This window comes from Nocardioides sp. URHA0032 (assembly GCF_000620645.1).
In the GTDB taxonomy this organism is placed as follows: Bacteria; Actinomycetota; Actinomycetes; order Propionibacteriales; family Nocardioidaceae; genus Nocardioides.
On the sequence record NZ_JIAV01000018.1, the window covers coordinates 114,446 to 170,468 of the forward strand.

A 56,023-nucleotide genomic window follows, 5' to 3' on the forward strand; every position below is an offset into this window, starting at 1 on the left:
ATGCCGCCGCCGCGCATCCGGTGCGCGAGGGTGCCGGCCTCGCGCACCACCCACGCCGCGAGCGCGGCGTCATCGGCGAGGCTCACGACCAGGCCTCGGCGAGCAGCGCGCGGGTGTCGGACAGCAGCTGCGGCAGGGTCTTGGTGCCGCCGAGGACGGTGATGAAGTTCGCGTCGCCGGACCAGCGCGGTACGACGTGCTGGTGCAGGTGCTCCGACAGCGAGCCGCCGGCGACGCCGCCCAGGTTGATCCCGACGTTGAAGGCGTGCGGTCCGCTGACCGTCCGCAGCACCCGGACCGCCTGCTGGGTCGTCGCCATCAGCTCGGCGGTCTCCGTGTCGGTGAGGTCCTCGAGCTCGGCGACGTGCCGGTGCGGCAGGACCATCAGGTGGCCGGGGTTGTACGGGTGCAGGTTGAGGACCGCGAAGCAGGTCTCGCCGCGGTGGATGACCAGGCTCTCCTCGACGGGCAGCTCGGCCATGGCGCAGAACGGGCAGCCGGCGTCGCCGGAGGGCCGGGCCGGGGCGACGTACGCCATCCGGTGCGGTGTCCAGAGCCGGTCGAACCCCTCGAACCCGTCGCGCACGTGTCCCGCGGGATCGCTCATGGGTCAACCCTAGGGTGAGGGGGTGATGCTCCGACCAGCCGTCCCGGACGACATGGCGACCGTCGCCGACATCTGGCATCGGGCCTGGCACGTCTCGCACCCGGGGCACGTCCCCGACGGGCTGACCGCCGGGCGCACGCTCGCGGCGTTCCACGAGCGGACGCCGTCCCGGACGGCCGACACGACGGTCGCGGAGGTCGCCGGTCGCGTCGTCGGCTTCGCGATGGTGTCCGGCGACGAGCTCGAGCAGATCTTCGTCGACCCCGACCTGCACGGCTCCGGCGTCGCCGCGCCGCTGCTCGCGGACGGCGAGCGCCGGATCGCGGAGGCGGGGTACGACGTCGCGTGGCTCGCCGTCGTCGTCGGCAACGACCGGGCGCGCCGGTTCTACGAGAAGCACGGTTGGTACGACGCGGGCGACCTGCCGTACCACGTCACGGCGCAGGGCGAGCAGTTCATCTCCCCGTGCCGTCGCTACGAGAAGCGCGTACGTCCGTGATCCGTCGCGCGACGGACGCGGACGCGGCGACGCTCGCGCGGATCTGGCACGACGCCTGGCACGACGCCCACGACGGGCACGTCCCACCCGGCCTGGTGGCGGCACGGACGCGCGCGACGTTCGACGAGCGGGTCGGGGCCCTGCTCCCCCGCGCCATGGTCGCCGAGGTTGACGGCCGGGTCGCGGGCTTCGTCACCGTCGACGAGGACGAGCTCGAGCTGCTGTTCGTCGACGCGGGGCGCCGCGGCACCGGCGTCGCCGCCGAGCTGGTGGCCACCGCCGAGGAGCGCGGCGCGACCTGGCTCAGCGTGGTGACCGGGAACGCGCGGGCCCGCCGCTTCTACGAGCGGCAGGGGTACGCCGACACCGGGGCCGACCAGGAGACCGTGACGGTCGCGGGGACGGCGTACCGGATCGACGGCCGCAGGTACGTCAGGTCTGCGCGAACCACCGGGCCAGCGCCGCGGAGGTCCCCGGACAGGTGAGGTCCTGGTCGCGGTCGTCGGCCACCCACTGCGCGAGCACCGCGGGACCACCCTGGATCGACCAGTCGTCCCCGCAGCGCTCGCGCGCCTCGGCCGCCGAGGTCTCGCCCGCGGCCCGCCACTCGGGGACGCCGAGCGCGAGGTCGCCGACGACGCCGCGCCACAGCGCCGGCGTCGAGTAGACGCCGACGCGGTACCCGGCGTACCGGTAGCCGCGCACCGCGCCCTCGACCACCGCGGCGTTGCGGGTCGGGTCGGCGCTCCACTCGAAGTCCGGCACCGGCTCGACGTCGACCCAGACGACCGGCGAGGCGAGCCCGGCCCGGCGCATGGTCACGACGTTCGCCAGCGCCTGCTGGTAGCCGGTGTTCGCGAGCGCGCCGAGGGCCGTCGAGCCGTCGTACGGGCCGTCGGTCCGGTGCTCGGCGACCGCGGTGTCGTCCGGCAGGCTCACAACGGCGTACGCCGCGGTGAGCAGGTGCCGCTCGCGGGCCCAGCGGACCTGGTCCGCCAGGCACGGGTTGACCGTGAAGCCCGGCCCGTTCGTGAGGCCCAGCACGACGTACGCCGGGTCCGGCAGCGGCATCGGCCGGCCGAGCGTCCGGCGTTCGGGGATGCCCATGCCGCGGGGGCACTGCGGCCAGCTGACGTCCGCGCCGAGCACCTCGCCGGTCCGCGGTTGCGGCGCACGGCGGGTCGAGGGCAGCGCCGCGGCGGCGGCCTCGGCGAGCCGGGCGAGCGCCTGGAGCCGGGCCGCCTGCGGGTCCTGCGTCGGCCTGACGACGGAGCTCGGCCGCGGTGTGGCCGGCGCGGGGACCGGGTCGACGCTGCTGGACGAGCACGCGGGCACGCCGAGGGCGAGGACCAGGAGGGCCCGCGCCGCCCGGCGCACCGCTCAGACCTGGGTGCGCGCGGCGACCGCTTCGACCACGCGCTGGATCGCCTCGTCGACCGGGACGCCGTTGTCCTGGTGGCCGTCGCGGTAGCGGAACGAGACAGCACCGGCTGCCAGGTCGTCGTCACCGGCGATCATCATGAACGGCACCTTCTGCAGCTGCGCGTTGCGGATCTTCTTCTGCATCCGGTCGTCGGAGTCGTCGACCTCGACCCGCAGCCCCTGCCCGCGCATTCGCTTCGCGACGTCGTACAGGTAGTCGTTGTGCCGCTCGGCGATCGGGATCGCCTGGACCTGCACGGGCGCGAGCCACGGCGGGAACGCGCCGGCGTAGTGCTCGACCAGCACACCGAAGAACCGCTCGAGGGAGCCGAACTTCGCGGAGTGGATCATCACCGGCTGCTGGCGGGAGCCGTCCGCGGCCTGGTACTCCAGCTCGAAGCCCCGCGGCTGGTTGAAGTCGTACTGGATGGTCGACATCTGCCAGGTGCGCCCGATGGCGTCGCGTGCCTGCACCGAGATCTTCGGGCCGTAGAACGCCGCGCCGCCCGGGTCCGGGACGAGCTCGAGGCCGGAGGACACGGCGACGTCCTCGAGCACCTTGGTGGCGGTCGCCCAGTCCTCGTCGGAGCCGACGAACTTGTCCGGCTTCGAGTCGTCGCGGGTGGACAGCTCCAGGTAGAAGTCGTCGATGCCGAAGTCCCGCAGCAGTCCGAGCACGAAGTTCAGCAGGTGCTCGATCTCGGCCGGCGCCTGCTCGGGGGTGACGTAGGAGTGCGAGTCGTCCTGGGTCATGCCGCGCACGCGGGTGAGGCCGTGCACGACGCCGGACTTCTCGTAGCGGTAGACCGACCCGAACTCGAAGAGCCGCAGCGGGAGCTCGCGGTAGGACCGCCCGCGCGACTTGAAGATCAGGTTGTGCATCGGGCAGTTCATGGCCTTGAGGTAGTAGTTCGCGCCCTCGAACTCCATCGGCGGGAACATGGTGTCGGCGTAGTACGGCAGGTGCCCGGAGGTGTGGAACAGGCCCTCCTTGCTGATGTGGGGGGTGCCGACGTACTGGAAGCCCTCCTCGATGTGGCGCTGGCGGACGTAGTCCTCCATCTCGCGCTTGACCACCCCGCCCTTGGGGTGGAACACGACGAGGCCGGAGCCGATCTCGTCGGGGAAGCTGAACAGGTCGAGGTCGCGGCCGAGCTTGCGGTGGTCGCGGCGCTCCGCCTCCTCGAGCCGGTGCAGGTGCTCGTCGAGTGCTTCCTTCGACTCCCACGCGGTGCCGTAGATGCGCTGGAGCTGCTTGTTCTTCTCGTCGCCGCGCCAGTACGCCGCCGCGGTGCGCATCAGCTTGAACGCCGGGATCCGCTTGGTGGTCGGCAGGTGCGGGCCGCGGCACAGGTCGCTCCACGCGACCTCGCCGTTGCGTCGTACGTTGTCGTAGATGGTGAGGTCGCCGGAGCCGACCTCGACGTTCGCACCCTCGGCCGCGTCGTCGGACTTGCCGGCGCCCTTGAGGCCGATCAGCTCGATCTTGTACGGCTCGTCGGCGAGCTCGTGGATCGCGTCGTGGTCGGTGGTGACCCGGCGCTCGAAGCGCTGGCCCTCCTTGATGATCTTCCGCATCGCGGTCTCGATCTTCGCGAGGTCCTCGGGCACGAACGGGGTCTCGACGTCGAAGTCGTAGTAGAAGCCGTTCTCCACCGGCGGGCCGATGCCCAGCTTCGCCTCGGGGAACAGCTGCTGCACGGCCTGCGCCATCACGTGCGCGGTCGAGTGCCGCAGGATGTCGTGGCCGTCCTTGCTGTCGATCGCGACGCCCTCGAGCAGGTCGCCGTCGGCGAGCTCGTAGGAGAGGTCCTTGAGGTCGCCGTTCACCCGGGCAGCGATGACCTTGTCGTCGTCGCGGTACAGCTCCCAGGCCCTGGTGCCCGTCGTGACCGTCCGCTCCTCACGCACGTCGGCGTGGACGAGGGCGATCTTCAGGTCGGACACAGTGGTCTCCTCGGGGTGTGGGACTGGCCTCTGGATCGTATCGAGCGGGTCGGCCGGCACGCGCGGCGGTTTCCGGGACGCGCCCCCGGTCCGACCGCGTCGGAGCCACAAATGAGCGAGAGCCGCACGCTCGGCGTACGGCTCCCTGCGGTGGGCGATACTGGGTTCGAACCAGTGACCTCTTCGGTGTGAACGAAGCGCGCTACCACTGCGCCAATCGCCCGCTGTGTGCGGTCGCAGACTTTAGCCTACCGATCCGCGAGGTTCACATTCACCGTACTTCGGCGTCATGGAGGCCGGGGTCCGCCGTCTCCTCCGTGTGAACCCGCAGCCCATCTCCGGAGCCCTGTCGCAGGAGCTCACCCTGCAGATCCTCGACGCCTGGGGGCGCACCGTCGACCTCGCGGCCTCGTTCGAGTACGACGCCGGCGACCCGTGGGCGGTGTGGATCACCTTCCGCGGCACAGCGGACTCCGTGCGCTGGGCCGTCGGCCGGGAGCTGCTGCTGAGCGGGCTCACCGACCCGGCCGGCGAGGGCGACGTCCAGCTGTTCCCGAGCGTCGACGAGAACGGCCGAGCCGCCGTGATCATGGAGCTCTGCTCCCCCGACGGTCGCCTGGTCACCCAGATGCGGACCAGCGATCTGTACGGCTTCCTCTCCCGCACCCTGGCGGTCGTGCCGCTCGGTGCGGAGACCATCGACCTCGACCTCCTGGTCGAGTCGCTGGTCGGCCAGTCAGAGCCCCAGTAGCTCGGGCTCCCGCTTCCGCCACAGCTCGCGCACCTCGGTCGTCACCGGCCCGGGCGTGGGCAGCTCCCGATCGTCCCAGCGCGAGACGGGCTGCGCGTCCCGCGTGGTCGACGCCAGGAACACCTCACTGGCGTCCCGGACGGTCTCGATCGGCTCGTCCACCTCGCGGCCGCCGTACCACTCGAGGATCAGGCCGCGGGTGACGCCGGCCAGACATCCGCTGGCCAGCGTGGGCGTGCGCAGCTCCCCGTCCACCACGTAGAAGACGTTGGTGCCGGTGCCCTCGCAGAGGTGGCCGGCGAGGTTCGCGAACACCGCCTCACTCGCGCCCTTCTGCTTCGCCGCCGCCAGGGCGACGACGTTCTCGGCGTACGACGTGGTCTTCAGGCCGGCCAGCGCACCGCGCTCGTTGCGCGGCCAGGGCACGGTGGCGACGGCCGTCGAGTCCGGCCAGGGCGTCATCGCGTCGGCGACCACGATCACCGTCGGCGCCGCATCGCCACGCCCCGAGCCCAGCGGCGCCGGACCGCCGGTGACCGTGATCCGGAGCCGGCCGAGCGGCAGGTCCGGACCCTCGAGAACGGCGACGATCCCCCGACGTACGGCGGCCTCGTCGAGGGCGGGCAGGCCCAGGCCGGCGGCCGATCGGTGCAGGCGGTCGAGGTGCAGGTCGAGCGCGAACGGCAGACCGTCGACGACCTTGATCGCCTCGAACACACCGTCCCCGACCGTGAGGCCGTGGTCGCTCACGAGCACCGCCGGAACGGCCGCATCGGGGAGCACCTGACCGTTGATCCACGCACGCATACGCTCACCCTAGGGGCGCCGGAAACCCGCCGACGTGGGACCAACGCGCCGCCATCAGCCCGATTTTGCATGGTCTGGGGCATCGGCTACTGTTCTCACGCACGCCGACCGGGAGACCGGTCGGAGCGCAGGCGGACGTAGCTCAGTTGGTAGAGCGCAACCTTGCCAAGGTTGAGGTCGCGAGTTCGAGCCTCGTCGTCCGCTCGGAGAGGTCTCTCCCTGGTTTGGCCTCCATGGTGGGTTGGCCGAGAGGCGAGGCAACGGACTGCAAATCCGTGTACACGGGTTCAAATCCCGTACCCACCTCCGCGCAGTTCCTCCACAAACTCAAGACCCGGGCGATTGGCGCAGCGGTAGCGCGCTTCCTTGACACGGAAGAGGTCACTGGTTCAAACCCAGTATCGCCCACCAGCAACAACAGGCCCCTGAGCAGGCACAGCGCCTCTCAGGGGTCTTTTCCGTTCCCGGCGCTGCGCCGGAGCTGAAGCGGGTGGAGCCTGCTTCGCAGGATCAGTGGGCTGGCGCAGTCCGCGGGCGGCTGTCGCTGCTGGCGGGTCCGCAACGGCGAGTGTGGTTCGCGTCGACGACGTGGTGATGCCGAGCAGGGGCTCGCCGAGGCGACGACCTTGCTCCCCGCGCCGGAGCCGGCGGAGGAATGCGAGAGTCCGAGCCGTCCGCGTCCTGGCCGACGTCAGGTCAGGATGCCGACGAGGATCGCGATCGCGACGCCGCACAGGAACACCATGTTCCAGGTCATTCATCACCTCCGGGGGACTGCGGTTGCTACCGCCCGGGACGACCGTTGGCCGTAGTAGAACGCCGCAGCCGCGGCCGATCAAGGACGGCGCGCCGTGGTCTGGTCCGGTGAGCCAGGCACCCGGCGTCGTACCTCTTCGTGTTCGCGCGGCGCTCCGCCGACTCCGCATCATTCGAACAGGTGTTCTAACCTGAGCGGGTGAGGAGGACACCGGGGACGCCGGGACACGTGTGGGTGAACGTCACCGGCGACCCTCGGTGGGCGCGGCCCGGACTCCTCCTGACACAGCGTGAGGTCGGTGCCCGCACGGAGGCCTGGGTCGTCACCGCGGCCGTGGAGCGGCCGAGCGGCACGCTGCGGGTCCGCGAGGGCTGGACCCGGTCCGAGCACCTCTCCGACTCCGGCCCTCCCCCGGCGCCACGAGCGCCGCGGCACGTGATGGTCCGCCTGGGCCCGGACTCCCTCGACGTGCACCCCGGCCTGTTGCTGTTCTGGTGGGGCCTGCCCGCGGTCGGCGGCGCCCAGTGGCTGGCGTGGGTCGTCTGGGCCTCCGGCGGCGGTCACCACGAGGTCGAGGCGCACCAGGGCTGGTTGCCGGCCGGACAGGTCCGGCCGGTGGTCACGGGCGTCGGAGCGCGAGGCGGCGGCCGCTGACCACGGTCGGGACCAGCCGGACCACGTCGTACTTGAGGGTGCGCAGCCAGGAGGATGCGACGACGTCGTCGAGCTCGTCGGTGGCGTCCTCGGGGAGGTGCTCCAGCCGGCCGCGGGCGAGCACCGACCAGGCCTCCTCCCCCGTCAGGTCGTCGATCTCCAGGGCCGCCTCGGCCTGCAGCTCGGCCGCGAGCAGCTTGTTGCCCTCGCCGGTCGCGACCAGCAGGCTCTCGTCACGCACTGCGTAGTTCACGGGGACGACGTGCACCTCGTCGACCAGCCGGTACGCCAGCCGGCCGACCCGCTCCTGCGCGAGGAGCGCCCAGCACTCCTCCCGACTCAGGACGGTCATCGTGCTCATCCCCTCGGGGCCGGCGCGACGATGCGAACCGGGCTGTGCGCGGAGCGCAGCACGGCGCGGGCGGTGCCGCCCAGATGGGTCGCGGCCGGTACGCCGCGGGTCCGGCGGGCGATGACGACGACGTTCGACGGGGTGGATCGGATGGTCATGGCGGCCTCCTTCGCTCACCTCCATGCTCGACCGACGGACCCGGCACCGTCAGGGCCGCCCGCCTGCGCCGTCCGGGACCTTGGTCACTGGCCGCCGGGACGGACCGATCTGTCCCGGCACACGCAAGCTGGACCACGCTGGGGCCATGAGCACCGAGAGGCACCGCCAGTCCGATGCGGGTGCCTGACCGAAGGAGACCGCCATGCTCGTCCGGGACCTGATGACCCCTGATCCCGTCACCGCCACCGCGGAGACGGGCATCAAGCAGGCGCTGACCAGGCTCGCCGACCTCGGCATCACCTCGATGCCCGTCGTCGACGACCGGGGACGGCTGTGCGGCATCGTGAGCGAGGCCGACCTGATCCGGGAGGTCGTGCCGCGCGACCCGCGCGCGCAGGAGCGCCCGGTGGTCGTCGAGCCGTTGTACCCGCCCGGGACCGTGGGAGAGGTGTGCACCCGCTCGGCGGCATCGGTACGGATCGACGACGACGTCGCGAGCGCCGTCGAGCTGATGACCGCACTCTCCGCGAAGAGCGTGCCGGTGCTCGACGACGGCGGCCGGCTGGTCGGCATCCTCAGCCGCAGCGACGTGGTCCAGGCGCTCGCCCGCTCCGACGACGTCATCGCGGCCGACATCGACGACCTGCTCGGCTCCCTCGGGCACACCGACTGGCTGGTCGAGGTCGAGGACGGCGTCGTCACCGTCGGCGGGCCCTCCGGGTCTCCGGAGCAGTCACTCGCCGTCGTCGTCGCCCGGACGGTCCCCGGCGTCGTCGAGGTCCACGTCGACTGAGGCGGCCAGCGCTGCGATGTCGGCCGGCCCGGTGCCGCAGCACCCGCCGACGTACTCCACGCCGGCCTCGCGCCACAGCGGCAGGAGGCCGAGGTCGACCGGCTCGCCGTACACCCAGCGCCGGGTGGCCGCGTCCCAGGTTCCGCCCCGGTTCGGGTACGCGACGGCCGGCGCTCGGGTGGCTGCGACCGCGGCCCGCACGGCTACGAGGACGTCGGCCTGGTCGGAGCAGTTCACACCGGCGGCGCGCAGCCACGGCCGGTCGGCCAGCACGGCGTACGCATCGGGCAGCGGCTGACCGGCGCAGGTCGTCCCGTCCCGGACCGAGTAGCTGAACCAGGCGGGTACGCCGAGGTCGTCGAGCAGCTCCGCCAGCACGACCGCCTCGTCGGCGTCGGGCACGGTCTCGACCGCGAGCAGGTCGGGACCCGCGGCGGCCAGCAGCTCCAGGCGCGGCCCATGGAAGTCGCGGAGCCGCGAGACCGGGACGCCGTACCGGCCCCGGTACTCCGAGCCGTCGGCGAGGAACGCGCCGTACGGGCCGACCGACGCCGCGACGAGGAGGCCGGGCGCGTCCATCGAGTCGCGGACCTCCCGGGCGATCGTCACGCTGCGGGTGACGAGCCGCGCGGCGTCGTCGTACCCGGCGGCGGCGAAGCCCTCGATGCTGGCCTGGTAGCTCGCGGTCGTCGCGACCTGCGCGCCGGCCCGGTAGTACGCCCGGTGGGCGGCGGCGATCCGCTCCGGCTCCTCCGCGAGCAGGCGCGCGGTCCAGAGGGCACCGGACAGGTCCGCGCCCTGCTCCTCGAGCGCGGTGGAGAGCCCGCCGTCCAGCACCAGCACGGTGCCATCCTGCACCGCCGCGTCACGCGATGGTCGACAACCCGGAAGCCACGGGCACGGCGAGGGGTTGCTCGCGCGACGCGGTCAGCAGGACCGGGCAGGCGGCACCCCGGACCACTCCCCGGGCCACCGGCCCCACCCGGGAGTGCCGGCCGAGCACCACGAGATCGGCGTGCCGCGACGCCTCGACGAGCGCGTCGACGGAGTGCCGGCGGTGGGTCGTGACGACCACGAGGCGCGCGTGCCACAGCCGGGCGGTCGCGGCGGCGACGGCGAGCAGCTCGGGGCAGGCCGCCGGGTCGTCGATCCCGGCGACGACCGTGCGCGGGCCGAGCCGGGGCCGCCAGTCGTCGGGCACGCAGACGAGGGGGGCCCCGAGGTGCGCGGCGAGCTCGGGGAAGCGTCCGGCCACGACGAGGTCCGCTGCACCGGCCGCCTCCGACACCGTGCGGACGTCGCGGGCCTGCACCATCGACAGCTCGGCCCGGCGCCGTCCGGCCTCAGCGACGGCGTGGTCGACTGCCGCGCTCGAGCCGTACCTGCCGACCGCGACAACGACCCGCGCTGCCGTCTGCATGGCTCCAACCTCCCTCCCGGACCACCGGCCGGGACAGGGACCATCGGCCCGGATCCGGGGGCCGGGCGCCCTCGCACTCCCGGCGGCGCGGGTGCAGGCTCTGACCATGAGCAGGTACGTCTACGACTTCGCGCAGGGCAACAAGGACCAGAAGGACCTCCTCGGGGGCAAGGGCGCCGGGCTGGCCGAGATGACCAACCTCGGGCTGCCGGTGCCGCCCGGCTTCACGATCTCGACCGAGGCCTGCCGCGCCTACCTCGCCGAGGGTGCCGAGCCCGACGTCCTGGAAGCCGAGGTCGACGAGCACCTGCGCGCCCTCGAGGAGCGGATGGGCCGGCGGCTCGGTGACCCGCACGACCCGCTGCTGGTGTCCGTGCGGTCGGGCGCGAAGTTCTCGATGCCCGGGATGATGGAGACCGTCCTCGACGTCGGCCTCAACGACGAGTCGGTCGTGGGGTTGGCGCAGCAGAGCGGCGACGAGCGGTTCGCGGCGGACTCCTACCGGCGGCTGCTGCAGATGTTCGGCACGACGGTGCTCGGCATCGACGGTGCGGCGTTCTCCGACCGGATGGACGCCGGCGACCTGCTCGACGCCGAGCAGCTCCGCGCGGTCGTCGAGGACTTCAAGGCGGTGGTCCGCCAGCACACCGGTCGCGACTTCCCGCAGGACCCGCGCGAGCAGCTGCGGCTCGCGATCCGCGCGGTCTTCGCCTCGTGGAACACGCCCCGCGCGGCGCTCTACCGCCGGCAGGAGCAGATCCCGGACGACCTCGGCACGGCGGTCAACGTGCAGGCGATGGTGTTCGGCAACCGCGGCGGTTCCTCCGGCTCAGGTGTGGCGTTCACCCGGGACCCGGCCACCGGTGACCAGGGCGTGTACGGCGACTACCTGAGCGACGCCCAGGGAGAGGACGTGGTGTCCGGCGTCCGGAACACGGTCTCGATCGCGGACCTGGCCGAGCTGGACCGCTCGTCGTACGACGAGCTGCTGCGGATCATGGAGGTCCTGGAGAAGCACTACCGGGACATGTGCGACCTCGAGTTCACCATCGAGGACGGTCGCCTGTGGATGCTCCAGACCCGCGTCGGGAAGCGTACGGCGGAGGCCGCGGTGCGGATCGCGGTCGACATGGTCGACGAGGGGCTGATCGACGAGGACGAGGCCCTGCGCCGGGTCACCGGCGAGCAGGTCGGGGCGCTCCTGTTCCCACGGTTCGCTCCCGACCCGGGGCGGCAGCCGGTGGCGACCGGGATGAGCGCCTCCCCCGGCGCGGCCGTCGGGAGGGTGGTGCTCGACTCGGCGACCGCGGTCGAGTGGGCCGCCCGCGGCGAGCACGTGATCCTGGTCCGCAAGGAGACCAGCCCCGAGGACCTGCCCGGGATGGTCGCGGCGAACGGCATCCTCACCAGCCGCGGCGGCAAGACGTCGCACGCCGCCGTCGTGGCCCGCGGGATGGGCCGCACCTGTGTCTGTGGCGCCGAGTCGATCGTGATCGACCTGCCGAACCGGCGGCTCACGGTGCGCGGCGGGCCGACGGTGGCCGAGGGGGACGTGATCTCGATCGACGGCAGCACCGGCGAGGTCTTCCTGGGCGAGGTGGCGGTGAGCGACCCCGCGGTCGTCCGGCGGCTCGAGGGCCAGGACGTCGACGACCCGGTCGCGGACGCGGTCGTGCGGCTGCTCGGCCGGGCCGACGCCGTACGCCGGCTGGCCGTCCGGGCGAACGCCGACACGCCCGAGGATGCGGCCCGGGCGCGCCGGTTCGGGGCCTGCGGCATCGGCCTCTGCCGGACCGAGCACATGTTCCTCGGTGAGCGTCGCGGGCTGGTCGAGGACCTGATCGTGGCCGAGGACGACGCCGGCCAGGAGTCCGCGCTGACCGGGCTGGAGCCGCTGCAGCGCCAGGACTTCACCGAGATCCTGGCCGCGATGGACGGGCTGCCCGTGACGGTGCGGCTGATCGACCCGCCCCTGCACGAGTTCCTGCCCGACCTGACCGACCTCTCGGTGCGGGTCGCGCTCGAGGACGAGCGGCACGTCGAGGACGAGCACGACCACCGGATGCTGGCCGCGGTCCGGCGGCTGCACGAGCAGAACCCGATGCTCGGGTTGCGGGGTGTCCGGCTCGGCATCGTGATCCCCGGCCTGTTCGACATGCAGGCCCGGGCGATCGCCGAGGCGACCGCGGACCGGATCGCCGCGGGCGGCGACCCGCGTCCGGAGATCATGGTCCCGCTGGTCGCCAGCGAGCGGGAGCTGGCGCTGGTCCGCGCCCAGCTCGAGCAGGTCGTGGCCACGGTCGCCGACGAGCGCGGCATCACCCTGGACATCCCCATCGGCACCATGATCGAGCTGCCGCGCGCCGCGGTGACCGCCGACCGGATCGCCACCGTGGCCGACTTCTTCTCGTTCGGCACCAACGACCTGACCCAGACGACGTGGGGCTTCTCCCGCGACGACGTCGAGTCGGAGTTCTTCCCGGCGTACCGCGACCACGGGGTTTTCCCGGTCTCGCCGTTCGAGACCTTGGACGTCGAAGGCGTCGGCGAGCTGGTGCGGACGGCGGTCCGGCTCGGCCGGCAGACCCGACCCGACCTGCACCTGGGCGTGTGCGGCGAGCACGGCGGCGACCCCGCGTCCATCCACTTCTTCGACGAGGTGGGGCTCGACTACGTGTCCTGCTCTCCGTACCGGGTGCCGGTCGCCCGCTGGGAGGCGGCGCGTGCCGCGCTCGGCTGAAAGGCCCGTCGGGGGCTGACCTTCGACTCTGCCGGCGGCCGCTCGGCCCCACGAGGCTGGAGCTGAGCCGAAGGAGGTACGCCGATGCTGGTCCGGGACGTGATGACCTCGCCGGTCGTGACCGTGCACGTCGACGACGGGCTGGACCTCGCAGCGCGGCTGCTGCGCGAGCACGGCGTCCGGGCACTCCCGGTCGTCGACGGTGACGGTCACGTGCTGGGCATGGTGACCGAGACCGACGTGGTCAGGGACGCGGTCCCCCGCGACCCGTGGGCCCGCGACCTCCATCCGTCCGCGAGCGGCCCGCACCCCGCGAGCGTCCGCGATGTCATGAGCTTCCACCCGGTGGCCCTGCTGCCGGACGTGGAGCTCCCCGTGGCCGCCGACCTCCTGGTCAGCGGCCACCTCACCAGCCTGCCCGTCGTCGAGGACGGTGTGGTCGTCGGCATCCTGACCCGCCGCGACCTGGTCGCCGTCCTCGCACCCCCTACCGAGGAACAGCCATGAAGGCAGCAGTCGTCACCAGCTTCACCGAGCCCCTGGAGATCCAGGAGCTCCCCGTCCCCGAGCCCGGACCCGGCCAGGTCCTGGTCCACGTGGAGGCCAGCGGCCTGTGCCACACCGACATCCACGCCGCGCACGGCGACTGGCCGATCAAGCCGACCCCGCCGTTCGTGCCGGGTCACGAAGGGGTCGGCGTGATCGAGGCGGTCGGACCCGGCGTCACCCACCGTGCGATCGGTGACCGCGTCGCGGTGCCGTGGCTCGGCCACGCGTGCGGCCACTGCGACCACTGCGTCTCCGGCTGGGAGACGCTGTGCGAGGAGCAGCAGAACACCGGCTACTCGATCGACGGCGGCTTCGCCGAGTACCTCGTGGCCGACGCGACGTACGTCGTCCCGGTCCCCGACGGGGTGTCGTCGTACGACGCCGCGCCGCTGACCTGCGCGGGCGTGACCACGTACAAGGCGATCAAGGTCGCCGGCGTCCGGCCGTCCGAACGGGTCGCGGTGTTCGGCGTCGGCGGCCTCGGCCACCTCGCGGTGCAGTACGCCCGCCTGGTCGGCGGCACCGTGATCGCCGTGGACGTCGAGGAGGAGAAGCTGGAGCTCGCCACCGAGCTCGGCGCCGACCACGTCGTCAACGCGAGCAGGACCGACCCGGTCGCGGCCATCGAGGCCCTCGGCGGGGCGGACGTCGCGGTCGTGCTGGCGGTCATCCCGTCGGTGTTCGAGCAGGCGTTCGCGAGCCTGCGCCGCGGCGGGCGGCTGATCTGTGTCGGGCTGCCGCCCGAGAGCGACGGGCCGATGAGCCTGCCGATCTTCCCGACCGTCCTCAAGGGCGTCTCGGTGATCGGCTCGATCGTCGGCACCCGTCAGGACCTCGCGGAGGTCTTCGCGCTGCACGCGCTGGGCCGGACCCGCGTGATCGCGGAGAGCCGCAAGCTCGACGACGTGAACGCGGCGATCGACGAGGTGCTCGCCGGCCGCGCGCCGGCGCGCCTGGTGTTCGAGTTCTGACCGACTCCCCGGGCAGCGGCCGGGAGCCGGCCGAGGACAGGGAGGGCCCGAGGGCAGCGACGACCTCGGGCCACCTCCCTGTCGACGATGCGTCCCGGGGATCCGACCCCGGGCGGCGGACCGCGCCGACGTCTCGGGTCACCGGCGCGGGCCGTAGGGAAGAGAGTAGGCAGAACCGCGTCGGGCGCGGGCCGTGTTGAGGGAATCTGGAGGAAGTTCTCACCTGCAGGGATGCGCCCGGAAGGGTGTGGGCGGGTCTCGCGGATTCGCCTAGGGTCGAAGCAGCCGAGAGTCTCTGTGACTCGCCAGCAAGGGCGTTCCATTCCCGGTTGCACACATTCGACCGGAGACGACCATGGACTTCTCGATCGCCATCACGATCGATCCGCCGACCGCCACGCTCACCGCCCACGGCGAGCTCGACATCTTCACCGCCCACGAGGTCGCCCGCCAGCTCTCGGAGGCCGTCGGGTCCGGCTGCCGCCGGGTGCTCGTCGACGTGGGTGGCGTGACGTTCGTCGACGCCTCGGCCCTCGGCGTGCTCGCGTGGGCCCGGCACAACGTCGTGGTCCGGCAGGGTGACTTCGGGTTCGTGGCGACCAGTCCGCCGTTCCGCCGCCTCTGCGCGATGACCGGCCTGGACCGGGAGTTCGCGCTCAACTGAATCCGGCCGGCTCGCCCGGGGAGGCAGCGGTCCGCCCGCACACCCCGATCCCCCGTGGAGGGGTGTGAGCGGGCGGCCCACTGGCTTGCAAGGATCGGCGAGCGGCGTGCGCGGCGGTTCACCCCTGCGGGTGGAGCTACCCGTCGTACGCCGGCAGCGTGAGCTCGAAGACCGAGCCCGGCCCGTCCGGGTTCGCGAGGGCGGTGATGGTGCCGTCGTGCCGGTTGATGATCCGCCGGACGATCGAGAGGCCGAGTCCGCTGCCCTCGTAGTCGCGGTAGTGCGCCCGGTGGAACTCGTCGAAGATCTGCTCGCGCTCCCCTTCCGGGATGCCGATGCCGTTGTCGATGACCCGGATCGTCACGAAGCCCAGCTTCCCGCTGCACCCGTGCACGGCGATCCGTGGCTCGACGCCCGGGGCGACGTACTTCAGGGCGTTCCCGATCAGGTTGTCCAGCACCTGGCGGACCAGGACCCGGTCGGCCAGCAGCGGTGGGACCGGGCCGCAGGTCACGTTCTTCTCCGCGTGCCGTCCGGAGGCGACCTCGGCGACCAGCGAGCCGACGTCGACGCAGCTCACCTCGAGGTCGCGGGCACTGCTGGTCGCGTGCGTCAACAGGTCGCGGATCAGCTCCCGCATCCGGCGTGACGACGACCGCACCCGCGAGACGAACTCCCGGGCCAGCTCGGCGTCCAGGCCGCCGGTGTCCAGCTCGTCCGCGATCATCTCGGTCCACCCGTCGATCGCCGCGAGCGGGTTGCGGAGGTCGTGGGCGACGACGCCGGCGAACGCGGCGAGCTCCTCGCGCCGCGCATGCTCGATCGTGGTGTCCCGGAACAGCACCAGCGCCCGGGCCCGGGCGCGCAGCTCGTCGCGGGGCAGCGGCATGGCGGAGACCGCGACCACGCGGTCCGGCTGGTCGCCGTTGCGCACCAGGATCTCGGCGTCGCGCACGGTCTCCCCCAGGAGCGCCCGGCTGGAGGGCCGGTCGCCGTCGACCATCGGCGTCCCGTCGGCCCACCGGTCGGAGCGCGCGGCCAGCAGCTCGCAGGTCAGCTCCTGCTCGGCGAGCCCGAAGATCTCGGCGGCCGCGGCGTTGTGCAGCAGCAGGGCGCCAGCGGCGTCCAGGACGAACAGGCCCTCGTTCATCGACCCGATCACGGCCTGGCGCACACTCCCCTGGTAGTCGGCCTCCTCCTTGGTACGCCGCAGCTCGGCCGCGAGCGCCTCGCGCTCGTCGCGGCCGGTCGAGAGGCCCAGGCCCGTGACGACGAGGGTCGCGATGTAGAACTCCGCCAGCAGGTAGCCGATCTCGACCCGGTCCACCGCCGCGAACGGCCCGATGCCCGTCATCGTCAGGAAGATCGTCGCGACTCCGGCGAGGAAGGAGTGCGTGGCACTGAGCAACGTCGAGAAGCGGAGCCCGATCCACACGGTCGCGGCCAGCAGCGGGAACGCCAGCGGCAGCGTCTCGAAGGAGAAGGCCAGGCCGTACATGCCCACGGTGAACAGCACGGCCGCGGCCAGCTCGGCCCAGGTCGCCTCGCTGAGCAGCCGCGGCCGCGGGCGGCGGGACGTGATCCGCTGCCCGAGCAGCAGTCCGAACGTCACCACGATGAAGGCGCTGCAGGCGTTCCGGCCGAACCACAGCACGCCACCGAGGTCGAGGTCCCCGTCGCCGAGCAGGGTCCACGAGGCCGTGGCCAGGGCCGCACCGGCCGCGGTGCCGACCACCATCGCGACACCGAACCGAGCGAGCACCCGGGGCCGGTCGAGCGGGCGCTGGCCGCCGCAGCCCCAGAGGTCCGGGCACCAGAGGCGCAGCAGCAGGACCCCGAGGACGGTCTGCACGAGGACGGCACCGGCGAGGGCGACCGCGAGCTCGGGCTTCGAGCCGAGCACCAGGTTCGCACCCACCCCGACCACCAGCAGCAGCGCGCCGTCCCAGCTGAGCACCCGGGCGCCGCGCAGCAGCAGCCAGAGCATGGCGATGCCGCCGACCGGCAGCCCGGTCGCGAACCCCGGCGCCTCGTAGTCGCTCGCCCTGGTGCCGAGCGCGAGCACCATCAGGCACCCGGCGAAGACAAACCCTCCACCGGGACCGATGATCGCGCGCGCCATCTTCCGGTCGCCCGGCATTCCCCACTCCCACCTCAGGCCCCCACCCGTGCCCAGCAGGCTAGCCCTCCGGGCGGCCCCGCGTGGGGAACCGGGCCGGAACGGCGACTACGCGTCGTCGACGGCGAGGTCCTCGTCGTGGGTGCCCGGGCGGGGCGCCCACGGCAGCTCCTTCGCCGGGCGTACGACGATCAGCCGGTCGCCCCGGGCCAGCAGGGTGACCACCGGGTCGAAGTAGCGGTACACCTTCTCGTCGCGCACGACGGCGATCACCTGGTCGGGCAGCGACTGGGGCTGCCGGCCGACCTCGGAGACGAGCAGGTCGCGCTCGGCGACCTCGAGGCCCTCGCCGTACGTGAGGAGGTCCTCCATCACCGAGCCGAGCGTGGGCGACAGCGAGGACAGGCCCAGCAGCCGGCCGACCGCGTCGGAGGAGGTGATCACGGAGTTCGCACCGGACTGGCGCATCAGGGCGACGTTCTCCTGCTCCCGGACCGCCGCGACGATCCAGACGTCCGGGTTGAGCTGGCGGACGGTGAGCGTGGCCAGCACGTTGGAGTCGTCGCGGTTGGTCGTGATGATCACCTGGTTGGCGTCCTTGACGCCGGCGCGGCGGAGCACGTCCTGACGGGTGGCGTCGCCGGTCACGACGGCGAGGCCGTCGGCGTGGGCCTCCTGGAGCGCGGCGGCGCCGGGGTCGACGACCACGATCGACTCGCGGTCGATGCCGTTGTTGACGAGGGTGTCGACCGCGGCCCGTCCCTTGGTGCCGTAACCGATCACGACGACGTGGGCAGACATGTGCTTCCTCCAGCGGGCGACTCGGAACATCTCGCGACCCTGCGAGGCGAGCACCTCGAGGGTGGTCCCGATCAGCAGCACCAGGAAGGCGATGCGGAGCGGGGTGACGACGAACGCGTTGATCATCCGGGCGTGCGGCGCGACCGGCGCGATGTCGCCGTACCCGGTCGTGCTCAGCGTGACGGTCGAGTAGTAGATGGAGTCGACCAGGTCCACGTGGCCCGTCGGGTCGTTGGCGTCGTGGTAGGCGTCCCGGTCGAGGTAGACGAGCAGGACCGTGCCGACCAGGATGAACACCGCCAGCAGCAGCCGGCGGCTGAGCTCCCACCACGGCGACCGGCCGCGGTCGGGAAGGGAGAGCTTCCCGCGGGCGCGGCCCTGCGTGATGTCGCTGGAGTCGTCCGGCACGGCCGCAATCTATCCGGTCTCGTCGCGGGAGCCGAGGCGGCGCAGCCGCTGCACGAGCTCGAGTCGCGCCCGGGTGGTCGCCTTCTGCGGGAACACCTCGTCGAACGCCGCGTTCACCGCTGCGCCGATCAGCACCGCGATCGAGACCAGGTAGAGCCACAGGAGGACGGCGATGGGCGCGGCGAGCGGGCCGTAGATCGACTTCGAGTCGGCAGCGGTGGCGGTGAGGAACCAGCGCAGCAGGTACGACCCGACGATCCAGCAGAACAGCGCGAACGTCGCGCCCGGGAGGTTGAAGCTCCAGTTGGTCCGCACCGGGACGGACACGTGGTACAGGGTGGCGAGGAAGCAGATGCAGACGAGGATGACGACCGGCCAGTAGAAGGCGACCAGGAAGTCCCCGCTCTCGGGGAGCCAGTCCTCCACCAGGCTCGGCCCGGCGACGACCAGCGGGATCGAGACGACGCCGGTGACGATCGCGAGCAGGTACAGCGCGAAGGACAGCGCGCGGGTCTTGACGATCCCGCGGTGCCCGCCCAGCCCGTGCATGATCGTGATGGTGTCGACGAACACGTGCAGCGCCCGGGAGCCCGACCAGAGGGCGAGCACGAAGCCGAGGGAGATCACGTCGAGCCGGCCGCCCTGCAGCACGTCGTCGATGGTCGGCGTGATGATCCGGTTCACGGCGTTCTCGGTCAGGGCCCGCTCGGACAGCTGGACCACGGCGTCGCGCACGTCGGCGACCTGCGCGGCGCTGAACTGGTCGGACACGAAGCCGATCGCGCCCGCGAGCGCGAAGATCAACGGCGGCACCGAGAGGACCGCGAAGAACGCCGCCTCGGCGGCCAGCCCGGTGACGCGGTACTTCATGCAGGAGCCGAACGTGGTCACGACCAGGCGCCAGACCACTTCCCGGACCTGCACGAAGCGCGCCGCGACGGCACGCTCCACGCTCCCGGCCCCGGACATGGAACTAACGTAGTCACATGCGTTCGGAGATCCGGGTAGCCACGAACCAGGCACCGCCCCTGGTCGGTCACAACATCATCACGGGCGACGCCTCGCTCGTCGAGGCGATCACGCGGCACGCGTCGGCCGACCTGGTCGAGGACCTCGCCGTGGTGGGTGCGGAGGCCGGTACGCCCGAGGCGCGGGAGCACGGGATGCTCGCCAACGAGCACCACCCGGAGCTGGTCCCCTACGACCGGTACGGGCACCGGATCGACGAGGTGGCGTTCCACCCGTCCTGGCACTGGCTGATGCAGCGCGCGATCGGCCACGGTCTGGCGGCGACGGCCTGGGAGCAGCAGGAGGCCGGATCGCCGTACGCGCACGTACGGCGGGCCGCGGGCTTCATGGCCTGGTCGCACACCGAGCCCGGCCACGGCTGCCCGGTCTCGATGACGTACGCCGCCGTCCCGGCGCTGCGCGCCGACGAGGCGATCGCGAAGGAGTGGACGCCGCTGCTGGCCTCCACGGCGTACGACCCCGGCGTACGGCTGGCATCGGCGAAGCGGGGCGCGCTGGCCGGCATGGGCATGACCGAGAAGCAGGGCGGCTCCGACGTCCGCGCCAACGTCACCGTGGCGCGGCCGACCTCGGTGGACGGCGAGTACACCCTGCACGGGCACAAGTGGTTCACGTCGGCGCCGATGAACGACGTGTTCCTGGTCCTGGCGCAGGCCGAGGGTGGCGTCAGCTGCTTCCTGGTGCCGCGGGTGCTGCCGGACGGCTCCCGCAACCAGCTCGACGTCGTGCGCCTCAAGGACAAGCTCGGCAACCGCTCGAACGCCTCCTCGGAGCTGGAGTTCGACGGGACCGTCGCCCAGCGGCTGGGCGACGAAGGACGCGGCGTGCGCACGATTATCGAGATGGTCGCCGCGACCCGGCTCGACTGCGTGCTGGGCTCGACCTCGCTGATGCGGCGGGCGGTCAACGAGGCGTCCTGGCACGCCGCGCACCGGTCGGCGTTCGGCTCGCTGCTCGCGGAGAAGCCGCTGATGCAGAACGTGCTCGCCGACCTCGCGGTCGAGACGGAGGCGGCGACCGCGCTGGCGATGCGGCTCGCGGCCGCGGTGGACGCCGTGGACGACCCGCACGAGGCCGCGCTGCGCCGGATCGCGCTCCCGCTGGCGAAGTTCTGGGTGTGCAAGCGGACGCCGTACCTCGTGGCCGAGGCGCTGGAGTGCCTCGGTGGGAACGGGTACGTCGAGGAGTCCGGGATGCCGCTGCTCTACCGCGAGGCACCGCTGAACTCGGTGTGGGAGGGCTCGGGCAACGTGAATGCGCTCGACGTGCTCCGCGCGCTGGGACGCGAGCCGGAGGTGCTCGACGCCTGGATCACCGAGGTCGGCCGCGCGCGCGGCGGGGACCCGCGGCTGGACCGGGCGATCGAGGACACCCTGGCGCTGCTCGGCTCGCTGATGGGTGAGCCGGACCGGCTCGAGCTGAACGCCCGCCGGCTGGCGGGGCGGATGGCCGCGGTGCTGCAGGGCTCCCTGCTGGTGCGGTTCGCGCCGCCGGAGGTCGCCGACGTGTTCTGCGCCAGCCGGCTCGGCTCGGCGTACGACGGCACGTTCGGCGCGCTCGAGGGCGGGGACCTGCGCGCGATCGTGGCGCGCGCGACGCCCGTCGTCGGGTGAGCGCCCGGATCAGGTCGGTCAACGCCGGTGACCCGGAGCCGAACCGGGCCAACCGGGTGCGGGTCACCGGGTTCGGCAAGCGCCCCGTGGACCACGCCGAGCTCCGCCCGCCCGGACCGAAGCGCGGCGGCCTCGGCAGCGGCCTGGTCGGCGACTTCATCGGGAACACGGGGCACCACGGCGGCGACCGACAGGCGGTCTACGCGTTCGCCCGGGAGGAGCTCGACGCCTGGGAGCGCCGGCTGGACCGGGCCCTGCCCGACGGCGCGTTCGCCGAGAACCTCACGACCGAGGGCCTGGACGTCGATGCCGCACGGCCGGGCGACCAGTGGGCCGTGGGCGACCAGGTGATGCTCGAGGTGACCGGGCCGCGCATCCCGTGCCGGACGTTCTCCCACCGGATGGGCGTACGCGGCTGGATGCGGACGTTCTCGGAGGTCGGCCGCACCGGCGCCTACCTCGCCGTGGTGGCCGGCGGCACGGTCCGTCCCGCCGACGCGATCCGGGTCGTGGCCGAGGCGAGCCATGACGTCGGGCTGCCCGAGACCTTCCGGGCCTTCATGGGCGACCCCGCCGCCGTACGCCGGGTGCTCGAGGCCGGGTTCCTCCCGCCCGACGAGGCGGAGTGGCTGCACAGGCGGGTCGCGCCGTCGGGCTGACCCCGGGGGTCACCACGCGCATCACGGACAGGTGGCACCCGCGCACGTGCGGTACGCCGTCACCTGGTTGTGGAGGCTCGTGATGAGAGAGGACGGGGGGTCGTTGCTCGTGACGGCGTCCTTGAGCAGGTTGGTGAGCTGCCCCGGGTCGGTGTCGAGGTTGTAGTACTCCTGGAACGCGAGAGCCCCGGTGTCGCTGTAGGTCTCGATGTAGGCGAAGTGCGCGTCGTGCACCTGTGCCCACGTCGGGACATTCCCGTTCGCCGTGTCGAGCCAGTACTCGTTGAACTCGACCGAGCGGGTGACGCCTGGGAGGAGCGAGCGACCGTCGAGGACCACACCTGCGCCCGGGGAGACGCCCGTCGCCTGGTAGATCGTCGGCGCGATGTCGACGTTGGACACCAGCTCGGGGCTGGTTCCGGCGGTGACGTGCCCGTCCCATCGCACCCACATCGGGACGTTGATCGCCGGTGAGTAGGGCAGGAACTTCGAGACCCGGTTGTGCTCACCCCACAGCGTGCCGTTGTCGCTCCAGAACACGACCATCGTGTTGGCGAGCTGACCGCTGGACTGCAGGTAGCTCAGCAGGCGGTCGATCTGGTCGTCGACGCTCATCAGCACGCGCATCTGCCCCTGGCAGGTCGTCTGCACGGTCGCGTCGGTGACCTTGACCCACTTCGCGTAGGGCGGCTTGTCCGAGAGGTCGGACTCCCCGGGCTGCTTGAGCCCGCAGGCGGGGACAGCCGCGGATGCGTACTTGGGCTCGGCCCCGTAGGTCGCCAGAGCACCGGAACCCTCCGGGTGGGGGGCGTGGATCGCGACGTACTCGTACCAGGGGCGCCCCTGGGGGTCCGCCGCCATCGTCTTGAGGTAGTCGAGGGCGTAGTTCCCGGCGAGCGTCGTGGCGTAGCCGACGACCTTCGCGACCTTCCCCTGGACGTTGATGCGAGGGTCGTTGTAGGCGGAGGACTGCCACATCGCGTAGCGGTCGAAGTCAGGCGGTGCCGTGGTGAGCGGCCACTCGTGCAGGTACTTCCCGACCAGGGCGGTCTGGTACCCGGACTGGCGCAGGAAGTGCTGCACCGCGTCCGCCGGCCTGAAGTTGGCGACGTCGTGCTGGTGCATCATCAGGTTGTTGTGGTCGTACTGACCGGTCATGCCGGCGGCGCGCGCCGGGCAGCACGAGGGCGTCGAGACGTCGGCGTTGGAGTAGAACTTCCCGCTCGACAACCACTGGACGGTCTTCGGCATGTACGCCGCGATCTGGGCCGGCGACTGGTCGCGCATGTCGTCGAGCACGATGTTCAACACGTTCGGCCTGGTGTCCACCGCTGCGGCGCCGGCCGTGCTGCTCGTCGCCGTCACCAGTGCGCAGCTGGCGAGCAGCAGTGCGGCAACGAGGCCGATGAGTCCGTGTTCGCGCTTCGTCATGTGTCCCTCCGGGACCGACACGCCGGCTCCGCACGGCTACCCGATCACCGGGGGCGCTTGGTGACGTTGCTGAAGATCCGACTCCACGACAAGCTAGCCGTCGGCCAGTGGCGGGCGCATGACCGAATGTGGTGATCCACGCGCGAGTGGGGGTCAGGACAGGTCGATCCCGGGGTAGAGCGGGTGCTTGTCGAGCATCTCGGCCGACGCGTCGCGGACCTTGTCGGCCACGCCGTCGCCCACGGAGTACGACGCCTTGGACGGCTTGCCGTCCTTCGTCGTGCCGGGCTGGGTGTTCTGCAGGACGTGCACGATCAGCTCCGCGACCCGGTCGAACTCGTCGTGGCCGAAGCCGCGGGTCGTCAGCGCGGGGGTGCCGAGCCGGACGCCGGAGGTGTACCAAGCGCCGTTCGGGTCCCGTGGGACGGAGTTGCGGTTCGTCACGACCCCGGCGTCCAGCAGCGCCGACTCCGCCTGTCGGCCGGTGAGGCCGAACGAGGACACGTCGAGCAGGACGAGGTGGTTGTCGGTGCCGCCGGTGACGAGGTTGGCGCCGCGGGACAGGAAGCCGTCGGCGAGCGACTTGGCGTTGTCGGCGATCCGCTGGGCGTAGGTCTGGAACTCCGGGCGGCGCGCCTCGGCGAGCGCGACGGCCTTGGCGGCCATCACGTGCGACAGCGGGCCGCCGAGCACCATCGGGCAGCCCCGGTCCACGTCGGCGGCGTACTCCTCCTGGGCGAGCACCAGGCCGCCGCGGGGGCCGCGCAGCGACTTGTGCGTGGTCGTCGTCGTCACGTGGGCGAACGGCACCGGGTCTTCGTCGCCGGTGAACACCTTGCCGGCGACCAGCCCGGCGAAGTGCGCCATGTCGACCATCAGGGTCGCGCCCACCTCGTCGGCGATCTCGCGCATCTTCGCGAAGTTCACTCGACGCGGGTACGCCGAGTAGCCGGCCACGAGCACCAGCGGCTTGAACTCGCGGGCCTTCGCGGCCACGGCGTCGTAGTCGAGCAGCCCCGTCTGGGGGTCCGTGCCGTACTGCTGCTGGTGGAACATCTTCCCGGAGATGTTCGGGCGGAACCCGTGGGTCAGGTGGCCGCCCGCGTCGAGCGACATGCCCAGCAGCCGCTGGTTGCCGAGCTCGTGGCGCAGCGACTCCCAGTCCTCCTCGGTGAGTTCGTTGACGTTCTTCGCGCCCAGCCGTTCGAGGGCGGGCGTCTCGACCCGGTGCGCGAGGATCGACCAGAACGCCACGAGGTTCGCGTCGATGCCCGAGTGCGGCTGCGCATAGGCGTACGGCGCGCCGAACAGCTCGCGGGCATGCTCCGCGGCGACCGACTCGACGGTGTCGACGTTCTGGCAGCCGGCGTAGAAGCGGTGCCCGACCGTGCCCTCGGCGTACTTGTCGCTGAACCAGGTGCCCATCGTGAGCAGCACGGCAGGCGAGGCGTAGTTCTCGCTCGCGATCAGCTTGAGCGAGCCTCGCTGGTCGACCAGCTCCTGGCGGGTGGCGTCCGCGATCCGCGGCTCGACCGAGGCGATCACCTCGAGGGCCTGGCGGTACGCGCTGCTGGTGAGGGAGTCGATGCGCTCGTCGGTCATGCCACGAAGAGTAGTGGGCCCGCGAGTGTGACGTGGACCGCCCTCCGCCCGGTCGGCGGCGGGCCGACGGACGCGGTTGTCTCACATGACGGACGTCTGTCTCACTACATGGGATTTCGCCTTGTGGTGGACTCGTCCGGCCCCTGAGACTCCTTGACATGATCTCCGCTGCGACCCAGACGTTCCTCGTGGCCCGACGCCACGTGGACCTCGGACGCACGCGCAGCATGATGTGTTGGCATTCCTGACCAGCCGCCCCTCCCCGGCCGCTGAGCTCCCGGCAACGTCGCCGGTGGAGCCTCGCGAGCCGCACCATCCAGGAACGCCGAGGAACCGACACCCATGTCCGATCTCCGCTACACCGCCCAGCGTCCCGAGCGCACCGAGATCCCCCGCACGAAGCGCGGCGAGGGCCAGTGGGCGCTCGGGTACACCGAGCCGCTGAACAAGAACGAGCAGTCCAAGAAGGACGACAACCCGCTCAACGTCCGCGACCGGATCCTGAACATCTACTCCAAGCGGGGCTTCGACTCGATCGACCCGGCCGACCTGCGTGGCCGGTTCCGCTGGATGGGCCTCTACACCCAGCGCAAGCCGGGCATCGACGGCGGCAAGACCGCGATCCTCGACGAGGAGGAGCTCGACGACCGCTACTTCATGCTGCGGGTGCGTTCGGACGGCAAGCTCCTGTCCCCCGCGGCGGTCCGCGCGCTGGGCACCATCGGCGTCGACTACGCCCGGGACACCGCGGACATCACCGACCGCGAGAACATCCAGTACCACTGGATCCGGGTGGAGGACGTTCCCGCCATCTGGGACCGCCTCGACGGCGCCGGCCTGCACAGCACCGAGGCGTGCGGCGACTCGCCCCGCCCGTTCCTGGGCTCACCGGTCGCGGGCGTCGCGGTGGACGAGATCATCGACGGCAGCTCCGCGCTCGCCGAGATCGAGCGCCGCTACATCGGCAACCCGGACTTCTCGAACTTCCCCCGGAAGTTCAAGACCGCGCTCACCGGCCATCCCTCGCACGACGTGGCACCGGAGATCAACGACGTCGCGTTCGTCGGCACCGTGCACCCCGAGCACGGCCCGGGCTTCGACCTCTGGGTCGGCGGCGGCCTGTCGACCAACCCGATGCTCGCGCAGAAGCTGGGCGTCTGGATCCCGCTCGACGAGGTGCCGGACGCGTGGGAGGCGGTGGCGTCGATCTTCCGTGACTACGGCTACCGCCGGCTCCGGTCCCGGGCCCGCCTGAAGTTCCTGGTCCAGGACTGGGGCGTGGAGAAGTTCCGCGAGGTGATGGAGAACGAATACCTCGGCCGTGCTCTCGTCTCGAACCCCTCCCCCGCCTCCCCGGTGGGACACCGCGACCACATCGGCGTGCACGACCAGAAGGACGGCCGGAAGTACGTCGGCATCGCGCCGACCGCCGGCCGCGTCTCGGGCAGCCTGCTGGTCCAGCTCGCCGACCTGATGGAGGAGTACGCCGTGCAGGGCGCCCGCCTGACGCCGTACCAGAAGATCGTGCTCATCGGCGTGGAGCCCGCGGTCGTCGACGAGCTCCTGGACCGGCTCGACCTGATCGGTCTGTCCGCGCGGCCCTCGAACTGGCGGCGCAACACGATGGCCTGCACGGGCATCGAGTTCTGCAAGCTGGCGATCGTCGACACCAAGGACCGCGCCCGAGACCTCGTCGCCGAGCTGGAGCGGCGCTTCCCCGACCTGGACACCCCGATCACCGTGAACGTCAACGGGTGCCCGAACGCCTGCGCGCGGACGCAGGTGGCCGACATCGGACTCAAGGGCCAGCTGGTCATGCACGAGGGCGAGCAGGTCGAGGGCTTCCAGGTGCACCTCGGCGGCGCCACCGGACTGCAGGCGAACTTCGGCCGCAAGCTGCGGGCCCACAAGGTCACCAGCGCCGGCCTCGACGACTACGTCAGCTCGCTGGTCACCAACTACCTCGCTGACCGCGAGGACGGGGAGACGTTCACGACGTGGGTCCTGCGGGCCGACGAGGACCTGGTCCGCGGCGAGAAGACGCTCGAGTCCGCCCTGGTGGGTGGTTCCTCGTGAGCGAGCGCGCCGTACCCTTCCACTGCCCGTACTGCGGCGGGGAGGACCTGCGTCCGCACGAGGTCGTGTCCGAGTCCGGCGAGGTCTCCTCTCCCCACGGGAGCTGGGACTGCCGCGGGTGCCAGCGCGCGTTCTCGCTGAAGCTGATCGGCCTGCTGCGGCCCAGCGGAGGTGCCGCATGACCGCCGCCACGACGATCAACGCGCGGAACAACCGGGGCACGCAGACCGCGGGCCGGTCGCCCGAGGAGCTGCGCGAGCTGGTCTCGCACTGGGGCGCGGAGCTCGAGCTGGCACCCGCCGAGGACATCATCGAGTGGGCGGTCGCGACGTTCGGCGCGCGGTTCTGCGTGACCTCCTCGATGGGCGACGCCGTGCTCGCCGACATCGCCTCGAAGGTCGCCCCCCAGATCGACGTGGTGTTCCTCGACACCGGCTACCACTTCGTCGAGACGATCGGCACCCGCGACGCCGTGCAGGCGACGATGCCGGTCAACCTGGTCACGATCACGCCGGTGCAGTCGGTGGGCGAGCAGGACGCGACGTACGGCAAGGACCTCTACCGGACCGACCCCGACCTGTGCTGCAAGCTGCGCAAGGTCCAGCCGCTGGCCGACTCCCTCGACGGCTACGACGCCTGGGCCACCGGCCTGCGTCGCGCGGAGACGCACAACCGGGTCATCGCGCCGGTGATCGGCTGGGACGCCAAGAAGGGCAAGGTCAAGGTGTCCCCGCTCGCCCGCTGGTCCAACGAGCAGGTCGACAGCTACATCGCCGAGCACGGCATCCTGGTGAACCCGCTCGTGTACGACGGCTACCCGTCGATCGGGTGCTGGCCGTGCACGCGCCGCGTGGCTCCCGGCGAGGACCCGCGCAGCGGGCGCTGGGCCGGCACCAACAAGACCGAGTGCGGGATCCACTCATGACCCGCCCCCACCAGCCCGGCAGCGTGGCCGAGCTCAACTCAACCGTCACAGCACGCACCGCGAAGGAGGCAGTGAGATGACTGCTCCCGCTCTGGTGGCCCTGGCTCACGGCAGTCGTGACCCCCGGTCCGCCGCGACCATCAAGGCACTCGTCAGCGAGGTCAAGGCGATGCGCCCCGACCTCAAGGTCGAGGCCGCGTTCCTCGAGCTGTCGAAGCCGTCGTTCCAGACGGTGGTCGACCGCCTGGTCCGGGGCGGGCACGACGAGATCGTCGTCGTCCCGCTGCTGCTGACGGACGCCTACCACGCGAAGGTGGACGTCCCGTCGGCCGTGGCCGAGGCGCAGGCGCGGCACGAGGGGCTGCAGGTCCGCGCGACCCGGATCCTCGGCCTGGAGACGCAGTTCCTCGAGGTCCTGGACGTGCGGATGCGCGAGGCGCTCCGCTCGGCGCGGGTCCGCGAGCTCGACGCGCTGGTGCTGGCGGCGGCCGGCTCCAGCGACCCGCTCGCCAACCAGGCCGTGGCCCGGCTGGCCCGGGTGTGGGGCTCGCGGCACAGGCTGCCCGTGACCGCGGCGTTCGCCTCCTCGTCGCCGCCGGCGACCGGCGAGGCCGTGCGCGCCTTCCGCGCGGAGGGCCGCCGCCACATCGCGGTCGCGTCCCTGTTCCTCGCGCCCGGCTTCCTGCCGGACCGCGCCGCCGAGCTCGCCGTCGAGGCCGGCGCCATCGCGGTGTCCGAGCCGCTCGGCGCCCACCCCGAGCTCGCGCGCGCCGTGCTGGCCCGGTACGCCGTCGGCGCGGTCGAGCTGGTCCCGGTCTGACGCCGAGTCGGCGCAGTCTCAGCTGAGACTGCGCCGACTCGGCACTTGGAGACAGGACCCCGGCACCTGAGGCGGAGGCGCAGCAGCCGCCCGCATTCCTAGCGTTGCGGGCATGACCATCCTGCTGTCCAACACGCTCGGCTCAGTGTCGCCCGTCGAGGTGGCGCGCCACGTGCGAGCGGCGGTGGCCGCGTGATCGGCGTCGCGGCCGCGGACCGTGGCCGGAGCCCCGGCGCCCCCCGCCTCGACATCGACCTCGCGGCGGTGGCCGAGAACACCCGGGTGCTCGCGTCCCGGGCCAGCGGGGAGCTGATGGCGGTCGTGAAGGCGGACGGCTTCGGGCACGGCGCCGTCGACCTCGCCCGCACCGCGCTGGCCCACGGGGCCACCCGCCTCGGGGTCACGAGCCTCGACGAGGCCTGGCCGCTGCTCGACCTCGGCGTACCGGTGCTGAGCTGGCTGAACCCGGTCGACGCGGACTTCGCGGCCGCCACGTTCCGAGGCGTCCAGGTGGCGGTCCCCTCGCTGCAGCACCTGTCGGCGGTCGCCGCCGCCCCCGGCCGGACCCGGGTGCACCTGCACGTCGACGCCGGGATGGCGCGCGACGGTGCCGACCCGGCCGGCTGGGCACACCTGTGCCGTACGGCGCGGCGGGCCGAGCGGCGCGGCGAGGTCGAGGTGGTCGGCGTGATGGGGCACCTCGGCTGTGCCGACGTGCCGGACGACGAGTGCAACGCGCTGGCCCGCACCCGCTTCGTCTGGGCGCTCGAGCACGCGCGCGCCGCGGGGCTCCGGCCGCGCGACCGGCATCTCGCGGCCACGGCCGCGACCCTCACCGACCCGCGCACCCACCACACGATGAGCCGGGTCGGCGCCGGCCTGGTCGGGATCGACCCGTCCCGGACCACGCCCCTGCGGGCGGCGATGACCCTCACGGCGCCGGTGATCTCCGTCCGCCGGGTGCGGGCGGGCACCCCGATCGGCTACGGGCACGCGCACCGCACCAGCGCCCCGACGAACCTCGCCCTCGTGCCGCTGGGGTACGCCGACGGCCTGCCGCGCGCCGCGTCGGGCCGCGCGCAGGTGCTGGTGCGGGGCGTGCGGCGGCCGGTCGTCGGCACCCTCTCGATGGACCAGCTCGTGGTCGACCTCGGCCAGCGGGGCGTCGACCTCGGCGAGACGGTGACCGTGTTCGGTCCCGGCGACGCCGGCGAGCCCACCGTCGCCGAGTGGGCCGCCTGGGCGGGCACCATCGAGCACGAGATCGTCACCGGCATCGGCTCCCGCGTGGCGCGGCGGGTCCGCTCGGTGCCACACCTGCGGAGCCTCCCGTGAGGACCCGGGTCGCCGTGATCGGTGGCGGCCAGAGCGCCGAGCACGACGTCTCCCTCGCCTCGGCCGCCTCGGTCGCTGCCGCGCTGGACCCCTCGTCGTACGAGGCGGTCCCCCTCACCATCGGTCGCGACGGGACGTGGCGGGACCGGCGCCTGCGGCCGATCGGGTTCAGCGGGGCAGCCCAGGTGCTGCGCAGCTGTGACGTCGTGTTCCCGGTCGTGCACGGACCGAGGGGCGAGGACGGCGCCCTGGCGGCGCTGTGCGAGCTCGCCGGCCTCCCGTACGTCGGCTCGGGCGTCCGGTCCGGCGCCCTCGCCATGGACAAGTGGGCGACCAAGCTCGTCGCGGGCGCGATCGGGATCGCGACGGCGCCCGGTGTGCTCGTCACGGCAGCGACGGCCGACCACCTCGGCTGGAGCGGCCCGGTCGTCGTGAAGCCGGTAGCGGCGGGCTCCAGCCACGGGGTCGCGCTCGTCGACTCCGCGGAGGGACTGCGCCCGGCGCTCGACGCCGCGCTGGCGCTCGACGACCGGGTGCTGGTCGAGGACGTCGTGAGCGGGCGCGAGATAGACGTGGGCGTGCTGCGCTGCGCCGACGGCACGGTGGTCGCCGCCCCGGCGCTCGAGATCGTCGTCGACGGGCTCTTCGACCACGACACCAAGTACGGCGGGCACGCCGACCTGCGGGTCCCTGCGGCGCTCGAGGAGGTCGACGCGAAGGCGCTCGGGGCGGCGGCGCTCGCGGCGTACGACGCCCTCGGCTGCTCCGGCGTCGCCCGGGTGGACTTCTTCCTGACCGAGGACGGACCGGTGCTGAACGAGGTGAACACGGTGCCCGGGATGACCGAGCACTCGCAGGTGCCGCGGATGTTCGCGGCGGCGGGACTGTCCTACCCGGAGCTGCTCGACGAGCTGGTCCGCGGCGCACACCGGTGAGCCGCGCATCTGGTGTGATGTCCGCGTGAAGAGCTGGCAGCGCTGGACCCCCGACGCCATCGTCGGCGTCGTCGTACTGCTGGCCGGCCTGGCGCAGATCCGCGGGAACGTCTACTTCGGCCTCGACGCCGCCCCGATCGCCGTCGTCGTCGGCATCGCCGCCGCGGCCGGCCTCTTCCGTGCCGCGCCGGGTGTGGCGCTGGCGATCGCCTGGTGCGTGGGCGCGGTCCAGGTGACGACCGGCACCTACATGATGCTGGTCGAGGGGGCGTTCGCGCTGGTCGCCTTCGGCTGCGCGCGCTGGGGCAGTGCCGCCACCGTCTGGCTGAGCGGCCTCTCGATCCCGGCCAGCACGGCGATCGCGCTCTGGTGGCTCGACTCCGACGTGCTGCTCTACACCCTGGACCAGGTGCGGCTGCAGTCCCTGGTCGACCTCGCCCGCCGGACCGACAGCTGGCGGCCGACCGTCGGGTTCCTGCTGTTCGCGCTGCTCCTCGCGCCCTGGCTGCTCGGCCTGGTGCTGCGCTTCTTCGCCCGGTCGGAGGACTCGCGTCGGTCGCAGGCGGCCGCCGAGGCCGAGCGCGACCAGGCCGAGGAGATCGCCCGGCTCCGCGAGCAGCAGGCCCAGCTCGCCCGCGACGTGCACGACGTGGTGGGCCACTCGCTCGCGGTGATCCTCGCCCAGGCCGAATCGGCGCAGTATCTCGACGAGGTCGATACGCAGGGGCTCAAGCGCACGATGGCGAACATCGCGACCTCGGCCCGCACTTCGCTCGACGACGTGCGCCAGGTGCTGACGACGACGTCAGGCGACACCGCGCAGCGCGCCCGGCACGCCGACCTCGACAGCCTGGTCGAGGGTGTGCGCGCGAGCGGCCACGAGGTGCTCTCGCACGAGGTCGGGGTGTCGCACCCGCTGCCGCCGGAGCTGGAGGTGGTGGCGTTCCGCGTGCTCCAGGAGATGCTCACCAACGCGATCAAGCACGGCCGCCGCGACCAGCCGATCCGGGTGGAGCGGCACTGGGAGGGTGACCTGCGCATCGAGGTCGAGAACGCCGTCGATGACGCCCCCGAGGAGACCCAGCCCCTCCAGCTGCAGAGCCAGGTCGCACCGGGCGGGCAGGGCATCGACGGCATGCAGCGCCGGCTCCAGGCCGTGGGCGGGCGGCTCGACGTACGGCGCCGCCTCGAGCCGCCGACGTTCACCGCGACTGCGTGGGTGCCGCTGAGGGCCCAGGCATGAGCGACGACATCGGCGTGCTGCTCGTCGACGACCAGGACCTGTTCCGCGAGGGCGTCCGGGTGATCGTCGACGCCCAGGAGGGGATGACGGTCGTCGGCGCGGCCGGCGACGGTCTCGAGGCCGTGCAACTGGTCGACGAGCTCGAGCCGGACGTGGTGCTGATGGACATCCGGATGCCGGAGCTGGACGGCGTCGAGGCGACCCGCCAGATCTTCCAGCCGGACCGGGCGGCCCGGCGGTCGAAGCCGGTGCGCGTCGTCGTGCTCACGACCTTCAACCTCGACGACCGCGCCGCCACCGCGATCAGGTACGGCGCCAGCGGCTTCCTGCTCAAGGGCACCACCCCGGTGATGCTGGCCGACGCGATCCGCACCGTGCACGCCGGCAACGCCGTGCTCGCGCCGAGCGACCTGTCGACGCTGCTCGACGGCCAGTTCCGCAGCCGGACCCCCACGCCGGCGGCGTACCAGGGCCTCACCGAGAAGGAGCGCGAGGTCTTCGCCGCGGTGGCGCGGGGCCTGTCGAACACCGAGATCGGCGAGCAGATCTTCGCCAGCGAGTCGACCGTGAAGACCCATGTCGGCGCGATCCTGCGCAAGCTCGGCCTGCGCGACCGGGTGCAGATCGTGGTGTTCGCCCACGAGCACGGCCTCGTCTGACGCCGAGTCGGCGCCATCTCAGCTGAGACCGCGCCGAGTCGGCGCCATCTCAGCTGAGTCTGCGCCGACTCGGCGGGGGGATCAGCCGACGAGCCGCTCCATCAGGTGCTCGAGCTGGCGCGCCGGGTCGTCGGTGACGCCTCCGTGCACCGGTCCGGGCTGGAGCACGGTGCTGCGCGGCGCCTTGAGGAACCCGAAGCGCTGCCCGATCGGCTTGTCCGAGGCCGCACCACCTCGTCCGTCGCCGGCGCACACACCCTCGACGAAGCCGAGCGCCTCGCAGACCTGGTCCAGGTCGAGCCGCGGGTCGAAGGCCCGGAGCCGCTCCCGGTCGACGCGCCACGCGACGTCCAGGAAGTCGGTCGCCTGGCAGTAGAGCACGACGCCGACGTTCACGAACTCCTCGCGGTCCACGCGCGGCACGCAGCGGAGCACGACGTACTGGTAGGCGAGCTTGCTCATCGGGCGGCCGCCTCTGCCGGATCCTGGGGCAGCCACTGGCTGGTCCCCAGCCGGGCGGTCAGGAACCTCACGTAGGCGGCGCGCAGGGCCTCCGGGGTCTCGGCGCCGGGGACCGGCTCGAGCCAGCTGTCCGGGACGAGCGCGAGGATCTCCGTGAACGCGTGCTCGTCGAGCAGGCCGCGGATCTCCCCGTCCGCCTTCGGCAGGTCATGGGCGTAGGAAAGCAGCACGTGGTCGTCCGGGCTCCAGGGCTGGTTCGCGAACCGGGCGGGGTCGGTGATCCCTCCGGGCCAGGCATGGTGGAAGTAGAGCGCGGCGCCATGGTCGATCACCCAGAGGTCGCCGTGCCAGAACAACAGGTTCGGGTTGCGCCAGGAGCGGTCGACGTTCGCCGTGAACGCGTCCAGCCACAGCACCTTCGACGCCACGCCCTCCCCCGTGGGCAGCTCACCGTCGAAGCCGAACGCCCCCGGCAGGAAGTCCACGCCCAGGTTGAGGCCCGGGCTGGCGTTCAGCAGGTCCTGGACCTCCTCGTCGGCCTCGTAGCGGGCGATCTCGGGGTCCAGGTCGAGCGCGACGAGGGTCGGCGTGCGCAGGCCGATCCGGCGCGCCAGCTCACCCACGACCACTTCGGCGACCAGGACGCGCACGCCCTGGCCGGCGCCGCGGAACTTGCAGACGTAGGTGCCGAGGTCGTCGCCCTCGACGATGCCGGGCAGGCTGCCGCCCTCGCGCAGCGGGGTGACGTAGCGGGTCACGGCGACGGTCGGGATCACGAGACCCGATCCTCGTGCAGGAGCCGATCGCGCTCGGCGTCGACGTCGAAGTCGGCCGCGGGCCACTGCGGATCCAGGCCGCGCAGGGCGCGGAGCAGCAGCCGACCGACCGCCAGGTTGCGGAACCACTTCCGGTCGCTGGGCACCACGTGCCACGGCGCGTGCGCGGTGCTGGTGCGCTCGAGGACCGCGACGTACGCCGCCTGGTAGGCGTCCCACTTCGCCCGCGCGCTGAGGTCGGCGGGGTTGTACTTCCAGTGCTTGTCGGGCCGGTCCAGCCGGCGCAGCAGCCGCTCCCGCTGGGTGTCCTTGGAGATGTGCAGCATGCACTTGAGCACGACCGTGCCCTCCTCGACCAGCTCGCGCTCGAACGTGTTGATCTCGTCGTACCGCTGCTCGATCTGCTCCGGCGTCGCGAGCCCGTCGACCCGGCCGACCAGCACGTCCTCGTAGTGGGAGCGGTCGAAGACCCCGAGGTAGCCGGGTCCCGGCACCGCGCGCCGGATCCTCCAGAGGAAGTCGTGCTCGAGCTCCTCGTCGGTCGGCTTCTTGAACGACGTGATCCGCACGCCCTGCGGGTCGACCAGGCCGACGGTGTGCTTGAGGATGCCGCCCTTGCCCGAGGTGTCCATGCCCTGCAGCACCAGCAGCACCCGGCGGTGGCTGTCGCCCGAGACCCCCTCCGCGAACAGCCGCTCCTGGAGGTCGGAGAGCTCGTCGCCCATCGCGAACAGCGCGACCTTCCCCTCGCTCTTGCCGCCGCGGAAGCCGGGGGTCGCGTCGGTCGGGATCGCGGCGAGGTCCACAGGACCCGACGGGAGGCGGAGCGCGTGGTCGGCGTGGTCGGCGTGGACGGCGTGGACGGTCACCGCGCCATCATCCCAGCACCCGGCGGACGTCGAGGCTGCAGCCGACCACGGTGTCGACGGTGCCGTCGTCCTGGGGCTCGTCGAACCACAGGCCCTCGGTGAAGCCGGCCTTGGCGAGCATCCGCAGCGACGCGTAGTTGCGGTGGTCGGGCGCCGCGAAGAACCGGGTGGCCTCCGGGAAGCGGTGCCGCGCGCGGCCCATCCAGGACCAGAGCACCCGGGCGCCCAGCCCGCGGCCGCTCCACTCCTCGACGAGCGCGTAGTCGACGCCGACCGCGTCCGGGTCCGGCCCGAGCACGGCGTACTCCGGGTAGTCGCCGATCCGGTAGTCCTGCAGGAATCCGATCGAGCGGCCGTTCACCTCCGCGATCCACATCCGGGTCGGGGTCATGCCGTCGATGCTCGGGCCGTACTGCGCCGCGACCCGGTCCGGGGTCGGCTCGCCGTCCGAGGACCACCAGCGGTGCAGGTGCTCGGACTGTCGCCACCGGGTCACGTCGGTGAGGTCGCCGCGGGTCATCGCGCGGATCGTGAACCGGTTGTCGTGGTCGACGAGGAAGTGCTTGACCTCGCCCGAGAGGTCGACCGGCGCGGGCTCCACGTGCAGGCTCGCGACCGTACGGCGGGCGGCGGCGGCCCACGACTCCCCCTCGTGCACGACTCCGGACAGGTCGCGGCCGCGGTCGTGCACGAGGACGCGCACCGTCACCGCGGGTTCACCGCCCGCCGCGGTCGACCAAGGGCGGGTCGGCCGACCACGGGAAGTCGATCCAGCGCTCGGTACGCCGCCACACGTAGTCCGCGTGCACCAGGGTCTGCGGCTTCTCGTAGATCACCGCGATCCGGGCCTCGGCGACGTGGTCGGCGCAGAACGCCCGGACGATCTCCAGGGTCTTGCCCGTGTCGGCGACGTCGTCGGCGATCAGGATCCGGAGACCGGCCAGGTCCACGACGTCCGGGGTCGGCGGCAGCATCATCGGCACGTCCAGCCGCTCGTCGACGCCGGTGTAGAACTCGACGTTGACCGCGGACAGGTTCTTGACGTCCAGCGCGTAGCCGAGGCCCATGCCGAGGCCGAGACCGCCGCGGGCGATCGACAGCACCAGGTCGGGCTCGTAGCCGCTGTCGACCACCTGTTGCGCGATCTCCCGCACGGCCGTGCCGAACATCTCGTAGGTCAGGATCTCCCGCTCCGCAGCCACGGGAGCATTCTGGCGTGCCGGACGTCCTACTCGTCCAGCGTTTCCCGGCCCGCGTTCGCCAGCTCGTCCTTCACGACGGCGAACGACATCCCGGAGCCGTAGCCCTTGCGGGCCAGCATCCCCACCAGCCGCCGGGTCGCGGTCGTGTCGTCGACGCGGCTCAGGGTGCGCAGCTTCTTGCGCACCAGGACGCGGGCCGCGGCCTCCTCGTCGGCGGGGTCGATCTCGTCGAGGGCCTCGCGCGCGACCTCCTCATCGACCCCCTTGCGGCGCAGCTCCTGGGCCAGGGCCCGTCTCGCGAGGCCCTTCCCGGGCTGCCGCGAGGCGACCCAGGAGCGGGCGAACGCCTCGTCGTCGACCAGCCCGATCTCCTCGAACCGGTCGAGGAGGCGGGTGGCCACGTCGGCCGGCACGTTCTTGGCTGCCAGCTTGTCGCTGAGCTCCTTGCGGCTGCGGGCCTGACCGGTGAGCTGGTCGAGCAGGATCTTGCGCGCGACCGACTCGGGATCGGCCTCCGGCACCTGGACGGCGGTGTCCTCGGGCGGCGGTGGCGTGGGCGCCGGCGCGCGGCGGGTCCACGCGTCGACCCCGGTCGAGACGTCACCCAGCCAGTCAGGGGCCGGGCGGTCCTCGTCGAGAGTCATGTGTGCTCCGTTCGACCGTGGTCTCGATACGCTCGCTGGCGCTCGCTACTCGACCACCGAGAGACGTCGCTCACGCGACGGTGGTCTCGATATGTCCACCGACAGCCGACGCTCACGCGACCGCCGTCAGAACGCGTCGACGCCGACCGGCTCGGCAGGCAGCGCGGCGACCTCGTTGTCGACGGTCGGGCCGACACCGAGCTTCTCGAGGATCTTCTTCTCGAGCTCGTTGGCGAGGTCGGGGTTGTCGCGGAGGAACGCGCGGGCGTTCTCCTTGCCCTGGCCGAGCTGGTCGCCCTCGTAGGTGTACCAGGCGCCGGCCTTGCGGACGAGCCCCGCATCCACGCCGACGTCGATCAGGCCGCCCTCGCGGCTGATGCCCTTGCCGTACATGATGTCGAACTCCGCCTGCTTGAACGGCGGGGCGACCTTGTTCTTCACGACCTTGACGCGGGTCCGGTTGCCGACCATGTCCTGGCCGTCCTTGAGCGTCTCGATCCGGCGCACGTCGAGGCGCACCGAGGAGTAGAACTTCAGCGCCTTGCCACCGGTCGTGGTCTCGGGCGAACCGAACATCACGCCGATCTTCTCGCGCAGCTGGTTGATGAAGATCATCGTGGTCTTGGAGTTGTTCAGGGCGCCGGTCATCTTGCGCAGCGCCTGGCTCATCAGGCGGGCCTGGAGGCCGACGTGGCTGTCGCCCATCTCGCCCTCGATCTCGGCGCGCGGCACGAGGGCGGCCACCGAGTCGATGACGATCAGGGTGAGCGCCCCGGAGCGGATCAGCATGTCCGCGATCTCCAGCGCCTGCTCGCCCGAGTCGGGCTGGGAGACCAGCAGCGCGTCGGTGTCGACGCCCAGCGCCTTGGCGTAGTCGGGGTCGAGCGCGTGCTCGGCGTCGATGAACGCCACGATGCCGCCGGCCCGCTGGGCGTTGGCCACGGCGTGCAGGGCGACGGTCGTCTTGCCGGAGGACTCCGGGCCGTAGATCTCCACGACGCGACCGCGGGGGAACCCGCCGAGGCCGAGCGCGACGTCGAGCGCGATCGAGCCGCTCGGGATGATCTCCAGGGGTGCCCGCACGTCGTCGCCGAGGCGCATCACGGAGCCCTTGCCGAACTGCTTCTCGATGTTGGCGAGTGCGGCGTCCAGGGCCTTCTCGCGGTCTCCACCAGCCATGGTGTTCTTCCTTGTCTCTCGTCGTGGTCCAGGCACGTCGACGACGCTAGAGCGAGCCACCGACAGCGCCTGGTCAGCGCCGCCGACTGCTGTGGACGACCTCGTCCAGCGTCATGCCTGTGGACAGAAACTAGCCCACGGTCGAACAGATGTTCGGGAGGTGGCCCGGGCGTGTCGGCCCCGGGTCATGACGGGATCAGCACCCGGAACCGGCGACTCATCCGGGGACCACGTAGGTCAGGTCGAGACCGTCGGCCCACGTGTCGCAGCTGCAGCCGTCGGGCTCGGGCAGCGCCGCGACGGCGGAGGTGAGCAGCCCGGAGAGCCGGTCGAGGTTGGCCCGGAACAGCGCGAAGACCTCCTCCTGGCCGACGCCCGCGCCGGACTCGGCGCCGGCGTCCATGTCGGTCACGAGCGCGATCGAGGCGTAGCACATCCGCAGCTCGCGGGCGAGCGCCGCCTCGGGCGCACCGGTCATGTTGATCAGCGTGCCGCCGGCCGCGGCGTGCTGCTGCGACTCCGCGCGCGTGGAGAACCGCGGCCCCTCGATCACCACCATCGCTCCCCCGGCCCGCACGTCGGGCGCGGCGGCGACGAGCGCCTTCGACACGCGGGGGCAGTACGGGTCGGCGAACGGCAGGTGCACCGCCCCGGTCTCGACGTACGACGGGACGCGGCGGTAGGTGCGGTCGACCAGCTGGTCGGGCACGACCAGGTCGCCCGGCGCGACGTCGTGGCGCAGTCCGCCGACGGCGCACGGCGCGAGCACCTGGCGGACGCCGAGGGCGCGGAGCGCCCAGAGGTTCGCGCGGTACGGGATCGCGTGCGGGGGGTACTCGTGGTGCCGCCCGTGCCGCGGCAGGAACGCCACCCGCCGGCCGGCGACGGTGCCGACGGCGACCGGCGCCGAGGGAGCGCCGTACGGCGTCTCGACGGCCAGCTCCTCGGCGTCGTCGAGGAACGTGTAGAAGCCGGTGCCGCCGATGACGGCGACGTCCGCAGTGGTCATGGTGGTCAGCCTGCCAGCCGGGTCGTCGCCCGGGCGCCGAACCCGGCGACCGCGACCAGCGCGACCAGGCCGATCGAGCAGACCGCCAGCTCGGGATAGCCCCAGGCCCCGACCACCACGCCCGCCAGGCCACCAGCACCCGCGGCGGTCAGGCCCATCACCAGGTCAGCCGCGCCCTGGACGTCGGTGCGTGCCTCGAGAGGCGCGTGCTGGGCGATCAGCGTCGACGCGGCGACGGTCGCGAACGACCACCCGAGCCCGAGCAGGAACAGTCCGGCGAAGATCTGCCACGAGGTGCCCTCGGGCGCCCGGGCGCACAGCACCAGCGAGACCAGCAGCAGCACGGCGCCCTCGACCAGGACCGCGGGGCGGCCCGTGCGGTCCGCGAGCAGGCCGACCAGCGGCGAGAACCCGAACATCCCGAGCACGTGCAGGCTGATCACCAGCCCGATCACCCGCAGCTCGGCGTGGCCGTGCTCCATGTGCAGCGGGGTCATCACCATGATCGCGACCATCGCGGCGTGCGCGCAGGCCATGCCGAGCACGGCGAACCCGAGGACGGGACGCTCCCGGGCGGCCGCGACCGCGCGGGCCCACGCCGTACCCGACGGAGCGGTGGTGGGTACGCCGGCCGCCTCGCGGGCGAGCAGCAACGGGTCGGGACGCAGCAGGAGGCCGATGACGGCGGCGGCGCCGAGCATGCCGACGCTGCCGAGGGCGAACGGCCCGGTGAGCTCCGGGATGCCCAGCCACTCCGCGAGCGCCCCGGCGGGCCCGGTGAGGTTGGGCCCGGCGACCGCGCCGATCGTCGAGGCCCACACGACGGTCGAGAGCGCCCGGCCCTTGTGGGCGTCCTCGGCGAGGTCGGTGGCGGCGTACCGGGCGCCGGAGTTCGCGGCGGTCGTCGAGCCGAGCAGCACCGCGCCGACCAGCAGCACGACCATCGAGTCCAGGACCCCCGCGAGCACCGCGAGGAGCGCGCCGGAGGCGCCGAGGAGGTACCCGGTCAGCAGGCCGACCCGGCGTCCGCGGCGCGACATCAGCCGGGCGAGCAGGTACGCCGCGACCGCGGCGCCGAGCACCTGGAACGTCTGGGCGAGGCCGGCCAGGCTCTCCGAGCCGGAGATGTCGCGGGCGAGCAGCGAGGCGGTCGCGATGCCGATGGTGATGCCGGTGGCGCCGATCGCCTGCGCGATGACGAGCGTGCGGATCGTGCGGCGCTGGACGGCCGCCAGCTCCGCTACCGCTTGTTCGGTGGAAGCTCGAGGACTCGCCATACCGCCGCCCAGACCTCCTTCGGCGGGACGCCCGCGGCCAGCGCCTGCGAGGCGGTGCGGCCGCCGAGCTCGCCGATCACGAACATGTCGGCCCAGGACCGTGCGTACGCCGGCCCGAGCGCGTCGTCCATCCGGGCCCAGAACTCCGTGTGCCTCATGCCTTCCTCGCCCGGACGTCGAGCCAGGCCTGCTCGCCCTGGCTCCCGAGGTACCGCTCGAGGGACTCGACCTCCCAGCCGGAGGCCCGGACCGCCGCGGCGAGCGGCTCGGCGCGCCAGAACGTGAAGCGTCGCCCGGCCGCGACGTGCCCGTGCGTCGACCACCGCTCGCCGTCGCCCTCCTTGACGGTGAAGCGCAGCAGCCCGCCCGGGGCGGTGGCGTCCGCGAGCCGGCGCAGCACGACCGGCAGGTCGGTGCGGTCGACGTGCAGCAGGCAGGCGTTCGCCCAGACCCCGTCGTACGGCGTGCCCGGGCGTCCGGGGTCGTCGAGGTCGTCGGTGAGCGGGTCGAGCAGGTCGGCGGCGAGGCCCTCCTCGCGCATGAGCTCCACGAACCCCGGCGCCACGTCGGTCGGCCGCACGCTCAGCCCGCCCGCCTCGAGCGCGCGGGCGTCGCGGCCGCCGGCACTGCCGATCTCGAGCACGCGTGCCCCGACACCCAGCTGCGCGGCGAACTCGGCGACGGCCTCGATCGGGACCCCGCTCGTGCCGTCGCGGTACGCCCCCGCCGACGCGTCGTACGCCTCGACGGTCGCGCGGGCGACGGCGGCGCGGACGTCCCAGGCGTGGTGGAGCACGTCGTGCAGGTGGTAGAGCCCGAGGCTCTCGACGCTGAACTCGCTGCCGTTGCTGCGGAACCCGCGCCGGCTCCACGCGCCCGGGGGCACCCACTCGTAGCGCTCTGCGACCGTCTCGGCGGCGTCCAGCAGCTCGACGGAGACGGTGGCCGGGTCCTGCTCGGCGTACCGCTCGGCGATCGCGGTCTCGTCCTGGTCCCAGTTCGCGAACGTCGGCTCGTCCTCCTCGACCATGAGCCGGATCCGCACCTCGAAGATCCGGTGCACGTCCCGGACGTGGCAGGCGTACTCGAGCGGCGACCAGGTGCCGGGCGCCGGCCGTGCCGCGGCGTCCTCGAGCGTCAGCACGGCCTCCCAGGTGGTCGCGTTGTCGCGGATGACCTCAGGGATCCGGTCGACGGTGACCGCGGACACGTCGTAGCCGCACTCGGGGCAGGGCTCGTCGAGCACCCAGGTCCAGTCCTTGGTGTCGGGCACGACGCTCTCGCTCATGGCGGACATCCTTCCAGCCGGTCCGCGGGCCGCGCGCCCGAGTTCCCGCCAGCCTTCATGGAGATGGCGCCACTCCCTGCTGGGTCGGTGGGGCCGTGCGCCACCCGGCTCAGGTGAGCAGCAGCTTGTCGAGCCGACGGCGCACGATCATCAGCCCGACCACGCCCATCGCGACCAGGTACACGACGCTGAACGCCGAGCCCCACGAGAGCGCGCCGGTGGTGAGCTCGCGGCAGAGCACGACACCGCGGTACAGCGGGGTGAACTCGACGATCCACCGGATCGCGGCCGGGTAGGCCCCCACCGGGAAGAACGTGGCCGAGAACAGGAACATCGGGATCACCGCGAGGTTGACCCACTCGAAGTCCTGCCACGACCGCATCCACGTCGTCAGTGCCATGCAGATGCCGCCGAACGCGAGGCCGATGAGGAGCGCGGCGGGTACGACGAGCACCGCCCACCACGAGGACACCAGGTCCATCGCGACCATGACGAGCAGGAATGCGGCCGAGTAGATGCCGCCGCGCAGGAGGGACCAGCTCAGCTCGCCGCGGGCGATGTCCATCGTGGTCAGCGGCGTGGCCAGCATCTGGTCGAACAGCTTGTTGTACTTGAGCTTGAAGAAGAAGTTGAACGTGCTGTCCAGCAGCGAGCCGTTCATGGCCGAGGCGGCGAGCATGCCGGGCGCCACGAACTCGGCGTACGGGATGTCCTGGCCGTTGAACTCGAACCCGGTGATCAGCTGGCCGACGCCCACGCCGATCGAGAACAGGTAGAACACCGGCTCGAGGAAGCCGCTCACGAAGATGTACCAGGCCCGCCGGTAGGCGAGGTAGCTGCGGTAGACGATCAGGCCGGCGGCCTCGCCGGCGGCGAGGGGCCGCGCCTGGGCGCGGGCGAGGGCGGTCGACGCGAGCGACATCAGAAGGACATCCGCTTCGTGAGGCGGCGGACGGCCCACACCCAGCCCAGGGCGGCCAGCACCGCGAGGTAGACGACGTGCACGAGCGCCGTACCGGCGTCGACCGTGTCGAGCGTGAGCATCCTGGTGAGGTCGACCCCATGCCAGAGCGGGGTGACGCGGGCGACGGCCTCCAGCCAGGGATCGACGTTCTGGATCGGGAAGAACGCGCCGGAGAACAGGAACAACGGGATCATGCCGAGCCGGAAGACTAGGGCGAAGGCGCTCTCGTCCTTGAGTCCGGCGGTGAACGCGTAGATCGGGGTCGCGAACGCCAACCCGACCAGCAGTTGGGCGAGGAACGCCAGGACCGCGCCCCAGACGGTCGCGAAGACACCGAAGGGCGCCATCACGACGACGAACACGCCGCAGGTGAGCGCCACCCGGAACATCACGAACCCGAGGTGGCCGAGGATCACCTCTCGCACCGACAGCGGGGACGCGGTCATGCCGAAGTAGGTGCGCTGCCACTTGATCATGCCCATGACCGGGTAGGTCACCTCGCCGAAGACGGTCTGCATCGCCTGCGCGGCCAACAGGCCCGGGGCGATGAACGCGAGGTACGACGTGGCGCCGTCGAGCTGGTCGGGGTCGCCGGCGATGTAGTCGCCGAGCAGGACACCCATCGCGAGCACGTACAGCAGCGGGTTGACGAACGACGAGATCGCCGAACCCTTCCAGGTGCGCTTGTAGACGATCGTCCAGTAGTCGAGGAGCCGGCCCGCGCCGGCCACGGTGCTCGTGGGTGCCGTGGAGTCGGTCATCAGTCCACCAGCGTCCGACCGGTCAGGCGGAGGAACACGTCCTCGAGGGTGGAGCGGCGTACCAGCGTGGCGGCCGGCTGGAGGCCGCGCTCGTGGACCTTGGTCACCGTTTCCTCGCCGTCCGCGGTGTAGAGGAGCAGGCGGTCCGGCAGCACCTCGACGCGGTCCGCGAGGTCCTGGACCTTCTCGGCGAGCGCCTCGTGCTCGCCGACGCCGAACCGGAGCTCGGCGACCTCGCGGGTGGAGTGCTCGGCGATCAGGGTCAGCGGCGAGCCTTCCGCGACGATGACGCCCTTGTCCATCACGACGAGGCGGTCCGAGAGCTGCTCGGCCTCGTCCATGTAGTGCGTGGTCAGCACGATCGTGACGCCCTGCTGCTTGAGCCGGAACAGCCGGTCCCACACGACGTGCCGGGCCTGGGGATCCAGGCCGGTGGTCGGCTCGTCGAGCAGCAGCACCTCGGGCCGGTTGATCAGGCTGCGCGCGATCGTGAGCCGCCGCTTCATGCCGCCGGACAGGTCCTCCACCATGGACCTGGCCTTCTCGGTCAGCTGCACGAACTCCAGCAGCTCCTCGACCCGCTCCCGGACCTCCTTTCGCGGCAGCCCGAAGTAGCGGCCGTAGACGAAGAGGTTGTCGCTCACGGTCAGCTCGTTGTCGAGGGTGTCCTCCTGCGGGCAGACGCCGATCCGGGCCCGGATCTCCGGACCGTCGGTCGCCGGGTCGAGCCCGAGGATGCGCAGCGTCCCGCCGGTGACCGGCGAGACGGCGGCGACCATCCGCATCGTGCTCGACTTCCCGGCGCCGTTCGGCCCGAGGAACCCGAACGCCTCGCCCCGGCGTACGTCGACGTCGATGCCGCGGACGGCCTCGAAGCTCCCGAACGACTTCCGGAGGCCCGAGGCGAAGATCATGGAGTCAGGGTCCGTCACGTCACACCACCCTAGGACGCCCCACCGACAGCCGCCTCCGGTTATCGGTGGTCACACGCGTCACGTGCGTGCTGTCGGGTCCGCGGTTGGTGACCAAACCGCAGACGAATCGGGCCCCGATCTGCGGTTGGTGACCAATCCGCGCACCGGACGACCGCGCGGGCCGACCCAGGCGACCGCTATGCGAACGACGTCCGGACACCCACGATTGGTCACGAACCGCAGGTGGGAGCGCTCCAGATCTGCGGTTGGTGACCAATCCGCGTGCCCTACAGTCGCCGACGTGGATCGCCAGCACGCAAGGTCGGGATCACCGTTCGAGGCCAGCATCGGGTTCAGCCGGGCCGTCCGCATCGGCAGCACCATCGCCGTGAGCGGGACGGCACCGGTGTGGCCGGACGGCGGCGTGGACCCGGACCCCGCCGTCCAGGCCCGCCGCTGCTGGGAGATCGCCCTGACCGCGGTCGAGGAGCTGGGCGGTACGGCGGCCGACGTGATCCGGACCCGGCAGTTCGTCGTCGACCCGGCGGACGGCGAGGCGGTCGGCGCCGTGCACGGCGAGTTCTTCCGGGAGGTGCAGCCCGCGAGCACGATGGTGGTGGTCAGGGCGCTGCTCGACCCGCGGTGGAAGGTCGAGGTCGAGCTGGACGCCGTCCTCGCCTGAGCAGGCGCAGGCGGGGTGTGAGTCGCCCGGAGCACAGTTTCTGCGGGTGACCCGCTGGGCACCGTCAGCGTCGTGTCCTTCGAACAGTCCAGCACCGGGCGCTACGCGGCGATCGCCCGACTCCTGGTCCGGCACGGGCGGTCGGACCTGGTGTCCGGTGCCCGCCTCGACGAGTACGCCCTGAACCCGGTCGGCGACGATCCGGTCTCGGACAAGGCGGAGGCGTTCGCGGCCGACCTGGAGTCGATGGGCCCGACGTTCATCAAGCTCGGCCAGCTGCTCTCGACCCGGTTCGACCTCCTGCCGGCGTCCTACACGACCGCGCTGAGCCGGTTGCAGGACGAGGTGGAGCCGTTCGACTTCGAGATCGTGCGTACGACGATCGCCGAGGACCTCGGCGCCGACGTCCGTCACCTCTTCGCCGAGCTGGACCCCGAGCCCGTGGCCGCCGCCTCCCTGGGGCAGGTGCACCGGGCCGTCCTGCGCAGCGGCCGCGAGGTGGCGGTCAAGGTGCAGCGGCCCGGCGTGCGCGACGAGGTCCGCGCCGACCTGGCGACCCTCGCCCGGATCGCCACGGTCGCGGACAAGGGCAGCGACCTGGGCCGCACCTACGGCTTCGCCGGGCTGCTGCGCGAGTTCGAGAGGTCCCTGCGGCTGGAGCTGGACTACCGGCGCGAGGCTCGCAACCTGATGCGCTTCGCGGACCTGACCAGACGGTACGACCTCCTGGTCGTGCCCGACCCGGTCTTGGACCTGACGTCGGGCCGGGTCCTGACGATGGACTTCGTGGAGGGCCGCAAGGTCACCGACGTCGGTCCGCTCGGGCTGCTCGACCTCGACACGGCGGCGATCGTTGACCAGCTGTTCTCGGCGTACCTGAAGTGCATCCTCGAGGACGGCTTCCTGCACGCCGACCCGCACCCCGGCAACGTGCTGGTCACCACCGACGGCCGACTCGGGATCCTGGACCTGGGCATGGTCACCACGATCCCGCCGCGGCTCCAGGAGAAGGTGGTCCGCCTCCTGGTCGCCATCGGCGACGACAACGGCGAGCAGGCGGCGCGGGTGCTGGCCGACATGGGCCAGCCACTGGAGCACTACGACGCGGAGGCCTTCCGCGACGACGTCACCCACCTGGTCGCGGAGGCGGTCGCCACCGGCCCGGACCTGCAGGCCGGACGGGTGCTGGTCGAGCTGAGCCGCGTCTCCGGCGCGCACGGCCTGCGCCCGCCGCCGGAGATGTCGATGGTCGGCAAGGCGCTGCTGAACCTCGACCAGACCACGCTGCACCTCGAGCCCGACTTCGTGCCCGCGGAGGCGATCCGCGACAACCTGCCGCACATCCTCCGCGGCGGGCTGCGTACGTCGCCCGGCGACCTGGTGACCGCCGCGCTGGACGCCAAGGAGTTCACCTCGCAGCTCCCGCGGCGGGCCAACCAGATCCTCGACAGCCTCGCGGACGGCCGGTTCCGGCTGCGCGTCGACGCCGTGGACGAGGAGCGGCTGCACACCGTGCTCCAGCGCCTGGCGAACCGGGTCACGCTGGGACTGGTCATCGCCGCCACGATCCTCGGCGCGTCGCTGCTGATGCAGGTGCCGACCGACACCGAGATCCTCGGCTACCCGGCGATCGCGATCGTCCTGTTCACCGTGGCCATCCTCGGCGGGGCCGCGCTCGCGGCCTGGATCGTGGTGACCGACCGCAAGGTCGCCCGGACCGAGCTGCGCGCCCAGAAGGACGCCCCACGCCTCTGAGCCCAGGCCCTGTCGGTGCCGTGCGCAAGGATGGAACGGTGCCCGGTCCCCTGGAGAGGTTCAGCGAGGCGACGCGCACCTGGTTCGGTGCCGCGTTCGCCGAGCCGACCCCTGCCCAGGAGGGCGCCTGGCAGGCGATCGGCGCCGGCCGGCACGCGCTGGTGGTCGCGCCGACCGGCTCCGGCAAGACGCTCAGCGCGTTCCTCTGGAGCATCGACCGGCTGCTGACCGAGGAGCGCCCGGAGGACAAGCAACGGCGGTGCCGGGTCCTCTACATCTCCCCGCTCAAGGCCCTCGGGGTCGACGTCGAGCGCAACCTGCGCGCCCCGCTCACCGGCATCCGCCACACCGCCGAGCGGCTCGGGGTGCAGGTCCCGGACGTGACCGTCGGCGTCCGGTCGGGCGACACCCCCGCCGCCGACCGCCGCAAGCTCACGACCTCGCCGCCGGACATCCTGATCACGACCCCCGAGTCGCTGTTCCTGATGCTGACCAGCCAGGCACGCGAGGCCCTCCGCGGTGTCGAGACCGTGATCCTCGACGAGGTGCACGCCGTCGCCGGCACGAAGCGCGGCGCCCACCTGGCGGTCAGCCTGGAGCGCCTCGACGCGCTGCTGGACAGCCCGGCCCAACGGATCGGGCTGTCGGCCACGGTCCGCCCGCTCGAGGAGGTGGCCCGCTTCCTCGGCGGCAGCGCCCCGGTCGAGATCGTCGCGCCGCCGTCCGCGAAGGAGTGGGACCTCCGGGTCGTCGTCCCGGTCGAGGACATGACCGCTCCGGAGGAGTACGACGAGGAGGACGGCGACCCGCAGCGATCCCAGAGCATCTGGCCGCACGTCGAGGAGCGGGTCGTCGACCTGATCGAGCAGCACCGCTCGACGATCGTCTTCGCCAACTCCCGCCGGCTGGCCGAGCGCCTCACCGCGCGCTTCAACGAGATCGCGACGGACCGCGCGGGCGCCGCGCTCGAGGGCCCGGCGAGCAGCCCGGCCCAGGTGATGGCCCAGTCCGGGCAGAGCCACGGCGCCGAGCAGGTGATCGCGAAGGCCCACCACGGCTCGGTGTCCAAGGAGCAGCGCGCACTCATCGAGGACGACCTCAAGCGCGGCCGGCTGCCCTGCGTGGTCGCCACCAGCAGCCTCGAGCTCGGCATCGACATGGGCGCGGTCGACCTGGTCGTCCAGATCGAGTCGCCCCCGTCCGTCGCCAGCGCGCTCCAGCGGGTCGGCCGCGCCGGCCACCAGGTCGGCGAGGTGTCGCGCGGCGTGCTGTTCCCGAAGCACCGCGGCGACCTGGCCCAGACCGCGGTCGCGGTCGGCCGGATGCGCACCGGCGCGATCGAGTCGCTCCGCGTCCCGGCCAACCCGCTGGACGTGCTGGCCCAGCAGGTGGTCGCCGCCACCGCCCTTGACGCGTGGGCCGCCGACGACCTCTACGAGCTCGTGAAGCGCAGCGCGCCGTTCACGAACCTCCCCCGCAGCGCCTACGACGCCACCCTCGACCTGCTCAGCGGCCGCTACCCCTCCGACGAGTTCGCCGAGCTCCGCCCGCGCATCGTCTGGGACCGCGTCACCGGCCTCCTCACCGGCCGACCCGGCGCGCAGCGCCTCGCGGTCACCAGCGGCGGGACCATCCCCGACCGCGGCCTGTTCGGCGTGTTCCTCGTCGGGGGCGAGGGGCCGGGGCGCCGGGTCGGCGAGCTCGACGAGGAGATGGTCTACGAGTCCCGGGTCGGCGACATCTTCGCGCTCGGCGCGACCAGCTGGCGGATCGAGGACATCACCCACGACCGGGTGCTGGTCACGCCCGCGCCGGGCATCCCCGGCCGGCTGCCGTTCTGGAAGGGCGACACCCTGGGCAGGCCCGCCGAGCTCGGTGCCGCGATCGGCGCCTTCACCCGTGAGCTCGGGGCCCTGCCGCGCGACCGCGCCGTCCAGCGGGTCCGCGAGGACGGCCTCGACGAGTACGCCGCCGGCAACCTCGTCACCTACCTCCACGAGCAGCTCGAGGCGACGAACCTCCTGCCGACCGACCAGACCCTCCTCGTCGAGCGGTTCCGCGACGAGCTCGGCGACTGGCGGCTGGTGGTGCACTCGCCGTACGGCGTCCCGGTCCACGCTCCCTGGGCCCTGGCGATCAACGCCCGCCTGCGCGAGCGGTACGGCGTGGACGGCCAGGCCGTCGCGTCCGACGACGGCATCGTCATCCGGATCCCCGACACCGACGCGGAGCCGCCCGGCGGCGACGTGATCGTGTTCGAGCCCGACGAGATCGAGGCGATCGTCACCGACGAGGTCGGCGGCTCGGCGCTCTTCGCCAGCCGGTTCCGCGAGTGCGCCGCCCGCGCGCTGCTGCTCCCCCGCCGCGACCCCGGGCGCCGGTCGCCGCTGTGGCAGCAGCGCCAGCGGTCGGCCGCGCTCCTCGAGGTGGCCTCGAAGTACCCCTCCTTCCCGATCGTCCTCGAGGCCGTCCGCGAGTGCCTCCAGGACGTCTACGACCTGCCCAACCTGGTCGCGCTGATGCGCGGGGTCGACCGCCGCGAGGTCCAGGTCGTCGACGTGCCCACCCACCAGCCCTCCCCGTTCGCGCGCAGCCTGCTGTTCGGCTACGTCGCCCAGTTCATGTACGAGGGCGACTCCCCCATCGCCGAGCGGCGGGCGGCGGCGCTCTCCCTCGACCAGGGGCTGCTGGCGGAGCTGCTCGGGCGCGCCGAGCTCCGCGAGCTGCTCGACCCCGAGGTGCTCGCCGAGGTCGAGGCCGAGCTCCAGCGCACCGCCCCGGACCGGCGCGCGCGTGACGCCGAGGGCGTCGCCGACCTGCTCCGGATGCTCGGCCCGCTGTCCAAGGCCGAGGTCGCCGAGCGCTCCGTCGAGGGCGCCGACGTCGGCCCGTGGCTCCGGGCCCTCGCCGACAGCCGCCGGGCGGTCGAGGTGCGGATGGCCGGCGAGGAGCGCTGGACCGCGGTCGAGGACGTCGGCCGGCTCCGGGACGGGCTGGGCGTGCCCGTGCCGCCCGGCACCCCCGACGCGTTCACCGATCCCGTGGAGGACCCGCTCGGCGACCTCGTGGCCCGCTACGCCCGCACCCACGGGCCCTTCACCACCGACCAGGTGGCGGCACGGCTCGGGCTCGGCGCCGCGGTCGTCCGGCACACCCTCCAGCGGCTGGCCGCGCAGGGTCGGGTGCTCGACGGCGAGTTCCGGCCCTCGGGCAGCGGCACCGAGTGGTGCGACGCCGAGGTGCTGCGCCGGCTCCGCCGCCGGTCCCTGGCCCGGCTCCGGCAGGAGGTCGAGCCGGTCGAGCCGGAGACGCTCGGCCGGTTCCTGTCCGCGTGGCAGCACGTCGGCGGCAGGCACCGCGGCATCGACGGCGTCCTCACCGTGGTCGACCAGCTGGCCGGCTGCGCCGTCCCCGCCTCGGCGCTCGAGCCGCTGGTGCTCGCCGCCCGGGTCCGCGACTACGAGCCGTCGTACCTCGACGAGCTCACCGCCTCCGGCGAGGTGGTGTGGGCGGGCCACGCAGCCCTGCCCGGATCCGACGGCTGGGTCTCGCTCCACCTCGCCGACCAGGCACCGCTGACGCTGCCCGAGCCGGCCCCCTTCGAGCACAGCGAGCTCCACCAGGCGGTCCTCGATGCGCTCGCGCCGGGTGGGGCCTGGTTCTTCCGCCAGCTCTCCGACCAGGTCGGCTCGACGAACGACGCCGCGCTCTCGGCGGCGCTCTGGGAGCTGGTCTGGGCCGGCCGGGTCAGCAACGACACCCTCGCCCCGCTCCGGGCGCTGACCCGCAGCGGCACGCCCAGCCACCGCAGCCGGCGACCCCCGCCGCGCCTCGGCCGCCGACCGGGCGGCCCGGTCCGCACGGGCCCGCCGGAGACCGCGGGCCGCTGGGCGCTGCTGCCGGCCCTCGACACCGACCCGACCCGCCGCGCCCATGCCGTCGCCGAGCGGCTCCTGGACCGGCACGGCGTGGTCATCCGCGGCGCGGTGGTGAGCGAGCGGGTGCCGGGCGGCTTCGCGGCGGTCTACAAGGTGCTGTCGGCGTTCGAGGACTCCGGTCGCTGCCGCCGCGGCTACTTCGTGGCCGGCCTCGGTGCTGCCCAGTTCGGCACCGCCGGCGCCGTGGACCGGCTGCGCACGTTCAGCGAGGTCCCGCACGACGCCAAGCCGAGCGCCGTCGCGCTCGCGGCGACCGACCCGGCCAACCCGTACGGCGCCGCGCTGCCGTGGCCCGAGACCAGCGGTCACCGGCCCGGCCGCAAGGCAGGGGCGATCGTGGTGCTCGTCGACGGTGTGCTGACGCTGTACGTCGAGCGCGGCGGCCGCACCTTGCTGACCTGGTCCGAGGACCCCGACCTGCTCGGCCCGGCGACCGCCTCGCTGGCCGACGCCGCGCAGCGCGGCTCCCTGGGCCGGATCACCGTCGAGAAGGCGGACGGCGAGCAGCTGCTGGGCTCCGGCTCGACGCCGCTGCGCGAGGCGCTCCAGGCGGCCGGCTTCGTGACGACGCCGAAGGGGCTCCGGCTGAGGTCGCCCCATGGCTGAGAAGAACCGTGCCTGAGGGCGACGCCGTCCGCCGTACCGCCCGGCGGCTCGCGAGGTCCCTGGACGGCCGGCAGCTCACCCGCACGGACTTCCGGGTGCCGCGGCACGCCACCGCCGACCTGTCCGGCGGGACGGTGCTCGAGACGGTCTCGCGGGGCAAGCACCTGCTCACCCGGGTCGACGCCCCGGCGGGGCGGATCACGCTGCACACCCACCTGAAGATGGAGGGCAGCTGGCGCACCTACGACGCCGGCCGCCGCTGGAACTCCCGCGCCCCCGAGATCCGGGTGGTGCTGGAGACGGCCGAGGTGACGGCGGTGGGCTACACGCTCGGGATCGTGGAGCTGATCCCCACCGAGCGCGAGGAGGACTCGGTCGGGCACCTGGGGCCGGACCTGCTCAGCCCGGACTGGGACGAGGAGGAGGCGCTGCGACGCCTGCGGGAGCACCCGGAGCGGCCGGTCTTCGAGGCGCTCCGCGACCAGACCCTGCTCGCCGGGGTCGGCACGATCTACGCCGCCGAGGTGCTGTTCGTGACGGGTGTCGCGCCGGAGACACCGGTCGGGGCCGTGCCCGACCTGCCCCGGATGGTGCGGCGGGTCCGCCAGATGCTCGACCAGGAGTGGTCTCGCACCGGGCGCGCGTGGGTCTACCGCCAGAAGCTGTGCCTCCGCTGCGGCACCCAGGTGCGCGTCGACCAGCTCGGCCCGGCAGGCCAGGAGCGCTCGGCGTACTGGTGCCCGAGCTGCCAGCGGCTCACGCAGCAGACGTGACGACGTCGCCCGCGCGGGCGGCGACGGGGATGCGGGACAGGCCCGCCGCGGCCTCCTCGAGGGCGACCAGGTCGGAGACGTCGCGCAGCACGTCCGAGAGCGGCACCTCCAGGGCCCCGCACAGGGACGCGAGGAGCTCCGAGGAGGCTTCCTTCTGACCGCGCTCGATCTCCGAGATGTAGCCCAGGCTCACCCGGGCCTCGGCGGAGACCTCGCGGAGGGTCAGGCCCCGCTGCATGCGCACGTCGCGGAGCACGTCGCCGAGCAGCCGACGGAACAGCACCATGCGCGTCTCCCTTCGAGTACGTGGGCCCAACGCTACCCGAGAGGTGTTTCTTCCCGGCGCAGGACGGACTCGAACGCGGCGAGCGCCTCCTTCACGGTCCGGTCCTGGATCTGGTGCCGCTTCCCGGACAGCTCCAGCGCGACCGCCTCGACCAGGCCCGGTCCCGCGATGCCGACGAACACCGTGCCCGGCGGCTTGCCCTCCTGCTCGGTCGGCCCGGCCACGCCGGTGGTGGAGAGCCCGAACGTCGCGCCGGTCAGGGCTCGCACGCCGGAGGCCATCGCCTTCGCGCACTCCGGCGACACCACCCCGTGCTCCTCGATGATCCGCTGGTCGACCTCGAGGAGGGACGCCTTGAGCTCCGTCGCATAGGTGACCACCCCACCGAGGTAGGTCTCCGAGGCGCCCGGCGTGTCGGTCAGCGCCACCGCGAGCCGCCCACCGGTCAGCGACTCCGCGGTCGACACCGTGCTGCCGCCGGCCCGGAGCAGCAGGTGCACGCGCTTCAACAGGTCCGTCACGCGCGCAACGGTAACCTCAGGCGCCCGCCGCTAACCTCACCCCATGGCGCTGCCCATCGCGGACTACGCACTGATCGGTGACCGCCGTACCGGTGCGCTGGTCGGCGCCAACGGCTCGATCGACTGGCTCTGCCTGCCCCGCTTCGACTCGGCCGCCTGCTTCGCGGCCCTGCTCGGCACCGAGGAGCACGGCCACTGGCAGCTCTGCCCCGTCGGGGAGTACGACGTCTCGCGGCGCTACCTCGGCGACTCGACCGTGCTGGAGACGACCTTCACCACCGCCGACGGCGTCGTCCGGCTGACCGACCTGATGCCGCGCGAGGACGTCCGCTCCGACGTCGTGCGCCGCCTCGAGGGCCTCCACGGCACGGTCCGGATGCGGCACGTGTGGCAGGTGCGCTTCGACTACGGCGCGATCATCCCGTGGGTCCGCCGGCGCACCGTGGGCGGAGAGGCGGTGATCAGCGCGATCGCCGGGCCCGACCAGCTCGTGCTCCGCGGTCCCCGGCTGCCCAGTGCGGACGACCACCGGCACGTCGACGAGTTCGACGTCGACGCGGGGGCGGTCCTCACGTTCTCGGCCACGTGGCTGCCCTCCTACGCGCCGCTCGCGCAGATCGGCGAGCCGGCCGACGACATCGAGACGTCGGTGCGGGAGGGGCAGGAGTGGGCCGACAACTGCCGCGTGGGCCTGCCGCAGGACGCCCTGGTCCGGCGCTCGCTGATCACGCTGCGCCTGCTCACCGACGAGCAGACCGGCGGCATCGTCGCGGCGCCCACGACCTCGCTCCCCGAGGATCCGGGCGGCGAACGCAACTGGGACTACCGGTACTGCTGGCTCCGCGACGCCGCCCTCACCCTCGACTCGCTGATCTCCGCCGGCTACACCGACGAGGCGCAGCTCTGGCGCCGGTGGCTGCTGCGCACCGCGGCCGGCGACCCGCAGGACCTGCAGATCGTCTACGCCACCGACGGGCACCGCCGGCTGACCGAGCTCACCCTCGACCACCTGCCGGGGTACGCCGACTCGCGGCCGGTCCGGATCGGGAACGGCGCCGCCCTCCAGCGCCAGCTCGACGTGGTCGGCGAGGTGATGATGGCGCTCGAGCACACCCGGCAGATCACCGGCCACGCCGACCGCGATGCCTGGTCCCTCCAGCGCGCGCTCGTCGACGAGCTCGCCGGGAGCTGGCGCAAGAAGGACCACGGCCTGTGGGAGATCCGCGGGCCGCAGCGCCACTTCACCCACTCCCAGGCGATGGTCTGGGCGGCGTTCGACCGCGCCGTACGCGCCGTCGAGGACTTCGACCTCCCCGGGCCGGTGGACCGGTGGCGCTCGATCCGCGACGCCGCCCACGCCGAGGTGCTCGAGAAGGGGTACGACGAGGCGCGGGGCACGTTCGTGCAGCACTACGACACGACCGAGGTCGACGCCTCCCTCCTGGTGCTGCCGGCGATCGGCTTCATCGCCGGCGACGACCCGCGGATGCTCGGCACCATCGCGGCGGTCGAGGAGGACCTGATCCGCGACGGGCTCGTGCTGCGCTACCGCACCCAGACCGGCGTGGACGGGCTGGCCGGGGACGAGCACCCCTTCCTCGCCTGCTCCTTCTGGCTGGTGTCCGCCTACGCGCGGGCCGGCCGCGTCGACGAGGCGGAGGCGCTCTTCGGTCGGCTTTGCGGGCTGACGAACGACGTCGGGCTGCTCTCCGAGGAGTACGACCCGAGGACGGGCCGGATGGTCGGCAACTTCCCGCAGGCCTTCAGCCACCTGGCACTGGTCCGGGCGGCCTTCGACCTCGCCGACGCCGGCGCCCGGCAGGTCTCTGCGCGAGGGGCTCGTGGGGGTTAGGTTACGGCCCTCGGAACCCATCTCTAGGAGACGACACATGCAACCGAACCGTCGTACCGCTCGGGCCATCCCGGTCGCGGCTGCACTGACATCCCTGGCGCTCGCCGGGCTCGCGGCCACGACCGCGTCCGCCGCCCCGGAGCGGAGCACTGCCCAGCCCGCCAGGGTCAGCACGTCCGGCCAGTCCGCCGAGACGTCGTACCACAGGCTCGCGGACCGGAAGGGCAGCAAGGACCTCGTCAAGCTCGACCTGCTGGCGTTCAACGACTTCCACGGCAACCTCGAGCCGCCCAGCGGGTCGGGCGGCCGCGTGAACAACACCAACGCCGGTGGCGCGGCCTACCTCGGCCGCCTGCTGTCCGACGAGCGGAAGAAGTCGCGGGCGGCCGGAGCCGTCCCGATCACGGTCGCGCCCGGCGACATCGTCGGGGCCTCGCCCCTGCTGTCCGCGGCGTTCCACGACGAGCCCACGATCAAGGCCATGAACGCGCTCGGGCTCCAGGTCGCGTCGGTCGGCAACCACGAGTTCGACGAGGGGTGGCGGGAGCTGCGCCGGCTGCAGACCGGCGGCTGCCTCGACGACGGCGCCGATGGCGCCAACGGGCAGAACTCCTGCCCCGGCGACCAGGGCTTCGGCGGCGCCGACTTCCAGTTCCTCGCCGCCAACGTCGGGTGGACGGACCCGGACGCCCACAAGAGGAAGACCCTCTTCCCGGCCACCAAGGTCATCAAGGTCAAGGGCCAGAAGGTCGGGTTCATCGGCATGACGCTGGAGGGCACGCCCGACATCGTCACCGCGGCCGGTGTCCAGGGCCTGACCTTCGCCGACGAGGTCGAGACCGCCAACGCGCTGGTCCCGAAGCTGAGGAAGCAGGGCGTGAAGTCGATCATCGTGCTGCTGCACGAGGGCGCCACGCCCACCGACCCGACGGCGTACAACTCCTGCTCCGGCGTCAGCGGCGCAGGCCTGACGATCGCGCAGGACCTCAGCCCGGCGATCGACGCCGTCGTCTCCGGGCACACCCACCAGCCGTACAACTGCGTGGTCCGGGACCCGAGCGGCCAGCCGCGCCTGTTCACCAGTGCCTACTCGTTCGGCCGGATGGTCACCAAGCTGCACCTGCTGATCGACCCGCGGACCCACGACATCGTCCGTCCCGCGGCGTTCGCCGAGAACCTGATCGCCACGAACGACGCGTCGGTCGCTCCGCTGGCGAGCGTGCAGTCCATCATCGACACCTACAACGCGCTGGTGTCCGGGATCGCCGACAAGGTGATCGGCCACATCGCCGACGGAACGCTGGTCTCGAAGACCCAGGAGGCCGACGGCGAGTCGCCGCTCGGTGACCTGATCGCCGACGGACAGGTCGCCGATCCCACCACGATCGAGGCCGGGGCCAGCGGATCGACGGGGAACACCCCGGTGATCGCCCTCATGAACCCGGGCGGCATCCGGGCGGACCTGGTCGAGAACGCGGCGGGCGACGTCACCTACGGTGCCGCGTTCGCCGTGCAGCC

At 72.5% G+C, this 56,023-nt stretch carries 55 protein-coding genes and 4 tRNA genes (2 of these 59 cut by a window edge); 28 read left to right on the forward strand and 31 right to left on the reverse strand.

The annotated features are described in order from the left end of the window. Positions 1 to 86: the 5' portion of an inositol monophosphatase family protein gene (locus N538_RS0107390; protein WP_028636794.1), read on the reverse strand. Its footprint begins 676 nt before the window's first position; the window shows 86 of its 762 coding nt (coding positions 1-86); the start codon lies at positions 84 to 86; the stop codon falls past the left edge of the window. Beyond that, positions 83 to 607, reverse strand: a complete 525-nt coding sequence (locus tag N538_RS0107395; RefSeq protein WP_028636795.1) for an HIT family protein — start codon at positions 605 to 607, stop codon at positions 83 to 85. Before N538_RS0107395 ends, N538_RS0107390 begins: the two co-directional genes overlap by 4 nt. Before the next feature lie 25 nt (positions 608 to 632). On the opposite strand from N538_RS0107395, the gene N538_RS24230 reads away from it, so the two are divergent. Next, a complete protein-coding gene (locus N538_RS24230; RefSeq protein WP_036569787.1) occupies positions 633 to 1,106 on the forward strand; it encodes a GNAT family N-acetyltransferase in 474 nt (157 codons plus the stop codon). Then, the gene (locus N538_RS24235) at positions 1,103 to 1,591 is read left to right on the forward strand and encodes a GNAT family N-acetyltransferase (protein ID WP_051548938.1); all 489 of its coding nucleotides are present in this window, start codon (positions 1,103 to 1,105) and stop codon (positions 1,589 to 1,591) included. The genes N538_RS24230 and N538_RS24235 overlap by 4 nt, the downstream gene beginning before the upstream one ends. Here the strand turns inward: N538_RS24235 and N538_RS0107410 are convergent. The 3 genes from N538_RS0107410 to N538_RS0107420 all read right to left on the reverse strand — a co-directional run bounded on the left by N538_RS0107410 (position 1,539) and on the right by N538_RS0107420 (position 4,698). Next, positions 1,539 to 2,483 (reverse strand): hypothetical protein, encoded by a 945-nt coding sequence (locus tag N538_RS0107410; RefSeq protein WP_028636796.1) that lies wholly within the window; start codon positions 2,481 to 2,483, stop codon positions 1,539 to 1,541. The genes N538_RS24235 and N538_RS0107410 overlap by 53 nt on opposite strands. Positions 2,484 to 2,486: 3 nt before the next feature. After that, entirely contained in the window at positions 2,487 to 4,475 is a 1,989-nt protein-coding gene (thrS, locus tag N538_RS0107415; RefSeq protein ID WP_028636797.1) for a threonine--tRNA ligase, read from the reverse strand. Between the two features lie 151 nt (positions 4,476 to 4,626). After that, positions 4,627 to 4,698: transfer RNA gene (locus tag N538_RS0107420), tRNA-Val, on the reverse strand. A gap of 96 nt (positions 4,699 to 4,794) precedes the next feature. Between N538_RS0107420 and N538_RS0107425 the strand changes: the two genes are divergently transcribed. After that, positions 4,795 to 5,226: an SsgA family sporulation/cell division regulator gene (locus N538_RS0107425; protein ID WP_028636798.1), complete on the forward strand. Its 432-nt coding sequence runs from the start codon at positions 4,795 to 4,797 to the stop codon at positions 5,224 to 5,226. Here the strand turns inward: N538_RS0107425 and N538_RS0107430 are convergent. Continuing rightward, positions 5,212 to 6,033 (reverse strand): aminotransferase class IV, encoded by an 822-nt coding sequence (locus N538_RS0107430; RefSeq protein ID WP_028636799.1) that lies wholly within the window; start codon positions 6,031 to 6,033, stop codon positions 5,212 to 5,214. The two genes, N538_RS0107425 and N538_RS0107430, sit on opposite strands and share 15 nt — an antisense overlap. A gap of 131 nt (positions 6,034 to 6,164) precedes the next feature. Here N538_RS0107430 and N538_RS0107435 point away from each other — a divergent pair. From N538_RS0107435 to N538_RS0107450, 4 genes are all read left to right on the forward strand, one after another. Continuing rightward, positions 6,165 to 6,237: transfer RNA gene (locus N538_RS0107435), tRNA-Gly, on the forward strand. A gap of 31 nt (positions 6,238 to 6,268) precedes the next feature. Further along, positions 6,269 to 6,339 (forward strand) — tRNA-Cys (locus tag N538_RS0107440). A gap of 30 nt (positions 6,340 to 6,369) precedes the next feature. Continuing rightward, positions 6,370 to 6,444, forward strand: a tRNA-Val gene (locus N538_RS0107445). 544 nt (positions 6,445 to 6,988) lie between these two features. Further along, positions 6,989 to 7,444 (forward strand): hypothetical protein, encoded by a 456-nt coding sequence (locus N538_RS0107450; RefSeq protein ID WP_155991998.1) that lies wholly within the window; start codon positions 6,989 to 6,991, stop codon positions 7,442 to 7,444. Here the strand turns inward: N538_RS0107450 and N538_RS0107455 are convergent. Together N538_RS0107455 and N538_RS28915 are read right to left on the reverse strand one after the other, a co-directional pair. After that, the gene (locus tag N538_RS0107455; RefSeq protein WP_197025264.1) at positions 7,410 to 7,796 is read right to left on the reverse strand and encodes a pyridoxamine 5'-phosphate oxidase family protein; all 387 of its coding nucleotides are present in this window, start codon (positions 7,794 to 7,796) and stop codon (positions 7,410 to 7,412) included. The two genes, N538_RS0107450 and N538_RS0107455, sit on opposite strands and share 35 nt — an antisense overlap. 5 nt (positions 7,797 to 7,801) lie before the next feature. Then, on the reverse strand, positions 7,802 to 7,954 hold the full coding sequence (locus N538_RS28915; RefSeq protein ID WP_197025265.1) for a hypothetical protein: 153 nt from the start codon (positions 7,952 to 7,954) through the stop codon (positions 7,802 to 7,804). Between the two features lie 203 nt (positions 7,955 to 8,157). Between N538_RS28915 and N538_RS0107465 the strand changes: the two genes are divergently transcribed. Beyond that, positions 8,158 to 8,748 (forward strand): CBS domain-containing protein, encoded by a 591-nt coding sequence (locus N538_RS0107465; protein ID WP_028636802.1) that lies wholly within the window; start codon positions 8,158 to 8,160, stop codon positions 8,746 to 8,748. Here the strand turns inward: N538_RS0107465 and mmuM are convergent. Together mmuM and N538_RS0107475 are read right to left on the reverse strand one after the other, a co-directional pair. Next, complete coding sequence (mmuM, locus tag N538_RS0107470) at positions 8,689 to 9,591, reverse strand: homocysteine S-methyltransferase (protein WP_028636803.1); 903 nt, start codon at positions 9,589 to 9,591, stop codon at positions 8,689 to 8,691. The two genes, N538_RS0107465 and mmuM, sit on opposite strands and share 60 nt — an antisense overlap. A gap of 22 nt (positions 9,592 to 9,613) precedes the next feature. Next, the gene (locus N538_RS0107475; RefSeq protein WP_028636804.1) at positions 9,614 to 10,168 is read right to left on the reverse strand and encodes a hypothetical protein; all 555 of its coding nucleotides are present in this window, start codon (positions 10,166 to 10,168) and stop codon (positions 9,614 to 9,616) included. 106 nt (positions 10,169 to 10,274) lie between these two features. Here N538_RS0107475 and ppdK point away from each other — a divergent pair, with 106 nt between their 5' ends. From ppdK to N538_RS0107495, 4 genes are all read left to right on the forward strand, one after another. Then, positions 10,275 to 12,908: a pyruvate, phosphate dikinase gene (gene ppdK, locus N538_RS0107480; protein WP_028636805.1), complete on the forward strand. Its 2,634-nt coding sequence runs from the start codon at positions 10,275 to 10,277 to the stop codon at positions 12,906 to 12,908. 84 nt (positions 12,909 to 12,992) lie between these two features. Then, on the forward strand, positions 12,993 to 13,415 hold the full coding sequence (locus N538_RS24240; protein ID WP_051548941.1) for a CBS domain-containing protein: 423 nt from the start codon (positions 12,993 to 12,995) through the stop codon (positions 13,413 to 13,415). After that, complete coding sequence (adhP, locus tag N538_RS0107490; RefSeq protein WP_028636806.1) at positions 13,412 to 14,428, forward strand: alcohol dehydrogenase AdhP; 1,017 nt, start codon at positions 13,412 to 13,414, stop codon at positions 14,426 to 14,428. Before N538_RS24240 ends, adhP begins: the two co-directional genes overlap by 4 nt. Before the next feature lie 355 nt (positions 14,429 to 14,783). Beyond that, positions 14,784 to 15,092 (forward strand): STAS domain-containing protein, encoded by a 309-nt coding sequence (locus tag N538_RS0107495; protein ID WP_028636807.1) that lies wholly within the window; start codon positions 14,784 to 14,786, stop codon positions 15,090 to 15,092. A gap of 136 nt (positions 15,093 to 15,228) precedes the next feature. Here the strand turns inward: N538_RS0107495 and N538_RS24245 are convergent, their stop codons facing one another. The 3 genes from N538_RS24245 to N538_RS24250 form a co-directional block, all read right to left on the reverse strand. Beyond that, positions 15,229 to 17,232: an ATP-binding protein gene (locus N538_RS24245; RefSeq protein ID WP_051548942.1), complete on the reverse strand. Its 2,004-nt coding sequence runs from the start codon at positions 17,230 to 17,232 to the stop codon at positions 15,229 to 15,231. Positions 17,233 to 17,319: 87 nt separating this feature from the next. Further along, the gene (locus N538_RS0107505; RefSeq protein ID WP_051548943.1) at positions 17,320 to 18,420 is read right to left on the reverse strand and encodes a potassium channel family protein; all 1,101 of its coding nucleotides are present in this window, start codon (positions 18,418 to 18,420) and stop codon (positions 17,320 to 17,322) included. Positions 18,421 to 18,429: 9 nt separating this feature from the next. After that, the gene (locus N538_RS24250) at positions 18,430 to 19,389 is read right to left on the reverse strand and encodes a YihY/virulence factor BrkB family protein (RefSeq protein WP_036569791.1); all 960 of its coding nucleotides are present in this window, start codon (positions 19,387 to 19,389) and stop codon (positions 18,430 to 18,432) included. A gap of 17 nt (positions 19,390 to 19,406) precedes the next feature. On the opposite strand from N538_RS24250, the gene N538_RS0107515 reads away from it, so the two are divergent. Then, positions 19,407 to 21,062 carry an acyl-CoA dehydrogenase family protein gene (locus N538_RS0107515; RefSeq protein ID WP_028636809.1) on the forward strand — a complete coding sequence of 552 codons (1,656 nt, stop codon included), beginning with the start codon at positions 19,407 to 19,409 and terminating at the stop codon, positions 21,060 to 21,062. Then, on the forward strand, positions 21,059 to 21,721 hold the full coding sequence (locus tag N538_RS0107520) for an MOSC domain-containing protein (protein WP_197025266.1): 663 nt from the start codon (positions 21,059 to 21,061) through the stop codon (positions 21,719 to 21,721). Before N538_RS0107515 ends, N538_RS0107520 begins: the two co-directional genes overlap by 4 nt. A 21-nt stretch (positions 21,722 to 21,742) precedes the next feature. Here the strand turns inward: N538_RS0107520 and N538_RS0107525 are convergent, their stop codons facing one another. Beyond that, positions 21,743 to 23,152 (reverse strand): sulfatase-like hydrolase/transferase, encoded by a 1,410-nt coding sequence (locus N538_RS0107525; protein WP_028636811.1) that lies wholly within the window; start codon positions 23,150 to 23,152, stop codon positions 21,743 to 21,745. A 153-nt stretch (positions 23,153 to 23,305) separates the two neighbouring features. After that, the gene (locus tag N538_RS0107530) at positions 23,306 to 24,754 is read right to left on the reverse strand and encodes a glycine hydroxymethyltransferase (RefSeq protein ID WP_028636812.1); all 1,449 of its coding nucleotides are present in this window, start codon (positions 24,752 to 24,754) and stop codon (positions 23,306 to 23,308) included. Between the two features lie 342 nt (positions 24,755 to 25,096). On the opposite strand from N538_RS0107530, the gene N538_RS24255 reads away from it, so the two are divergent. The 8 genes from N538_RS24255 (at position 25,097) to N538_RS0107575 (ending at position 32,747) form a co-directional block, all read left to right on the forward strand. Further along, entirely contained in the window at positions 25,097 to 26,830 is a 1,734-nt protein-coding gene (locus N538_RS24255; protein ID WP_051548947.1) for a nitrite/sulfite reductase, read from the forward strand. Further along, a complete protein-coding gene (locus N538_RS0107540; protein WP_028636813.1) occupies positions 26,827 to 27,012 on the forward strand; it encodes a hypothetical protein in 186 nt (61 codons plus the stop codon). The genes N538_RS24255 and N538_RS0107540 overlap by 4 nt, the downstream gene beginning before the upstream one ends. Further along, on the forward strand, positions 27,009 to 27,755 hold the full coding sequence (locus N538_RS0107545; protein ID WP_028636814.1) for a phosphoadenylyl-sulfate reductase: 747 nt from the start codon (positions 27,009 to 27,011) through the stop codon (positions 27,753 to 27,755). Before N538_RS0107540 ends, N538_RS0107545 begins: the two co-directional genes overlap by 4 nt. Positions 27,756 to 27,831: 76 nt before the next feature. Then, positions 27,832 to 28,575: a sirohydrochlorin chelatase gene (locus N538_RS0107550; protein WP_028636815.1), complete on the forward strand. Its 744-nt coding sequence runs from the start codon at positions 27,832 to 27,834 to the stop codon at positions 28,573 to 28,575. Between the two features lie 192 nt (positions 28,576 to 28,767). Continuing rightward, positions 28,768 to 29,910, forward strand: a complete 1,143-nt coding sequence (gene alr, locus N538_RS0107560) for an alanine racemase (protein WP_231496159.1) — start codon at positions 28,768 to 28,770, stop codon at positions 29,908 to 29,910. Next, the gene (locus tag N538_RS0107565; protein ID WP_028636817.1) at positions 29,907 to 30,845 is read left to right on the forward strand and encodes a D-alanine--D-alanine ligase family protein; all 939 of its coding nucleotides are present in this window, start codon (positions 29,907 to 29,909) and stop codon (positions 30,843 to 30,845) included. Before alr ends, N538_RS0107565 begins: the two co-directional genes overlap by 4 nt. A gap of 25 nt (positions 30,846 to 30,870) precedes the next feature. Next, positions 30,871 to 32,088, forward strand: a complete 1,218-nt coding sequence (locus N538_RS27280) for a sensor histidine kinase (protein ID WP_051548948.1) — start codon at positions 30,871 to 30,873, stop codon at positions 32,086 to 32,088. Beyond that, complete coding sequence (locus N538_RS0107575; RefSeq protein ID WP_028636818.1) at positions 32,085 to 32,747, forward strand: response regulator; 663 nt, start codon at positions 32,085 to 32,087, stop codon at positions 32,745 to 32,747. The genes N538_RS27280 and N538_RS0107575 overlap by 4 nt, the downstream gene beginning before the upstream one ends. Before the next feature lie 81 nt (positions 32,748 to 32,828). Here N538_RS0107575 and N538_RS0107580 read toward each other — a convergent pair whose 3' ends face one another. The 14 genes from N538_RS0107580 to N538_RS0107645 form a co-directional block, all read right to left on the reverse strand. Beyond that, complete coding sequence (locus tag N538_RS0107580; RefSeq protein WP_028636819.1) at positions 32,829 to 33,209, reverse strand: DUF3037 domain-containing protein; 381 nt, start codon at positions 33,207 to 33,209, stop codon at positions 32,829 to 32,831. Beyond that, on the reverse strand, positions 33,206 to 33,985 hold the full coding sequence (locus tag N538_RS24265; protein WP_036569795.1) for a HipA family kinase: 780 nt from the start codon (positions 33,983 to 33,985) through the stop codon (positions 33,206 to 33,208). The genes N538_RS0107580 and N538_RS24265 overlap by 4 nt, the downstream gene beginning before the upstream one ends. Further along, on the reverse strand, positions 33,982 to 34,854 hold the full coding sequence (locus N538_RS24270) for a PPK2 family polyphosphate kinase (RefSeq protein ID WP_051548949.1): 873 nt from the start codon (positions 34,852 to 34,854) through the stop codon (positions 33,982 to 33,984). The genes N538_RS24265 and N538_RS24270 overlap by 4 nt, the downstream gene beginning before the upstream one ends. 7 nt (positions 34,855 to 34,861) lie before the next feature. Then, the gene (locus tag N538_RS0107595; RefSeq protein ID WP_028636820.1) at positions 34,862 to 35,563 is read right to left on the reverse strand and encodes a GNAT family N-acetyltransferase; all 702 of its coding nucleotides are present in this window, start codon (positions 35,561 to 35,563) and stop codon (positions 34,862 to 34,864) included. Between the two features lie 7 nt (positions 35,564 to 35,570). Beyond that, on the reverse strand, positions 35,571 to 36,056 hold the full coding sequence (locus tag N538_RS0107600) for a phosphoribosyltransferase (protein ID WP_028636821.1): 486 nt from the start codon (positions 36,054 to 36,056) through the stop codon (positions 35,571 to 35,573). A 26-nt stretch (positions 36,057 to 36,082) separates the two neighbouring features. Beyond that, positions 36,083 to 36,700, reverse strand: a complete 618-nt coding sequence (locus N538_RS0107605) for a regulatory protein RecX (protein ID WP_028636822.1) — start codon at positions 36,698 to 36,700, stop codon at positions 36,083 to 36,085. A 126-nt stretch (positions 36,701 to 36,826) separates the two neighbouring features. Further along, entirely contained in the window at positions 36,827 to 37,879 is a 1,053-nt protein-coding gene (recA, locus tag N538_RS0107610; protein WP_028636823.1) for a recombinase RecA, read from the reverse strand. A 217-nt stretch (positions 37,880 to 38,096) separates the two neighbouring features. After that, entirely contained in the window at positions 38,097 to 38,888 is a 792-nt protein-coding gene (locus tag N538_RS0107615; protein WP_028636824.1) for an S-methyl-5'-thioadenosine phosphorylase, read from the reverse strand. A gap of 5 nt (positions 38,889 to 38,893) precedes the next feature. Further along, on the reverse strand, positions 38,894 to 40,165 hold the full coding sequence (locus N538_RS0107620) for an MFS transporter (RefSeq protein WP_036569797.1): 1,272 nt from the start codon (positions 40,163 to 40,165) through the stop codon (positions 38,894 to 38,896). After that, on the reverse strand, positions 40,129 to 40,323 hold the full coding sequence (locus N538_RS0107625; protein ID WP_028636826.1) for a DUF3046 domain-containing protein: 195 nt from the start codon (positions 40,321 to 40,323) through the stop codon (positions 40,129 to 40,131). The genes N538_RS0107620 and N538_RS0107625 overlap by 37 nt, the downstream gene beginning before the upstream one ends. After that, on the reverse strand, positions 40,320 to 41,453 hold the full coding sequence (locus N538_RS24275) for a methyltransferase domain-containing protein (protein WP_231496160.1): 1,134 nt from the start codon (positions 41,451 to 41,453) through the stop codon (positions 40,320 to 40,322). Before N538_RS24275 ends, N538_RS0107625 begins: the two co-directional genes overlap by 4 nt. 109 nt (positions 41,454 to 41,562) lie before the next feature. Next, positions 41,563 to 42,375 (reverse strand): ABC transporter permease, encoded by an 813-nt coding sequence (locus N538_RS0107635; protein WP_028636827.1) that lies wholly within the window; start codon positions 42,373 to 42,375, stop codon positions 41,563 to 41,565. After that, on the reverse strand, positions 42,375 to 43,178 hold the full coding sequence (locus N538_RS24280; protein WP_051548950.1) for an ABC transporter permease: 804 nt from the start codon (positions 43,176 to 43,178) through the stop codon (positions 42,375 to 42,377). Before N538_RS24280 ends, N538_RS0107635 begins: the two co-directional genes overlap by 1 nt. Further along, positions 43,178 to 44,110: an ATP-binding cassette domain-containing protein gene (locus N538_RS0107645; RefSeq protein WP_028636828.1), complete on the reverse strand. Its 933-nt coding sequence runs from the start codon at positions 44,108 to 44,110 to the stop codon at positions 43,178 to 43,180. The genes N538_RS24280 and N538_RS0107645 overlap by 1 nt, the downstream gene beginning before the upstream one ends. 283 nt (positions 44,111 to 44,393) lie before the next feature. Here N538_RS0107645 and N538_RS0107650 point away from each other — a divergent pair, with 283 nt between their 5' ends. The 4 genes from N538_RS0107650 to N538_RS0107665 all read left to right on the forward strand — a co-directional run bounded on the left by N538_RS0107650 (position 44,394) and on the right by N538_RS0107665 (position 51,846). After that, entirely contained in the window at positions 44,394 to 44,774 is a 381-nt protein-coding gene (locus N538_RS0107650; protein WP_028636829.1) for a RidA family protein, read from the forward strand. A 72-nt stretch (positions 44,775 to 44,846) separates the two neighbouring features. Beyond that, positions 44,847 to 46,529: an ABC1 kinase family protein gene (locus N538_RS24285; protein ID WP_036569806.1), complete on the forward strand. Its 1,683-nt coding sequence runs from the start codon at positions 44,847 to 44,849 to the stop codon at positions 46,527 to 46,529. 38 nt (positions 46,530 to 46,567) lie between these two features. Further along, entirely contained in the window at positions 46,568 to 51,073 is a 4,506-nt protein-coding gene (locus N538_RS0107660; RefSeq protein ID WP_036569809.1) for an ATP-dependent helicase, read from the forward strand. Positions 51,074 to 51,081: 8 nt separating this feature from the next. Then, complete coding sequence (locus tag N538_RS0107665) at positions 51,082 to 51,846, forward strand: DNA-formamidopyrimidine glycosylase family protein (protein WP_028636831.1); 765 nt, start codon at positions 51,082 to 51,084, stop codon at positions 51,844 to 51,846. Here the strand turns inward: N538_RS0107665 and N538_RS24290 are convergent. Both N538_RS24290 and N538_RS0107675 read right to left on the reverse strand, forming a co-directional pair. Then, complete coding sequence (locus tag N538_RS24290) at positions 51,830 to 52,132, reverse strand: helix-turn-helix domain-containing protein (RefSeq protein ID WP_036569813.1); 303 nt, start codon at positions 52,130 to 52,132, stop codon at positions 51,830 to 51,832. The genes N538_RS0107665 and N538_RS24290 overlap by 17 nt on opposite strands. A gap of 32 nt (positions 52,133 to 52,164) precedes the next feature. Next, positions 52,165 to 52,653, reverse strand: a complete 489-nt coding sequence (locus N538_RS0107675) for a CinA family protein (RefSeq protein ID WP_028636832.1) — start codon at positions 52,651 to 52,653, stop codon at positions 52,165 to 52,167. Between the two features lie 43 nt (positions 52,654 to 52,696). Here N538_RS0107675 and N538_RS24295 point away from each other — a divergent pair, with 43 nt between their 5' ends. Continuing rightward, complete coding sequence (locus tag N538_RS24295) at positions 52,697 to 54,505, forward strand: glycoside hydrolase family 15 protein (protein ID WP_036569817.1); 1,809 nt, start codon at positions 52,697 to 52,699, stop codon at positions 54,503 to 54,505. A gap of 37 nt (positions 54,506 to 54,542) precedes the next feature. Further along, a protein-coding gene (locus N538_RS0107685; RefSeq protein WP_028636833.1) for a bifunctional metallophosphatase/5'-nucleotidase crosses the window boundary here: on the forward strand, positions 54,543 to 56,023 show its 5' portion. 418 nt of this gene lie beyond the right edge of the window; the window shows 1,481 of its 1,899 coding nt (coding positions 1-1,481); its start codon is at positions 54,543 to 54,545; its stop codon lies off the right edge, out of view.

Excerpts from the sequence above, each read along its gene's own strand:
- N538_RS0107395 (WP_028636795.1), bottom strand. The coding sequence starts at position 607 with ATGAGCGATCCCGCGGGACACGTGCGCGACGGGTTCGAGGGGTTCGAC.
- N538_RS24230 (WP_036569787.1), top strand. The coding sequence starts at position 633 with ATGCTCCGACCAGCCGTCCCGGACGACATGGCGACCGTCGCCGACATC.
- N538_RS0107430 (WP_028636799.1), bottom strand. The coding sequence starts at position 6,033 with ATGCGTGCGTGGATCAACGGTCAGGTGCTCCCCGATGCGGCCGTTCCG.
- N538_RS0107455 (WP_197025264.1), bottom strand. The coding sequence starts at position 7,796 with ATGACCGTCCTGAGTCGGGAGGAGTGCTGGGCGCTCCTCGCGCAGGAG.
- N538_RS28915 (WP_197025265.1), bottom strand. The coding sequence starts at position 7,954 with ATGACCATCCGATCCACCCCGTCGAACGTCGTCGTCATCGCCCGCCGG.
- N538_RS0107465 (WP_028636802.1), top strand. The coding sequence starts at position 8,158 with ATGCTCGTCCGGGACCTGATGACCCCTGATCCCGTCACCGCCACCGCG.
- N538_RS0107475 (WP_028636804.1), bottom strand. The coding sequence starts at position 10,168 with ATGCAGACGGCAGCGCGGGTCGTTGTCGCGGTCGGCAGGTACGGCTCG.
- ppdK (WP_028636805.1), top strand. The coding sequence starts at position 10,275 with ATGAGCAGGTACGTCTACGACTTCGCGCAGGGCAACAAGGACCAGAAG.
- N538_RS24240 (WP_051548941.1), top strand. The coding sequence starts at position 12,993 with ATGCTGGTCCGGGACGTGATGACCTCGCCGGTCGTGACCGTGCACGTC.
- adhP (WP_028636806.1), top strand. The coding sequence starts at position 13,412 with ATGAAGGCAGCAGTCGTCACCAGCTTCACCGAGCCCCTGGAGATCCAG.
- N538_RS0107495 (WP_028636807.1), top strand. The coding sequence starts at position 14,784 with ATGGACTTCTCGATCGCCATCACGATCGATCCGCCGACCGCCACGCTC.
- N538_RS24245 (WP_051548942.1), bottom strand. The coding sequence starts at position 17,232 with ATGCCGGGCGACCGGAAGATGGCGCGCGCGATCATCGGTCCCGGTGGA.
- N538_RS24250 (WP_036569791.1), bottom strand. The coding sequence starts at position 19,389 with ATGTCCGGGGCCGGGAGCGTGGAGCGTGCCGTCGCGGCGCGCTTCGTG.
- N538_RS0107515 (WP_028636809.1), top strand. The coding sequence starts at position 19,407 with ATGCGTTCGGAGATCCGGGTAGCCACGAACCAGGCACCGCCCCTGGTC.
- N538_RS0107525 (WP_028636811.1), bottom strand. The coding sequence starts at position 23,152 with ATGACGAAGCGCGAACACGGACTCATCGGCCTCGTTGCCGCACTGCTG.
- N538_RS0107530 (WP_028636812.1), bottom strand. The coding sequence starts at position 24,754 with ATGACCGACGAGCGCATCGACTCCCTCACCAGCAGCGCGTACCGCCAG.
- N538_RS24255 (WP_051548947.1), top strand. The coding sequence starts at position 25,097 with ATGTCCGATCTCCGCTACACCGCCCAGCGTCCCGAGCGCACCGAGATC.
- N538_RS0107545 (WP_028636814.1), top strand. The coding sequence starts at position 27,009 with ATGACCGCCGCCACGACGATCAACGCGCGGAACAACCGGGGCACGCAG.
- N538_RS0107550 (WP_028636815.1), top strand. The coding sequence starts at position 27,832 with ATGACTGCTCCCGCTCTGGTGGCCCTGGCTCACGGCAGTCGTGACCCC.
- N538_RS0107575 (WP_028636818.1), top strand. The coding sequence starts at position 32,085 with ATGAGCGACGACATCGGCGTGCTGCTCGTCGACGACCAGGACCTGTTC.
- N538_RS0107580 (WP_028636819.1), bottom strand. The coding sequence starts at position 33,209 with ATGAGCAAGCTCGCCTACCAGTACGTCGTGCTCCGCTGCGTGCCGCGC.
- N538_RS0107605 (WP_028636822.1), bottom strand. The coding sequence starts at position 36,700 with ATGACTCTCGACGAGGACCGCCCGGCCCCTGACTGGCTGGGTGACGTC.
- recA (WP_028636823.1), bottom strand. The coding sequence starts at position 37,879 with ATGGCTGGTGGAGACCGCGAGAAGGCCCTGGACGCCGCACTCGCCAAC.
- N538_RS0107615 (WP_028636824.1), bottom strand. The coding sequence starts at position 38,888 with ATGACCACTGCGGACGTCGCCGTCATCGGCGGCACCGGCTTCTACACG.
- N538_RS0107620 (WP_036569797.1), bottom strand. The coding sequence starts at position 40,165 with ATGGCGAGTCCTCGAGCTTCCACCGAACAAGCGGTAGCGGAGCTGGCG.
- N538_RS0107625 (WP_028636826.1), bottom strand. The coding sequence starts at position 40,323 with ATGAGGCACACGGAGTTCTGGGCCCGGATGGACGACGCGCTCGGGCCG.
- N538_RS24275 (WP_231496160.1), bottom strand. The coding sequence starts at position 41,453 with ATGAGCGAGAGCGTCGTGCCCGACACCAAGGACTGGACCTGGGTGCTC.
- N538_RS0107635 (WP_028636827.1), bottom strand. The coding sequence starts at position 42,375 with ATGTCGCTCGCGTCGACCGCCCTCGCCCGCGCCCAGGCGCGGCCCCTC.
- N538_RS24280 (WP_051548950.1), bottom strand. The coding sequence starts at position 43,178 with ATGACCGACTCCACGGCACCCACGAGCACCGTGGCCGGCGCGGGCCGG.
- N538_RS24290 (WP_036569813.1), bottom strand. The coding sequence starts at position 52,132 with ATGGTGCTGTTCCGTCGGCTGCTCGGCGACGTGCTCCGCGACGTGCGC.
- N538_RS24295 (WP_036569817.1), top strand. The coding sequence starts at position 52,697 with ATGGCGCTGCCCATCGCGGACTACGCACTGATCGGTGACCGCCGTACC.